The organism is Kribbella pittospori (assembly GCF_004331465.1).
Classification (GTDB): domain Bacteria; phylum Actinomycetota; class Actinomycetes; order Propionibacteriales; family Kribbellaceae; genus Kribbella; species Kribbella pittospori.
Map to the genome: position 1 here is coordinate 55,085 of NZ_SJKB01000018.1, position 53,942 is coordinate 109,026.

Genomic DNA, 53,942 nt, shown 5'->3' on the forward strand with positions numbered 1-53,942 from the left:
TTGTCGATCCCCCTGTAACTACGGGGTGCGCGCCGGGAAGGGTTGCGTGCTCAGGGCAGGAGGAGCCACGTGGCGAGGGTTGCCATCAGGAAGGCGATGCCGGTGTCGAGGTACCGCCAGGCTCGGGGGCGCGAGAAGACCGGGGTGAGAGTGCGGGAGAAGAAGCCGAGCGAGAAGAACCAAGTGAAGCTGGCGGCGACGGCGCCGAGCCCGTAGAACCAGCGGCCGTCGGCGCCGCGCTGGTTGGCGAGGGAGCCGAGCAGGACGACGGTGTCGAGATAGACGTGGGGGTTGAGGTAGGTGAAGGCGAGGCAGGTCAGTACGACACTGCGCAGCGCGGTGGGCGCGTGATCGGCAGGGCTGATGGAGCCGGGGTTGAAGGCTCGCTTCAGGGCGAAGGCGGCGTACAGGTAGAGGAAGGCGGCGCCGCCGTACTTCGCCGCATCGAGGGCCAACTGACTCTGGGTAAGTAGGGCGCCGAGGCCCGCGATACCGCCGGAGATGAGGAGCGCGTCGGACAACGCGCAGGTGAGGACCACCGGCAGGACGTGCTCACGGCGCAGGCCCTGGCGCAGCACGAAGGCGTTCTGGGCGCCGATCGCGACGATCAGCGACAAGGACGTGGCAAAGCCGGCGAGGAGGGGCATACCTCGACGGTAGGCAGCGGATGTGCGGACAAACCAGCTAAAGATTCTGAAGCAGCATTAGGATTGCTTCATCATGCAGTTCGACTCCGCGCAGCTCGAGACGTTCGCAGCCGTCCTCGACGAGGGCAGTTTCGACGCGGCGGCGCGGCGTCTGCGCGTCACGCCATCCGCGGTCAGTCAGCGAATCAAGGCCTTGGAGAGCCGGCTCGGTCAGGTCGTCGTGATGCGCGGTAAGCCGGCGCGTCCGACCGCGGCCGGTGAGGCGCTGCTCCGGCTCGCGCGGCAGGTCTCGCTGCTCGAATTGGAGGCGATCGTCGCGGTCCGCGGCACGGTCGAGGCGCTCCGGCTGCCGATCGCGGTGAACGCGGACTCGCTGAACAACTGGTTCCTGCCGGCGATGCTCGACCTGTCCCAGAGCCTCGACGCCAGGTTCCTGGTCCACCAGGAGGACGAGGAACACTCGGCCGAATTCCTCCGCAACGGTACGGTCCTGGCCGCGGTGACCGCCGATCCGCGGCCGGTCCAGGGCTGCCGCGTCGTACCGCTCGGCAAGATGCGATACCTGCCGGTCGCCACCCCCGAGTACGCCGAGCGCTGGCTGGCCGGCAGGCCACTCGCGGACGCGCTCGCCGAGGCACCGATGGTGATCTTCAACGCCAAGGACGTCCTGCAGCACCGGCTGATTCGCAAGGTGACCCGGCGCCGGATGGACCCGCCGACGCACGCGGTCCCGGCTCCCGGCGCCTTCCACCAAGCGGTCCGGATCGGCCTCGGCTGGGGCATGATCGAGGACGAGATCGCCGAGCCCGAGCTGGCCGCCGGCCGCCTGGTGGACGTTGCCCCCGGCAAATACATCGACGTGCCGTTGTACTGGCAGCACTGGAAGCTGGAGTCGCCCATCCTGGACGCGCTCACAGCCGCGGTGCTGCGGGCCGCTGCGGCAGGTCTTCGTACGTCGTGACCTCGATCGCGTTCCCGCGATGACTGTACGGCGGTCTTAGACGTTTGTACAAGACATTTGTATGAGACGTGCGTGCTAGGGTGGCGAGCATGGGTAACCGGGAGGCGCTGATCGAGGGCGCGAAGACCTGCCTGCTGGAGAAGGGCTACAGCCGGACCACCGCGCGCGACATCGCGACCGCGGCCGGCGTCAGCCTGGCGGCGATCGGGTACCACTTCGGCTCGAAAGAAGCGCTGCTCAACGAGGCGATGCGCGAGGCGCTGATCGGGGAATGGGCCGCCGAGGTGGGCGGTGCGATGGCGGCCCGGGAGGCCGGCGGCGGTTCACGGGAGCGATTCGTCGCGACCTGGCGCCAGGTCGTCGAGAGCCTGTCGAACCCTCGGCTGCGAGCGTTGTGGACAACCCAGTTCGAGATCCTCAGCCTCGGCGCGAGCCAGCCCGAGTTGGTGGCCGAGCTGTCCAAGATGCAGGGCGAGGCGCGCGAAGGTCTGGCGCAGCTGTTCGGGACGATCGACGCCGACAGCGACCCGGAGACGGCTCAGGCCGTCGGATCATTCATGCAAGCACTGATGCTAGGCGTGGTCGCGCTGCACCTGTTCGACGCGGACAGCGCTCCCACGGGTCAGGAGCTCGCGCGGTCGATCCGGCTCGTCGCGGATCGACTGGACGGCTGAGCTACAGCGGGCGGTGCATCACGTGCAGGCCGACGTACCCGTGCTTGGGGTGGTCGAAGGCCTCCGGCACCGTGCCGATGATGCTGAAGCCGAGCGCCTGCCACAGATGTACGGCGGACTCGTTGGTTTCCACCACCGCGTTGAACTGGATGGACCGGAACCCTTCCCGGGCAGCCCAGTCGATCATGTCCTGACCGAGCAGCCGGCCGACGCCCTCGCCCCGGGCCGCCGAGTCGACCATGAAGCTCGCGCTGGCGACATGCGATCCCGGACCCGGGCGGTTCGGGTACATGTTGGCAGTGCCCAGAACGGTGCCGTCGGCATCGACCGCGACCGTGGTCCGGCTGCGCGCGGCGCTCGACGGTGACATCCAGAGCGGGCGCGCCTGCTCCTCGGTCAGCTCCGGGTCGTACGCGTACGTCTCACGCGCGGTGACGATCTCGTGGAAGAACGGCCAGATGGCCGGCCAGTCGGCGTCGGTCGCGGTCCTGATCTGCACTGTCATGGTGCGAGAAGCATCACCCGTCGGGCGGCGGATGCCAACCGGATATCGCCGTACGCCATAGACTTCTCGGGGATGACAAACACCGTGGTCCAAGGGCTGCCGCGCTGGAGTCTGGCCGTGCCCCCACTCGCTCTCGTCGTCCTGGTCCTGTCCTGGGGTCGTGATCTGGGCACCATCCTGCTGATCCTGGTCTGCGCCGGTCTCGGCGCGGCGGTGATCGCGGCCGTCCACCACGCCGAAGTGGTCGCGCATCGCGTCGGTGAACCGTTCGGCACATTGATCCTCGCGCTCGCGGTGACAGTCATCGAGGTCGCACTGATCGTGACGCTGATGGCGTCCGGCGGCGACAAGGCCGCGTCGCTGGCGCGGGACACCGTGTTCGCCGCGGTGATGATCACCTGCAACGGCATCCTCGGCCTGTCACTCGTTGTCGGCTCGTTACGCCATCACGTCCAGGACTTCCGCGTCCGTGCGTCGACCGGTGTGCTCGCGGTGATGACCGCGCTGGTGACGCTGAGCCTGGTGCTGCCGACGTTCACGACCAGCGCGCCGGGCCCGCAGTTCAGCACGGCTCAGCTCGCGTTCGCCGGTGTTGCGTCACTCGTGATGTACGGCGTTTTCGTCTTCGTCCAGACGATCCGGCACCGGGACTACTTCCTTCCCGTCCCCGACGCGGAGGCCGAAGGCGAGGACGAGGAGGGCGAGGAGGCGCATGCGGCCGCGCCGAGTTCCAAGACCGCGCTACTCAGCCTCGGCCTGTTGTTCGTCTGCCTGATCTCGGTCGTCGGCCTCGCCAAGACGGTCTCGCCACGGCTCGAGTCAGCAGTGGAGTCGGCCGGTGCACCGCTGGGCGTGGTCGGTGTTGTCATCGCGCTGCTGGTGCTGCTGCCGGAGACGGTTGCCGCAGTACGCGCCGCACTGCGGAACCGTCTCCAGACCAGCGTCAACCTGGCCCTCGGCTCGGCACTCGCCAGCATCGGCCTGACCATCCCGGCCATCGCGGTCGCGTCGATCTGGCTGGACGGGCCGCTGGTGCTCGGCCTGGGGGCCAAGGAGATGGTGCTGTTCGCGCTGACCGTCGTGACCAGCATCCTCACCCTCGCCACCGGTCGGGCGACCCTGCTTCAGGGCGCCGTGCACCTGATGGTGTTCAGCGCGTTCCTGTTCCTTGCCGTAAGCCCTTGAGGTAGTCGATCACCGCCTGCTTGCGATCGTCGTCCGCCCAGCTGTGCTCGGCCCAGCCCAGTGCGTTGCCGTTGTAGGACGGATCGCGCAGCTCCGGATCGCTCCCGAGCTCGATCAGCTTCTTCACGGTCTCGAGGTGACCGCTGATCGCCGCCTGGTGGATCGGCGCGGATCCCGCCATCACGCTGAGGTCGAAGCCCAGGTTCTGCAACGGCTCCAGGGCTTCGGTCCGGCCGATCTCGGCGGCCCGGATGGGAAGGTACGGGTTGCGCGCGATGGCTCGCGCGACCAGCTCGGGACTGACGTCCGGGGTCTCTCCCCGCATGACTGCTGCGAAGACCTCGTGTACGTCGTCCAGCGGCGCCGCACCGCGAGCCCGCAGCAGCTCCGCGATCTCGGTGTGTCCCTGGATGGCGGCGAACTCGTAGGCGCGATGCCCACAGAAGCCCGGATGCTCGGTGCCGCGCCCCTCCGGATCGATGCCTTGGGCAAGCACCAGTTCGGCCCGGTGCAGCAGGCCTGTCGACGCCGCGAAGACGAGCTCGTCCTCCAGGAGTTGCTGCGGTGTCGGGTGGGCGGTCGTCATCCGCTGGTGCCACGGACCGCCGTCGCCCTTGCCCAGTCCGTACTCGAGCAGGAGTTCCAGGTGCACATCGTCGTACGGCGGAGGGCAGCCGGGACCGCAGTTGTACATGGTCTGGCTGTCGTTCGGATCGGCTCCGGCGTCCAGCAGCAACCGGGCGAGCTCGACCCGGTTGCGATGCGGTGGCTGATCGCCTTCGCCACGACCGAACGCCCCGGTCAACGCGGTGAACGGTGACGGCATGCCCTGCCACAGATAGCCCGCGTTCGGGTCGGCGCCGTGTTCGAGGAACAGCCGCGCGATCTCCACCTGATGCGGTACGTCGAGCCGCCCGTAAGTGATGTACAACAACGGTTGCCAGCGGTAAGGACCGCCTTCTTCCCTTGCCTGCCAGGGATCTGCCGCAAGGACCTCGCGTATGCCGTCCAGCTCGCCGGCCACCGCCATCGTGTAGATGTTGCTCCGAGCAACCTCTGGGAACTGTTCGAGCAACTGCTCTGCGGACCGCTGCCGGGCCGGATCGTCCTGCCCATAATGCAGTGTCGCGAGCCGCAAGAACTCCTCGGCGCGTTGCTCCGGGGTGTCGAGCGGACCACCGATCGACTGGCGGTGCGGGGAGCGGCTGTACTGGTCGACCAGCTCCAGATGCCGGACGATGCGCGGCCAGCTGGGGAAGCCGTAGCTGCGGGCGATCACCAGTTGCGCGTCGGCCAGCGACTGCACGGGATGGAACTCGTCGGCCAGGGCGACGGCCTCGTCGTCCCCGGCACGGACCTGCTTGAGCAGAGTCTTGGCCTGCTTGCGCAGGTGGTCCAGGTGCGGGTCGTTCGGGAGATTCCGGGTCGGCATCGCGACCTCCTCTCTACGAGCCTGCTGTCCGCGTCGTCAGGCGAGAAAGGAGGTGAACAACAACCACACAACTCCGTGATCAGGTGGGCTGAGCCCTTCCCGCGGACCGGTGGCACCCTGAGTGCCTACCGGCACGGTAACCCATCAAGGCTTTTCCATCCACCACTCGGTGAACTCGTGCGCGCGGTCGCGGGCGAGGCGGATCACCCACAGGTTGCTGAACTCGCTCGGCGGCTGGGTCTGGTACGTCGTCCAGCCGCGGACGAACCCGACACCGTCGCCGAACCCGAGCACCTCGTACTCGAACCTCGTCTCACCCGGTGCGTCGGCAACCTCCAGCCAGGCCGCGACGATCGCATCCCGGCCGACCACTGGCTCGTCGTCCGGCCGGCGGTACCAGGTCGCGTCCTCGGTCCAGAGCGCCGCGATGTGACCCGGATCGTTCGACTCCCAGGCCTTCCGGTACTTCGCGACCCACCGGTCGAGGTCCTTCTCCCGGATCCTCGTCATGCGGACATCCTGCCGCAGCGCGAGACCCAGCTCACGTCATCGCCCACTTGAACATGTTCAAAAATCGGTCGTACGCTCGGTGCGTGACCAAATTTGAACGTGTTCAGTTTGTGAGGACGTGGTGAGCATGACCGTGACGACGTACCTGATCTATCTGCTGGTCTCGGTGCCGCTGACGATCTGGGTGGCCCGGACGCTGAGCCACAACGGGCGGATCTTCCTGATCGACGTGTTCCACGGCAACGAGGACTTCGCCGACGCTGTGAACCGGCTGCTGGTCGCCGGGTTCTACCTGGTCAACCTGGGGTTCGTGACGCTGTTCCTGCGCGCCGACAAGGTCGTCGTCGACGCTCGCGGGGTGTTCGAGCAGCTGAGCGTGAAGCTCGGCATCGTGATGCTGGTGCTCGGCGTGCTGCATCTGATCAACGTCTGGATCTTCAACATGATCCGCCGCCGCAGCCAGCTCGAGACCATGACCAACCCGCCGGTTCCGCCGAACGACGTACTCCCGGCCGAAGCGCTGGCCAAGACGCCGGCCCACTACGGCTACTGACCATGCACGAGCTCACTGTCCTGTACGACGCCCACTGCGGTCTGTGCCGCCGGTTCAAGGAATGGCTGGCGGCCCAGCGGCCGGCGTCCAACGGGAGGGGAGGGGTGGTGCGCCTGCGGTTCGTCGCGGCGGGGTCGGCGAACGCGCGGGCGCTCTACCCTGCGCTGGACCACGCGGCCACGCTGCGCGAGGTGACAGTGGTCGCCGACGACGGGTCCGTGTACGTCGGCGACCGGGCGTGGATCATGTGCCTGTGGTCCACGTGGGAGCACCGCCACACCGCCGTACGGCTGGCCAGTCCGGCGATGCGGCCGGTGGCGCGGGCGATCGTCCAGGCAGCCGCCGGGCTGCGGAGCTGGGCGAGTGTGCGCGAGGGAGGTGACTACGCTGACCGATGTGACGGAAAGTGCGACCACCAAGGGTGAGCAGACCCGGGAGCTGATCCTGTCCACCGCGCTGCGGCTGTTCCGCGAGCAGGGGTACGGCAAGACGACGATGCGGGCGATCGCCACCGAGGCGGGCGTCTCGGTCGGCAATGCGTACTACTACTACGGCTCCAAAGAACATCTGATGCAGGCGTACTACGACCACCTGCAGGTGCAGCACGTGGAGGCGGTCGAGTCGGTCCTGGCGACGGAGAAGGCCTTCGTCCCGCGGCTGACCGGCGTACTGCGGGCCTGGCTCGAGGTGTCGGCGCCGTACCACGAGTTCGCGGGTACGTTCTTCAGGACGGCGGCGGAACCGAAGAGCCCGCTGTCGCCGTTCAGCGATCAGTCGCGGCCGGCGCGGGAGGCGAGCGTCGAGCTGTTCCGCCGGGTCGTCGAGGGCTCGGACCTCAAACTGCCTGCCGACCTGAAGGCGGAGCTGCCCGAGCTGCTGTGGCTGATGCAGATGGGGATCGTGCTGTTCTGGGTGCACGACGACAGCAAGGACCTGCGTCGTACCAAGGCATTGATCGATCGGTCCGTCCCGCTGGTCGACCGGCTGCTCCGGCTGACCCGCATCCCGGGCGTCCGGGGCGTGACCAATGATCTGGTCGGTCTGATCAGATCGATCAAGGCCTGACTATTCGCCGGTCAGGCCGTCGATGCGTTCCCGGAGCAGGTCGGCGTGGCCGTTGTGGCGGGCGTACTCCTCGATCATGTGGATGTAGAGGTAGCGGACGGAGTACTCGCCCTCGTGGCCCGGGCGCAGGAACGTGTCGTCCAGGGTGTGGCCGGCGGCGATCTCGCCGGACGCCCTGACGATCTCCCGGAACTCCGCGAGATCGTGCTCGGCCCGGGCCGCGTCGGCCAGGTCGAAGTCGCCGTCCGGATGCTCCGCGGTCCAGTACTTCGGTGGCGCCGGGAGCTGGGCGAGGGCCCGGTGGAACCAGTACTTCTCGACCTCGCTCAGGTGCCGGATCAGCCCGATCAGCGACAGGCTGGACGGATCCACACTGCGCTGGACCAACTGCTCCCCGGTCAGTCCGGACACCTTCCACAGCAGCGTGCCGCGGTGGAAGTCCAGGAATCCCTGCAGAAGCTCACGTTCGCCGCCGGCGGTCGGCGGATCCACCCGGTTCTCAGTCATCACGGTGCAGAACCTAGCCGTGTGACGAGCGTCCTGTGAACAAACCGGCGCGGCGCGGACCCTGCGTGACGTAGACTGTCGGTGACGGCCCGCCCAGTTCTGCCTCGGGCCGGAGCGCCTGTGACAGAGCGCGCTCGTGTCCCGTACGCGCTGTAACTCACGGGACACGCAGTCGACCACCACGCGCCGCGGCCGATGAACGGCCGCGCCGGGCAGGACGACCCCCCGACTTTCTGGAGTACTACATGGCGGCCCGCCGCCCGACATCAACGCAGTCTGCCCAAACCCCCTCCACCTCCCGCCCCCGCCGGCGTCGCCGTTCCGACGGCACCCCGCGGCCGAAGGTTGCTCAGAGCAACAAGGCCGTCACGCGGGAGGCCTACGAACAGGTCGCGGAAGTAGTTGTCCCGGACAACTTGACGTTCGCGGACCTCGGCGTACCGGCGTCCCTGGTGGCCGCGCTCGCGGCGGCCGGGGTGACCAAGCCCTTCCCGATCCAGGCGGCGACGCTGCCGGATGCCCTGGCCGGCAAGGACGTTCTCGGCCGCGGCCGGACCGGATCCGGCAAGACCTACGCCTTCGTGCTGCCCGTGCTGGCCCGGTTGGCCGCCAGCCGGACCAAGCGGCGCCCGAATCACCCGCGCGCGCTGATCCTGGCGCCGACGCGTGAGCTGGCCACCCAGATCCAGGCGTCCATCACGCCACTGACCGACGCGCTCGACCTGCGCACGATGACCATCTTCGGTGGCGTCGGGCACGGTCCGCAGATCACCGGACTGCGCAAGGGCGCCGACATCGTCGTCGCCTGCCCGGGACGGCTCGAGGACCACCTTCAGGCCGGGCATGTGAAGCTCGACGCGGTCGAGATCACCGTGCTCGACGAGGCTGACCATATGGCGGACCTCGGCTTCCTGCCCGCAGTACGGCGGATCCTCGAGGCGACCCCGACCGGCGCACAGCGGCTGCTGTTCTCGGCCACGCTGGACGCGGGCGTCGACGTACTCGTGCAGCGGTTCATGACCGATCCGATCACGCACAGCGTGGACTCGGCGCAGTCGCCGGTCTCGAAGATGACCCACCACGTGCTGCACGTTCACCCCGACACCCGGCTCCCCGTGCTCGTCGACCTGACCGCTGCGCCCGGACGCTCGCTGGTCTTCACCAGGACGAAGTACGGCGCGAAGTCACTCACCAAGAAGCTGATCGCGCAGGGCGTACCGGCGGTCGAACTGCACGGCAACCTGTCGCAGGGCGCCCGCACCCGGAACCTCGAGGCCTTCTCGGAGGGTACGGCGAAGACGCTCGTCGCCACCGACATCGCGGCGCGTGGAATCCACGTCGACGACGTCGCGCTGGTGATCCACGCGGACCCGCCGATCGAGCACAAGGCGTACCTGCACCGCTCCGGCCGGACTGCCCGCGCCGGCGCCGAGGGCACGGTCGTCACGCTGATGACCGACGCCCAGGTCCGCGACGTTCGGGACCTGACCCGCAAGGCCGGCATCGCGCCGACCATCACCAAACTCACCACCGGCGACCCACTGCTCTCCGAGCTGGCACCGGGCGAGCGCACCTTCGTCGCTCCCCAGCTCGCAGCAGCCGGAGCCGCGCCGGGCCGTTCGTCCAGCGGCCGAGGTTCGGCGGAGTCCGGCTCCGCCAGCCGCGGTGCGAGCGGTCGTGGTGGTGCGGGTGGTCGTGGTGGTGCGGGTGGTCGTGGTGGTCGCCGCCGGCGTGGCGCTCGGGGCGCACAGGCGCCCGGTGCAAACCGCCCGGGCGGCACAGGCTCCTCGGGTTCCGGCAAGCGCTCGGCTCCCGCGGCCGGCACGGCCGGTTCCAACTCGCGGTCCGCCGGCTCGACCTCACGGTCAGGCGGAGCAGCCGCCTTCTCCGCCGGCACCCGAGCCTCCCGCCGAAGCCGCTGATCGCATCCCCGGCCGTCGGCAGCGTCGGCCGGGGATGCGCGATCGTCCTCTGCCGGAGTTCTTGAAGTTGCTGTGGGCAACCGTCGGTTGGGCTGACTTCAGTCAGCCTGGCCGGCGGTTTCTGCTTGTTTGCGGGCTCGGTGGGCTCGGACCCGGCCTCGGGTGGCGCAGGTGGGGTTGGGGCACCAGCGGCGTCGGCCGGTGGGGTCGGTGAACACGCCTCGACAGTCGTGTTCGGGACACGCGGAGAGGAAGACCCGCTCGGGACCGGTCAGCTGATCTACAGCCTGACGAGCGATGCGCGCCAGCGCCTCCGCGGTCGTCCGCGGACGCGAGCGCTCCAGCCGATCAGTCACGGTCAGCACGGGCGAGTCACCCTCGAGAAACGTCGCGAGCGCCTCCACCGCCGCCGCATCAGGCGGTACGCCGTCCACCGTCGCGAGCGCGATCGGTCGCAGGATCTCCCGCAACTCCCAGGCCCGCGCCAGGTCCGCCGACGTCACCTTCCGCACCGGCCGCAGCTCCACCAGGTCGAGCCATTCCACGAACCGCTCGACCGTCGGCACCCGCTCCACCGGGTTCTCCCCGAAGTGCGTTCCGCGCGTGGCAAGCAGGTTCAACCACGTCGCGCCCAGATCCAGCCGAAACTCCAACCGATCAACCACCTGGACATCGTAACGCCTCGCCCGTTACGTTGGTAACGGCTCAACCGTTACAAGGAGGACGCAGTGATCCGCACCGTCACCGGTGATATCCGGCCGGACCAACTCGGTGTCACCGACTCGCACGACCACCTGTTCTTCAGTACGCCGTTCCTAGCCGGGCAAGAGTTGAATGACGTGGACGCAGCACTCGCCGAGACACGAGCCTTCGCCGCAGCAGGGGGTCAAGCGATGGTGCAATGGACCCCGCATGGGCTAGGACGCCGAGCTGACGCATTGCCCGGAATCTCAACCACCACAGCCGTTTCGCTGATCGCCGCGACCGGACTGCACCGCGCCGAGCTGTACCCGGACGGCTTCGTCGACCAGGTCCGCCCGAAGCTGGCCGAGATCTTCCACGCCGAGCTGACCGTTGGCATCGGCAACAGTCAGGTTCGCGCCGGGCTGATCAAGGTTGCCGGCGGCTACCATGTGCTGGATTCCCATGCCCACTGGGTGATGCGGGCCGCCGCCGAGGCACATCACGCGACCGGCGCACCGATCGCGGTCCATCATGAACTCGGGACCGCCGCGGACGCCGTACTCGAGCTGCTGGTCGACGAACTCGCCGTACCGCCGGCCAGTGTCATCCTCGGGCACCTGAACCGCTTCCCCGACCATCGAGGGCATCTCGAGTTGGCCGAGCGAGGTGCCTGGCTGGCGTTCGACGGGCCGTCGCGGGCGAATCACGCGACCGACCCGTGGCTGATCGACTGCCTGGCCGCGCTCGCCGACGCCGGGTACGCCGACCGCCTGCTGCTCGGCGGCGACACGACGACCGCTCGTGCGCGGGGTGCGACCGGTGAGGGGCCCGGTATGCCGTACCTGCTGACCCATCTCCGGCCGCGGATCGAGCGGCGGCTCGGTACCGCGGTGGCAGATGCAGTGTTCACCTCCAACCCTGCTCGCGCCTTCGACTGGAGCGCCTGAGAACCCAGTACGTTTTCGCCATGAACGTGATCGCGCAGGTGTTCGTCGTGGTGGCCGGCCTCTTCCATGTCGCGGTGTTCGCCCTGGAGAGCCTGTTGTTCCGCAAGCCGAGCACGTACCGGCGGTTCCTGATCAAGGACGAGGCCGAGGCGGCCGCCGCGCGGCCGTGGGCCTTCAACCAGGGCTTCTACAACCTGTTCCTGGCGGTCGGTGCCCTCGGCGGCCTGATCTGGGGCGGCGACGAGGGTCATGCGGTCGCGCTGTTCAGCTGTGGGTGTATGGCCGGAGCCGGTCTCGTCCTGGTTGCCTCCGACCGCCGGATGGTCCGCGCCGCGGCCACTCAGGCCGTCCCACCGATCATCGCACTCGTGCTCGCAGCAGTTCTCTGAGATCCGGGGTTGACTTAAAGGGCCCTTGAGGTCCGATGGTGCTTGGCATGACCATTACAGCCGAGCCCACGGTCGACCAGGGCCCTCCGACTCCGTCCGGCGGCGTTCTCTCGCCGCAGTACCGCGCGCTGACGGTCGGGATGGTCGCGTTGATCACCCTGGTCGCGTTCGAGTCGCTCGCCGTCACGACCGCGATGCCGACCGTCGCGCAGGCGCTCGATGGGCTCAGTCTGTACGCACTCGCCTTCGGCGGACCTCTCGCCTCCGGCGTGATTGCAATGGTCGTCTCTGGCACCTGGAGTGACCTCAAGGGCCCGACGCGCCCGCTCTGGCACGGGACCGCCTGGTTCCTGGCCGGTCTGATCATCGCGGGCCTGGCTCCGACGATGGAGGTCCTGGTCGTGGGCCGGATCATCCAGGGCTTCGGGTCCGGTCTGCTCACAGTTGCCCTGTACGTCGTCGTCGGGCAGCTGTACCCGGCCCGGCTGCGGCCGCGCATCTTCGCCGCCTTCGCGACCGGCTGGGTCGTCCCCTCGCTGGTCGGCCCGGCGATCGCGGGCCTGATCGTCGAGAACGCCAGTTGGCGCATCGTCTTCCTCGCCGTACCGGCTCTCGCGATCCCGGCAGTGCTGGTGATGCGGCCCGGGCTCAGGGGCAGCACGCACGAACCGCTTCCGGGACGCCTGTGGGACAAGCGTGCGCTGTGGGCGGTCGCGGCTGCGGTCGGCGTCGGTCTGCTCCACTACGGCGGTCAGCAGCACGGCGTACTCCAGCTCGCATTGCTCGCCGTCGGGCTCGGCGGCGTGGTCGCCTTCTCGCCGAAGCTCCTGCCGCGTGGAACGTTCATCTTCGGCCGCGGTCTGCCGTCGGTGGTCGCGCTCCGCGGATTGGTCGCGGCGTCCGGCTTCGGTGCCGAGGTCTTCCTGCCGCTGATGCTCACCCGTGAGCGTGGCCTGTCTCCGGCTGTCGCCGGTCTGGTGCTGACCGTCAGCGCACTCAGCTGGACCGCGGCCTCGTGGTACCGCGGCCGTCCGAACCAGCCGTTCTCGCACTCGGTCTTCCTGCAAGCCGGCATGGTCGCGATCGTGCTCGGCATCGTCACCGCCACGCTGACCCTGAACGACAGCGTGCCGGTCGTCGTCGGCATCCTTGGCTGGAGCCTCACCGGACTCGGTATGGGCACGGTCTTCCCGACGCTGTCCGTGCTCGTGCTGGACTACTCCGAATGCGAAGAGCAGGGCGCCAACAGCTCGGCCGCGCAGCTGAGCGACTCGTTGGCCACGGCAACGATCCTGGCGATCGGCGGTTCGCTCTTCGCCGCCCTCGAGCCGCATTCCGCACTGACGGCGTACCTGGTTGCCTTCGGTCTGCCCGCGGTGCTTGCGCTGCTCGGTGTCGTGGCGGGCCGGCGTACCGCTACTCCTTAGAGCCGGTCACCGCGATGCTGGCGCCGAGGCCGATGATCATCAGACCGCCGGTGCCGCCGACCAGTTCGAGCCGGCGCGGCGAGCGGGCGAACCACTCGCGCGCCGTGCCGGCCACCACGGCCCAGACGCTGTCCGAGCAGAGCGCGATCAGGATGAACACCAGGCCGAGGACGAGGATCTGAACCCAAGCCGGGCTGGTCGCGCCCTTGTCGACGAACTGCGGCAGCGCGGCGGCGAAGAAGACCGCGGTCTTGGCGTTGGTGACCCCGACCAGGAAGCCCTGACGCATGGTCCGTCGGCTGTTGCCCGGCTTGACCCCGCTGGTCATCGCCTCGACCAGCGACGTGCGGGTGCGGAAGGCGTGCACCCCGAGATAGATCAGGTACGCCGCGCCCGCGAGCTTCACCACGGTCAGGGCGATCGCACTGGCGGCGATCAGCGTCCCGAGCCCGAGGGCGACCGCGACCAGCATCACGGCGGCGCCGATGGTGTTGCCGACCATGGTCAGCACCGCTTCCCGGCGGCCGACCGCGAGCGCCCGGCCGACGATGAACAGCACGCTCGGACCGGGGACGACGATGATGATGAACGCGGTGATCGCGAACGCGACCAGGTGGTGAACTGACGGCATCTGCTCAGAGTAGATGCGACAAGGTCGCGCCGCACCGTGAATCCGCCGGGTGGGATGAATCACGGGCGCGCCGTGTTGCGTTGACCCCGGTATCGGGCTGCGCCTACGGTTCGGGGGACAACCTGCGGTGCCATGAGGGAAGCCGGTGAGAGTCCGGCACGGCCGCGCCACTGTGAGCGAGCTCAGCTCGTGAGTCAGGACGCTCGGGCACCAGCAGCCTTTCGAAGGGGACGCGCACTTCCCCAGGAGGTTCAGATGGCAGCTCCTGCCCGCTCGGTCGCCGTACCGGCCTATTCACCCCGGCTTCTCGCCGCCGCGCTGCTCAGCATCGGCGTACTGCTCCTGCTCGGCTACCTCGTCATGTTCGATCAGGGTGCGGTGTCGCACTCGGGCATGTACCTGCACGAGTTGATGCACGACGGTCGCCACCTGCTCGGCGTGCCCTGCCATTAACCCGATGCGCACCTTCGGATCGCTCCTGGTGCGCGGACTGATCATCGGACTCTTCGCCGGCCTACTGGCCGGAACGTTCGCGTACGTGACGGGCGAACCGCACGTCGACGCCGCGATCGCCATCGAAGAGGCCGGTGCCGCGCACACCCACGACCATGGCGACGGTGCTGAGACCGCCGCCGAAGAGGAACCGCTCGTCAGCCGCGACGGCCAGAAGGCCGGGCTGTTCCTCGCGACCACCCTGTACGGCATCGCGCTCGGCGGGATCTTCGCCGTCGCCTTCACGTTGCTGCGGCGCAAGCTGCGGACCGAACGTGATCCGTACGCCGCTCTCGGCCTGGCCGCTGCCGGCTTCGTCGGGATCGTGGTGGTCCCGTTCCTCAAATATCCACCGAACCCACCCGCGGTCGGCGATCCGGACACGATCACCCGCCGTACGGTGACCTACTTGCTGACGCTCGTGATCGGACTGCTCGCGGTCTGGGCCGGTGTCGCGGCATCCCGCTGGGCCGCTCGGTACGGCGACGTCGCCCGGCTGGCCGGTGGAGTGGTTGCCTTCCTCGTCACGATCGTGATCGCGTACCAGATCCTGCCGTCGATCAACGAGGTTCCGGGGTCGTTCCCCGCTACGCTGCTGTGGCAGTTCCGGTTCGCCTCACTCGGTACGCAGGCGACGCTGTGGCTCCTACTCGGATTCGGGTACGCCGCCGCAGTGGATCACCGGCTGTCCCGACAGAAGGTGGTAGCCGCTTGACGGCATTGACGCTGGTCGCCCACGCCCTGACCCCCGCGCTCCGTGGCCTCGTCCTCGGCGGCAACCCCGACCCGGACCCGTCCGGCCTCACCGCCGCCCACGAGCTGAACGTCGAGGCCGCGCGCGAGTTGGCGGTCGACGCGGTCTTCGCTGGTCCCGAGGTGGCCGCCGTACGGACCGCGGAGGCGCTCGGCCTGACGCCGGTCGTCGAGCCGGCGCTGCGGGACCGCGACTACGGCGACTGGTCCGGCCGCGGACTCGAGGAGTTGCTCGCAGCCGATCCACAGCGGGTCACGGCGTGGCTGGAGCGTCCGCACACAGCCACGCCAGGCGGCGAGTCGGAGAACGACGTACTCACCCGAGTCGCCGACTGGCTGGGCGATCTCGGTGAGCAGTACGGCGAACGTCGTACCGTCCTGGCCGTCGTCCACCCGTCGGTGGTGCGGGCAGCCGTCCTCTACGTCCTCGACGCCCCAGCCGAGTCACTCCGCCATGTCGACGTCCGCCCCCTCGCCCACGTCCGCCTCTCCCTCCACGAAGGCTCCTGGTCCCTCGGCCTGGGCTGATGCGCGAATCGCTGTCTGGCATCGCCAGAGTGGCCGCCAAGGTGTAAGACCGGGATATGACGCTCACCGAAGCCCGCAACCTCCTCCGCTCGGAACTGCTCGCGGTCGCGGCGCTCGTTGTCCCGGGCCAGACACCAACGGTGACGCAAGACGTCGGACCGGTCAGCCAGGAAGCCTTGTCGGACGACCGCGGCCCGGAATCGGTCTGCACCATTACCGTCGAAACCGGCGACCCGACCTCGCCCGACCCCGAAGCCCAGATCGGTTTCGCCGCCGAAACTCTCGACGGCCGCGGCTGGAAGGTCGAGGTCGCCCCGGTCGAAGGCGACCACCACCACCTCACCGCAAACCGCGACGGCTACGACCTCACCGTAGACGCCAGCACCACAGACTGGCGCCTAACCTTCACCGGCCAAACCCCCATCACCGACGACCTCTGAGGTAGCTGGTTGTCTGGGGTTGTTCTTCCCCAGGGTGCTACGCATTCGCTCCTCCGTCGCGACCGCTACGCGCGCTCCCGCCCACCCGTCGTTTCCTGGTGGGCTTATCGCCCACACTGTCCGGCCTACCGGCCGGCCTTCGGTGGCGAGGCTGCCGCCTCGCGGTTTGCGGGCTGATCGCCCGCGCTGTGCGTGCTCCTTCGTCGCGCGCACTCGACTACCCCACCACCTCTGTCCGCAAGTCAGTTGCCGGTACGGGCATCGGCGCTTGGAACAGGAACTGGTGGGACGGCAGAAGGTTCTTTCTGTTCCAGCCCTGGAGGATCCGTCGCTTTCCCCGGGGACTTCCTGCAACCCCAACCAGGCCCCGCCGCACACCAGCCCCCGGAGGGTGCGGCGATAAGCCGCAGGCGGCAGCCCAGAGGTGTGGGCGATAAGCCCACCAGCAGAGGTCGGGCGGCAAGCGCCGCCGAACCCCGGGCGGTGGCCCGGAGGTGTGGGCGATGAGCCCACCAGGGAACGACGGGTGGGCGGGAGCGCGCGTAGCGGCGCGACGGAGGAGCGGTGCGCAGCACGCCGGGGAAGGTCTTTCTCAGCTCGTCGCGGCTCGTTCTGCGGCGCTCCGGAGTACGCAGAATTCGTTGCCTTCGGGGTCGTGCATGACTACAAAGCCGGTGCCGTCGGGTTCGCGGTGGTCGTTGGCGATGGTGGCGCCGATGGTGAGGAGCCATTCGACCTCGGCGTCTCGCGGGCCGTCCGGTTCGAGGCAGAGGTGGACGCGGTTCTTGACCACCTTCTCGTCGTCGTTCTGGCCGAAGAGCAGCGTCATCGAGTCCGTGACGACTGCGGCGTACGGGTCGTCCGGCGCATCGTCGTCGGGGCGCGGTGCCCTCAGCACCTGCAGCCAGAAGCCGGCCAACTCGTAGGGGTTGTGGGCGTCGAAGGTCACCGTGCGAACGTGCGAAGTCATGCGCCGAGCGTCGCGCACGCCAGGTGCTAGCGCCACCGGATTACCCGGAACCGACGCCACCGGATGACCTACGGAACATCAGGCACTCATCGGGGATCGCGGGATCGAGGTACGGCGTGAAGCCGGCGGCGACTGCGATCTCGGTGAGTCCTTCAGGCAGCCACCGATGGACGTAGATGTTCATGGGATGGCCGCCGTACCCGGAGGTCTTCCAAGTTGACTCCTCGCCGACATGAAAGCCGACCAACAGAACCCCATCGGGCCGGAGGACCCGGTAGAACTCGGCGAACGCCTGCGGGACCACATCGCGGGGCAAGTGAATGACCGACCACCACGACACCACTCCGCCGAGCTCGCCATCGGGTAGGTCCAGCGCGGTCATCGAACCGACCCGATAGTCCAGATCGGGATGGTCTCGCCGGGCGACCTCGATCATCCCGGGGGACAGGTCGATCCCGATCACCGGTAGACCACGCGAAGCCAGCAGACCGACGACCCGGCCCGGTCCGCACCCCACGTCCAGCACCGGCCCACCTTCGGCGAGCTTGCCGAACAGGTCGAGAATCGGCGCCTCGAACGCCGGGCCGTCCTGCACGAGTTCGGCGTACGAGACGGCGACAGTGTCGTACGACGTCCGGATGTCGGCGAGATGATCGGTCACCCGGCCGACCCTAGAGCCGGCCGGGGACAGTTTCAGATCAGGCCTCGCCGAGGGTCACGCCTCGCCGAGGATCAGGCTCTGCCGAGTATCAGGCCTTGCCGAGGGTTTGCTTCTGCCGGCCGAGACCCTGGATCTCCAGTTCCATCGTGTCGCCGGGCGCGAGGTACGGGAACCGGCCGGACAGCGCGACGCCTTCCGGGGTGCCGGTGTTGACGATGTCGCCGGGGTCGAGCGTCATGTACTGCGACAGGTCGCGGATCAGCGCCGCGACGCTGAAGATCATGTCCCGGGTGTTGGACGCCTGGCGCGGCTCACCGTTGACCCAGGACTTCAGGTCGAGGTTCTGCGGGTCACCGATCTCGTCGGCCGGGACCAGTGCCGGGCCGAGCGGGTTGAACGTCTCGCAGCACTTGCCCTTGGACCACTGGCCACCGGACTGCTCGAGCTGGAAGGCCCGCTCGGACACGTCGTTCGACACCGCGTACCCGGCGATGCACGCGAGCGCTTCCGCGTCGGAGTCGACGTATCGGGCCTGCTTGCCGATGACGACGGCGAGCTCGACCTCCCAGTCGGTCTTGGTCGAACCGCGCGGCACGAGTACGTCGTCGTTCGGGCCGACGACCGTGTTCGGGGTCTTGAAGAAGACGATCGGCTGCTTCGGCGGCTCGGCGCCGGACTCGGCCGCGTGGGCGGCGTAGTTCTGGCCGATGCAGACCACCGCGCCCGGCCTGGCGATCGGGGCGCCGATCCGCAGGCCCTCGACCTCGGCGGCCGGCAGGTCGCCTGCTTCGAGCGCGGCGCGGGCTCGGGCTATACCGTCTGCGGCGAGGAAAGCCCCGTCGATCTCAGCGGTGACGGAGCTCAGGTCGTGAACGGTGCCGTCGGCGGCGCGCACGTACGGGCGCTCCTCACCGACCGCGCCGAGGCGCAGCAGTTCCACAAAGATCTCCCTGGGTGAGTCATTCCTGGTCGAAGATCGGCCGCAACCGGGCCCGGGAGGCCTCGATATGCGCCCGCATCGCCGCGGCCGCCTCCTCCGGGTCGCCCTTGCGGACGGCGGTCACGACAGTCTTGTGCTCCCGCAACGCCTTTGTCGCGATGCCGCCACCGTAGTACAGCCGGAACAGGTGCAGGTGGCAGTGTGTCCGCGCAAAGGACAGCCGGGCCGTCTCGTTGCCGGACAGCTCCAGTACCAGGTCGTGGAAGCGCTGGTCGTGCGCCGCCATCGCCCGGTAGCTCTCGTACGCCGGGCGGTCCGGTACGTCGGTGTAGCTCAGCATCTCGGCCTTGAGCCGGGCCAGGTCCTCGGTCCCGGCCCGCTCGGCAGCACGCCCGGCCGCCCACGGCTCGATGTGCAGCCGGTACTCGAACAGGTCGTCGAACTCGTCCCGGGTCAGCCGGGACGACACCCGGTAACCGCGCAGCGGCTCCTTGATCACCAGGCCGTCGGACTCCAGCCGCGCCAGCGACTCCCGGATCGGGGTCTGGGAGATGCCCAGTTCGCGGGTCAGCGCGTCGATGTTCAGCCGGGTGCCCGGCTGGACCACGCTGTCCATGATCAGGCCCTTGACCGTCTCGTAGACGTCGTCGCTCAGTACCTGTCGCTGGGGCAGGCGCGCGAGCTGCCCCGCCAGACCCACATGCGCATCCGTCACGGTCGCTCCTCCCGGGAAGCCCACATTCTGCCCCACACTTGACGGCTCCAGCGTGAAGCGGCAGCATCAGGTTGGCAATATCCTATAGGATCTGGAGTCGCCCATGACCACGCTGTCCCGCCGGATCGCACCAGTCGGGCTGCCGGCCGGTACGACGGTAACCCGGGCCGAGGCGTTCCTGGTCGACCTGGAGGTCGAGACGGTCCGGACCGATGCCGTGCAGTCCTTCCTGAAGCAGGAGACGGTCTTCGTCGAGCTGGAGACCTCGGACGGAGCGGTCGGACTCGGGTACTCCTACACGATCGGCACGGGCGGCACCGCCGTACTGGCGCTGCTGCGTGATCACCTGCTGCCGCGACTGGTGGGTGCCGACGCACGGAACGTCGAGGGGTTGTGGTCGGATCTGTTCTGGTCCACCCACGCCACGACGGTCGGAGCGATCACCTCGCTGGCCCTGGCCTCGGTGGACACCGCGCTGTGGGATCTGCGCTGCCTGCGCGCCGGTGAACCGTTGTGGCGGCTGGCAGGCGGGTTCCGGCAGCAGGTCCCGCTGTACGACACCGAGGGCGGTTGGTTGCACCTGACAACCGATGAGCTCGTCGCGGGCGCGCTGGCGTCGCAGCAGGCGGGCTGGCCGGGCGTCAAGCTCAAGGTCGGCAAGCCCCGCCTCCACGAGGACCTCGAACGGCTCCGGGCGGTCCGGGACGCGGTCGGTCCCGCACTGGACATCATGGTCGACGCGAACCAGTCGATGACGTACGCCGAAGCCAAGCGACGGGCCGCCGCGTTCGAGGCCGTCGACCTGTCCTGGTTCGAGGAGCCGCTGCCGGCCGACGACGTGACCGGCCACATCCGGCTGGCTGAGTCGACGTCGATCCCGATCGCGGTCGGCGAGTCGCTGTACTCGATCTCGCAGTTCCGCGAGTACGTCGCCGGCGGCGGTGCCGGGATCGTCCAGGCCGACGTGGCCCGGATCGGCGGGATCACGCCGTGGCTCAAGGTCGCGCACCTGGCCGAGGCGTTCAACCTGGAAATCTGCCCACACTTCCTGATGGAGCTGCACGTGAGCCTGACGGCTGCCGTACCGAACGGGCGGTACGTCGAGCACATCCCGCAGTTGCGGGCCATCACGCGGTCCGAGATGGCTGTGGTGGACGGACACGCGGTCGCTCCGGACACGCCCGGGTTGGGGATCGAGTGGGACCGGGACGCGATCGACGATCGGACAGTGGCATGAGCAGAGTCGACGCCCACCACCACGTCTGGGATCTGAGCGTCCGTGAGCAGAGCTGGATGGTCGGGCCGGAAATGGACCCGATCCGACGGAACTTCGCCGTCGACGATCTGGCTCCGTTGGCCGCGGCCGCGGATGTCACCGCGACGGTGCTGGTGCAGACCGTCGGGCTGGTGGAGGAGACGGTGGAGTTCCTGGAGATTGCTGCGAGCAACGAGTTGGTCGCGGGAGTGGTCGGCTGGGTGGATCTCACCGCCGACGACGTGGCGACGGCCTTGTCCGGGCTTGCGGCGCGGCCGGATGGCCCGTATTTGAAGGGGATCCGCCACCAGGTCCACGACGAACCGGATGTCGACTGGCTCCTTCGCCCCGAGGTCCAGCGCGGCCTCACCGCGGTCGCGGACGCCGGTCTGGTCTACGACCTCCTGACCAAGACCCCACATCTCCCCGCCGCCCTCTCGACCGCCCGCGCGTTCCCCCAACTGACCTTCGTCGTCGACCACATCTCCAAGCCCGTGATCGGTGAGCCCCTGGAGCCGTGGGCAACTCAGCTGCGTGAGCTGGCCGCACTGCCGAACGTCACCTGCAAGCTCTCCGGGATGGTCACCGAGGCATCGTGGACGGACTGGAAGCCCGCCGACCTGCAGCCGTACGCCGACGTCGTACTGGATGCCTTCGGCCCCGACCGCGTGATGTTCGGCTCCGACTGGCCCGTCTGCCTGCTGGCTGCGTCGTACGCCCAGGTGGTCGACACCGCGGAGACTCTGACGGCCAGGCTGAGTCCCGCGGAGCGTGAAGCAGTCTTCAGCACCACGGCGACCCGCACCTACAAGCTGTCCTGAGGTGGGGCGAATTCGACGCGGACTCCGAGGAGGCGGATGGGGCGGCGGAGTTCGAACTTGTCCAGCAGGGCGAGGGCGGTGGCGGCGATGACCTCGGGGTCCTGAGTGATCTCGGGGAGCTTCCGGCTCTTGATCGGGGTGTAGAAGCTGATGAACCGGACCTTGACCCAGATCCGTTGAATGCTGCGCCCCTCGGCGACCACATCCCGCGTCACCTCGACCGCGATCCGGCGCAACTGCTCCTCCACCTCGGCGCGTTCGACCAGATCCTCCGGGAACGTCTCCTCGCGACTGCGCGACACCGGTTCCCGCGGTACGTCGGTCACCTCGGTGTCGCCGAGTCCGCGGCCCAGGGCGGCGTACCAGGCGCCCATCTTCGGGCCGAATCGCTTCTGCAGTACCTCGACGTCCGCAGCGGCAAGGTCCGCGACCGTGAAGATGCCGAGTTCGTTGAGGTTCCGTTCCATTCGGCTGCCGATGCCCCACAGTTCGCGGACGGCTCGGTGGTCCATCACCTCACGCCAGTTCGCACTCGTCAGCCGATAGATCCCCTCATCCGTCGTACTGGCGTGCTCGAAGGCTGTTGCGTGCGAGCGCGGCTGCTTCGCGAACGTGGTCGCCAGCTTGGCGCGGGTCTTGTTGTCGCCGATTCCGACCGAGCAGGTCAGCGTGGTCCGTTCCGCGACCGCCGCGCGGAGGTCGGCCGCGAGCTGCTCGGGATCGTCGGTCTCCGCGCCGACGAAGCACTCGTCCCAGCCCCACACCTCAACCACCACCGGAAACGACCGCAGCGTGTCCATCACCTCGGTCGACGCGGCCTCGTAGGCGGCCGGATCGGACGGCAGGAACACGGCCTGCGGACACTTCTTGTACGCCGCCCGCACCGGCATCCCCGAATGCACGCCGTACTCACGGGCCTCCTACGACGCGGTGGCGACGACCTGCCGCGGTTGGGTCGGATCCCCGGATCCGCCGACGACCACAGGCAGACCCCGCAGCTCGGGCCGCCGCCGGATCTCCACAGCGGCGATGAACTGATCCATGTCCACATGCAGGATCCACCAGGTCATCGCGGCCCCACGTCAGAGTTCCTTGCGCATCTGCTGCGAGGTGACGGTGTAGCCGAGCGAGTTGTAGAGGCCGATCGCCGTGGTGTTGTTGCCGAACACGTTCAGATCCAGTTGGGTGTACCCGAGTCGCCGGCACTCCTCCTCGCCGGCCAGCATGATCGCGCGGCCGTAGCCCTTGCCGCGGTGGCCGGAGTCCACCTCGATGCCGTAGATGAACGGGATCCGCGGCTTGGTGCTGATCCACAGGCTGCCGATCGCATGGTCGCCGTCACAGGCCATCCAGATCAGGTTGTTCTCGCTGGCGCGACCGTCGGGGAGCAGCTTGTCCGTCTCGCGATGCGCGAACTCGAGCGCCTCCGCGGGGCTCAGGCCACGGGCCGGTCCGATGCCGGCGGCGAACGACTCGGCGTTGCGGTCCTTCCACTGCTGGAACTCGGTCTCGGTCATCGGGCGGAGGGTCACCGGAGGCGTGGTCACGTGCTGACGATAGACCCGGGGGTTTGGGGCCGGGTACCAGAACCAGTGCCCGCGGTTGTGGATCCAGCCGCGGCGGACCGATCGATGCCGAGGTGTCACACCATGACTGCGCAGCCGAGGAGCCCGTCATGAGACGGCGCAAACCGCCCGCCGGAGCGGTGGCCAAGGCCCCGGAGGGCCTACCGTCCCCGCTGCTCGAGAACTGGGCCTGGCAGGACCAAGCCGCCTGCGCCGAGGTCGACCCGGAGTTGTTCTTCGCCGCGGAGTCCGAACGAGGCCTGCGCAAACACGCACGCGAGGTGCTTGCCAAGGCGCTCTGCCGGACCTGCCCGGTACGGCGTGAATGCGGCGAACACGCCCTGATCGTCGGCGAAGCGTACGGCGTCTGGGGCGGCACGACCGAAGAAGAACGCGAGCCGGCCCTCCACGGCCGCCACCACTAGCCCCCGGGCCGCCCCGATCATTGCCTCTTGGTGCACGAACAGCGCCTTGACCGAGCTCCGCTCGCCATACTGTCCGCAGCGAGTATTACGGACAGTCGTCGCCTTGGTCGGGGAGTTCTTCATGACAGGTGGTTCTCGCGGTTCAGCCCGCCTGGGCGTTGCGGACCTCCCGGACGTTCTCGGTCCGGCCGTGATCCATGCCGAGCTCGCGCTCCCGCGCGATCATCGCGGCCGGCCGGAAGTTGAGGATGTACGCGCGGCGCTGAGTGCCGGTGGTGTTGCCGCGCGAGTAGTGCAAGGTCCGTCCGCCGTGCGCGACCGCGGATCCCGGCGGGAGCGGCACCGGCGTCGCGCCCGGCTCGTCCTCCGAGCAGTCGCACTCGATCGCGCCACCGGCGCCCGCGGACCGGTGCGGCCGGACCGGTCCGCGGTGAGAGCCCTCGACGTACCACATGCAGCCGTTGTCGACGGTCGCGTCGTCGAGCGACACCCAGATCGACGCGGCTCGCTCGTCGGGAAGGTCGACCCAGTAGCCGGCGTCCTGGTGCCAGGGCGTCGGCGTCGCCGTGTGCGGTGCCTTGGCGATCAGCATGTCGAAGTCCAGTACGGCGTCCGCGCCGATCAACTCACGGGCGATGGCCAGCGCGCGATCGTGCAGTGGCAGCGACGTGAGCTCGGGGTACAGGTCGGAGGGCCACATGATCTGCGTGATGTTCTCGGTGCCACCACTCGATCGGGCGCCCGCACCGAGGTCGGATCGTTTGTCGCCGGCCGCGATCTCGCCGGTCAGGAAGCGGTCGTAGATCTCCCGGTACAGGTCCACGTCGGCGGCGCTGAGCAGCCCGTCCAGGACGACGTACCCGTCGCGGTCGAAGAGCTGTGCGATGTCAGATCCAGCTGAGACTGTCGAGTCGGTCATGGACACCATCCTCCGCGCGTGCGCCGGCGATCGCGTTCGGAAATCGCCACCGGAGAATCGCGATGGCTGACGTCCCCGACATCGAGTCCACCAGTGAGCGGGAGATCGTGGACCTGCGCGGCCTCGGTCCGTTCGTCAGCCTCGGCCGCTACCACTACCTGGTCGCGCACGAACCGCTGCCGGAGCAGCGACACGACACGTTGCTGGTACTCGCGCTGCCACTGCGGAACGGCATCGACTTCGTGATCGACGGTTCGATCGTCAGCGCTGGTCCGGGCCAAGTGCTGCGGATCCGGCCCGGCGTCGGCTACCGGACGGGGACAGGCACTCAACCGCGCGGCGACCTGCTGTGGCTCATCCTGCGCAGCCGTGGTGAGGCCGGGCAGCCGCTGTCGCGGATGATCCACGAGCTCTGCCAGGCCGATCGTGATGTCTGGCCGGCGTCGCCGCTGAGCATCGACCTGCTGTCCCGCGTGCTTACGTCGTCGACTGCCGAGGATTGGCTGACCGGGGTCTGGCGCGAGTCCCTGTGCACTACTGCGGTGATCGAACTCGTCCGCGGCCTGTCCGACGGCGACGGCGACACCGCGGAGCATCCCGGTCTGCAGCGGGCGTTGCGATGGTTCGAGGACCACTTCGAGGAGCCGGTGACGGCCGCCCAGCTCGTCGAGGTGTCCGGGATATCCGGGACCCGCTTCAACGAACTCTTCATCGAGTCCTTCGGCACGAGCCCCAAGGACTACGTACTGCGCGCCAAGGTCACCCGGTCCGAACGGTTGCTGGCCGGCACCTCAGACAGCATCACGGAGATCGCCCACCGGCTCGGATTCTCGTCGAGCCAGTACTTCGCCTCGGTCTTCCGGCGCTACCTCGGGGTTTCCCCCAGCCAATACCGCCGCCGCGAAGAAGCGGCTGGATAGCCTGTCGGCATGGAGTTGACGTTCGAACTGGCCGAGAAGGTGCTCGCCGCGCAACCGTTCAGCGTGCTGGTCGGCGCGCGGCTGACCGCCTTCGGCGACGGTGGTGCGACTCTCGAGCTGGACATCCGGGACGAACTGCGGCAGCAGAACGGCTTCCTGCACGGTGGAGTCCTCGGGTACGCGGCCGACAACGCGATCACCTTCGCCGGCGGTACGGCGCTGGGCCCGGAGGTGCTGACCGGTGGGTTCACGATCAGCTATCTCCGTCCGGCCCAAGGCGCCGTACTGCGGGCCGAGGCGACGGTCGCGCACGCCGGCAGCCGGCAGGCCACCTGTACCTGCCAGTTGTCGACCGTCGACGAGTCGGGCAACGTCACCCTGTGCGCAATCGCCCAAGGCACAGTCATAGCCCTCCGCCGCTGAACAGCGTCAGTCGAAGAGTTCCTCGAGGAAGGATTTCTTCTTCTTGCGCGGGTACTGCTGGTTCCCGTAGCGCGGGTCGTACTTGCGATCCTTGTCGTACCGCCGGTCGTCGTCGTACCGCCGGTCATTGTCGTAGCGGCGATCGTTGTCGTAGCGGCGGTCGTCGTACCGCTTCTCCTCGTGGCGCTGCTGCGGGCTGTTGTACTCGAGCTCGGCGTCCACCAGCCGCTCCAGTTCACCCCGGTCGAGGAAGATCCCGCGACACTCGCCGCACTGGTCGACGGTGACGCCGCTGCGTTCGTAGGTGCGCATCGCGCCTCGGCACTTGGGACAGGTCAGGCTTTCCATCCAGCAACCCTAAGTGACGAAATCGCCGGAACGCCGGGCTTTCAGGGAACTCTCAGGGTCTTCGGAGCACAACTCTCAGGAGATTCGATCGGTGGCCGATACAACCCGCTCCACAAGGTGTTCCCGCCCGGCGGGCGGGTCGTACGGCTCGGGCCAGAAATCGGTGATCCGAGTGATCAGCCCGTCCGCGAGCTCGAGGTACACGAGCCCGACCATCTCCTCGTCACCCACGGTGAAGTTCATCGAGCCGGCCGCCGTGGTCCCGTCCACGATCAATCGCGTCACGGTGGCGGTCCAGTCGCCCGGATACTCCCGGTTGAACTGCAGGTACTTCGCCCGCCCCACGATCCGTTCCCGAGTCTGCGGCATCTCGTAGACCACGTCCGCACTCAGCAGTTCCGCGAACGCGTCCCACTCCCGCCCCGCCATCGTCGCGAAGTACCGGGAGGCGATCTCCCGGGTTCGCTCCGTCTCGTTTGCGCTCACTTGGTGCGGGACAGGAAGTTCTGGACGATGGGACCGGCTGCTTTGCCGCCGGAGACGCCGCCTTCGACGATGACGGCGAAGGCTACGTCGCCGCGGTAGCCGACCATCCAGCCGTTGGTGACGACCTTGCCCTTCTGGACGACCTCGGCGGTACCGGTCTTCGCAGCCACCGCGCCGTTACCGGCCAGCAGGTGCGCGGTGCCGTTGGTGACGGTCGTGCGCATGAAGGTGCGCAAAGCAGCAACAGTTGCCGCAGGCAACGGAGAGGCGGCGGCACCGGCGGCGTCCTTGCCCGGGACCAGGACCGGCTTCATCGCGGTCCCGTGGTCGACCGCCGCACCGATCAGCGCGACCGCCAGAGGGCTCGCGGTGACCGTACCCTGACCGATCATCGAGGCCGCCTCGGCGGTGTCGTCCTTCGGCGCCGGCACCGAACCGCCGTACGCCGAGATCGACAGGTCGAGTTCACGCCCGATGCCGAACATCGCCGCGGCCTTCGTCATCCCGTCCTTCGGCAGCCGCGCGTGCTGCGAGATGAACGCCGTGTTGCAGGACTCGTTGAACGCCTTCTGCATCGTGCCCGCGCCGTACGCCGCGAGCCCGTCGTAGTTCTTGAACGACTTGCCGAACACGGTGATCGTGTTCGTGCACGGCAGCTTGGTCGCCGCGGTCTCACCGCTGCCCAGCAGCGCCGCCGAGGTGACGATCTTGAACGTCGACCCCGGCGCGTACCGGCCCTGGAAGGCGCGGTTGTAGCTGGCCGGTGTCGGCCCGTTCGCCGCGGCGAGGATCTGACCGGTCGAGGCCTGGACGGCGACCAGCGACGCCGGCAGCTTGCTCGTCGCCAGCGCGGCCTCGGCCGCCTGCTGCATCTTCGTGTCCAGCGAGGTCTTCACCGGCTTGCCGACCGTGCCCTGCTGGCTGAACACCGTCTTGATCGTCAGCTTGGTCTTGCCGTCCCGCAGCGTGACCGTGCCACCCGGCGTACCGGCGAGCTGCTGCTGGAACGCGTACTGCAGGCCCGTCGTCCCCACCTGGTCGCTGGCCGACGCGCTCGGACCGGCGTTCTTCAGCGTGTCCTCGGTCGCGGTCCGCATGGTGCCGATGATCGACCGGGCGAACGTCGCCGTCGCCGCCAGCGACTGCGTCCCACCCATCGTCAGTACGCCGGGCAGCTTGCCCATGATCGGCCGCAGCCGGTTCCACTCCTCGGACCGGATCGTGATCGCCTCGACGAACTGTCCGGCCGGGGCCGCCTTCGCCCGCGCGGCCAGCTTCGCGCCGTCCACATCGAGGTTCTTCGTGAAGGCGGCGTACGTCGCCGGTGTCGCCACGGTGCCCGACGTCACGCCGACGATGACGACCGGACGGTTCGCGGTCAGCGCGACGCCGTTGCGGTCCAGGATCGATGCGCGCGCGGGCAGGGCCCGGACCCGCTTGAGGTAGTTCGCGTCGCCGAGGCCCGGGTAGATCGTGTCGCCGGAGGCCTTGATCTTCCACGCGTCGCCGGTCTTCACGGCGGACGCCGTACTGGTCCACTTCATCGTGCCGATACCGCGCAGGTCGGCCTCGATCGCGAGGTCCTGCGTGCAGTTGTTGCCGTCGGTGCACTTCGGGTCGCCCTGCGGTGTCACCTTCACGGTGTTGGCGATCAGCGCGCTGTCCACGTCGTCGAGCCGCTTGCCGAAGACGGTCGGGTTGTCGGTGAACGCCGCCGCCGCGTCCGGCTTTCCGTCCGGAGCCCAGGCCGTCACCCAGGCGTCGGCGAACTGCTTCACCACCTCGGCGGACGCCTGCTTCTCGTCGTTGGGGTCCGGCTTCCCGCCTGCTCCTGGTTTGCTGTCGGAACAACCAGCGGTGATCAGCAGACTACTCAAGCAGACGATGGCAGCGGTTCGCTTCACGTTTCCAACTCTCGCACGACGACGGATGGACACCTGGGACAGTCTTCGGCGTGTGGCTGACAGCCACGAGGGCGAAAGTACTCAACCCATGCAAGTACGACGCCGGTAGCCCCGCTGGAGTTGGCTCCGGTACGCCGTCCGTCCGCGCCGCGGATCGCCAGGACGAATCAGCACCGAGACGCAACGTGAATCACTGCGCCGGAGGTCTACCGCGATCGGGGAACGCCGTGAACGCAGGGTCACCACCGGCGTATTCTGCTCCTTTGTGACCCGCCTTGCTCTGCACAGCCGGCTGATTCCCGGCACCGAAGAGGCCTACGAGCTCGAGCACGCTCGCGTCTGGCCGGAACTGATCACCGTGATGCACGCCGCCGGGATCGCCGACTGGTCCATCTGGCGCAGCGGCAGCGATCTGTTCCACCTGGTCGAGTGCGACGACTTCGAGGCCGCCACCGCACAACTGCGCGACGACCCGGTCGACCAGCGCTGGCAGCAACACATGAGCCAGTTCGTCGAAGGCTTCGCCCAGAACCCCGAAGGCGTCGCCGGCCAATCGCTGCGGCACGTCTGGACGATGAGCGAGCAGACTGCTTAAGGCAGAGCGGAGCGCAGTTCGGCCAGCTGGTCGACGATGCCGGTCAGATCGTGGGCGATCGGCTGGATCAGTACGTGGTCCGCACCGGCGTCGAGGTGTTCGCGCACCCGCGCCGCGATCGCATCGGGACCGCCGTACACGAACAGCGCGTCGAGCAGCCGGTCACTGCCGGCGTCGTCCGGGCCGAAGCCGAGCCGCCGGAAGTTCGCGACGTACGGCGACGGCTTCGAGAAGTCGGTCAGCGAGCCGTAGATGCCGCAGATCAGGTCGCGTCCGGCGGCCGGATCCTCGGTGAGGACGACGGCCTGTTCGGGGATCAGCAGCTTGCCGGGTCCCAGTTCGGCGCGGGCGAAGGCGGTGTGCTCGACCGGGACGAGGAACGGGTGCGCCCCGTCGGCCAGTTCGGCAGCCAGGGCAAGCATCTTTGGACCGAGGGCGGCCAGGACCCGCGGGTACTGCGCGTCCGGTGGACCCTCCACCTCGTCCATCCGGGTCAGGTAGTCACGCATCCGGCTCAGCGGCCGGTCGAAGGTCTCGCCGAGCCGGTCCACCACGACCGGTGCACTCACCCCGACGCCGAGCACGAAGCGATCCGGGTACGCCGAGGCCAGTGTGGTGGCACCACCGCGCATGGCTTCCGGGACGCGGGCCCACAGGTTCGCGATCCCTGTCCCGACCACGAGCCGCGAACTGTTCGCCAGGAACTGTCCGTGCCGGGCGAAGGCCTCGCCGCCGACGAGCCGCTCACCCGTCCACAGCGATCCGTAGTCCAGCGCCTCGATCCGCCCGACCTCACCGGCGATCACGGCAGCCGGACTCGCGTCGACGACCATTGGCGGCACCCACACCCCGACGCGTCCCGCTCGCCGTACGAACCCGTCGACCACATCCGCGCGTGTGTTCACGCAGCGGACTATACCGGAGGGGGCCTCCGTTTTGTCAGGTCATTTCCCACACGAGCAACTCGGCGCCCTCCGGCCCGGCCGTGACCCGTGCTCCGTCGACGCTGGTCAGTCGTACGGCGTCCGACGTACCCAGGTCACCGGCGCCTTCCAGGCTCGCCGCCCCCTGAGCCACAAAGAGATGGACGTATCGCGCTGCCGGCAGCGCGACTGTGCCACCAGGACCTAGGCGAGCGACGGACATGCCGGCAGAGCGCTGGTTGATCCGGATCGCCGCGCTGGCGGTGTGCTGAGGGAGACCGGAGGCGATCGGGACGAGTTCGCCGGTCGTCAGATCGATCTCGCTCTGTTCGTACGACGGCGGCAGGTCGAGCTCGTCCGGCCGGACCCACATCTGGACGTAGTGGACCGGCTCGGTGCCATCGTTGCGCTCGGAGTGCTGGATGCCTGACCCGGCGCTCATCCGCTGCGCGAGACCCGGATAGACCACGCCGCTGTGTCCCTGCGAATCCTGGTGTGCCAGTGCACCGCGCAGTACCCAGGTGACGATCTCGAGATCCTGGTGCGGATGCGTGCCGAAACCGGTGCCGGGGGCAACTTTCTCGTCGTTGTGTGCGAGCAGGAACCCGAACCCGACGTTCGCCGGGTCGTAGTGCGGGCCGAACGAGAACGAGTGCCGCGAGTCCAGCCACTCACTCGCGGTCTGGAAGCGATCGTCGGCCCGCCGGATCTCCATACTCACAACGTCTAGTAATACCCCTTCTGTCCGTCCAGGAGCTCGCGCATGGTGTCGAGGTGGCCCACGTGGCGGCCCGTCTCCTCGAGCATGTGGAGCAGCATCCACCGGATCGTCGGCTGGTACTCCGGATCCGCGCCGAGGTCGTCGAGCGAGTGCGCCGCGACAATCTCGTTCGATTGCGCGCACTGCGCCTCGAACTCGTCCAGCAACCGAACCAGCGGTACGCCGTCCACGCGCCAGTCGGCGCTTTCCGGCTCCTTCTGGAACTGCGGGTTGGAGGCCTCCGGCTCACCCAGAAAGACGACGTTGAACCAGCAGTGCTCGGTCCAGCGCATGTGCGACACCAGCCCAACCGGCGTCATCAACGGCGACTCCGGAAACACCACCCGATGCTCATCCGCTTCCGACAGCCCGTCCAGCTTCCACCGCACCAGGGCCCGCTGCAGGTCCAGCCACCCGATCAGCTGGGTGCGCTCATCAGCAACGAAGGGCGGCCGTTCCCGCGAAAGAGTCATGGCCGGACGCTAGCGTGCATCCGGTGCCACTGCACCGCATTCGCCCACGAAAAAAGGGACTGCGGCCGCTCGGTGGGCGGCCGCAGTCCCAACCAGGGAGGAATGCCGTGGTGTCAGCCGGTCGGGTTGCCGTTGTCGGACCCGAGGGTGGCGGTCACCGACTGCGCTTTTCCATTGCGGGTGAAGTTGATCTTCACCTCATCGCCCGGGCGGTGCGAACGGACCGCGGCGACCAGCGCGTCCCCTGACGAGATCGCCTTACCGTCCACAGCGGTGACCACATCACCCGCTTGCAGACCGGCCTTGTCCGCCGCACCGCCGGACGTTGCCTCGCCGAGGCGTGCCCCTGAAGAGAGCCCGTCGGAAGACTGCGCGTCGCCGACCGTCACTCCGAGCCGCGCATGCGTGGCCTTGCCCTTGGCCACCAGCTCGTCGATGATCGGCTTGGCCTGGTCGATCGGGATTGCGAAGCCCAGGCCGATGTTTCCGCCTTCGGATTGTCCCGATCCGCCGGCGGTTTTGATCGCGCTGTTGATTCCGACCACCTGGCCGGCGAGGTCGATGAGGGCGCCGCCGGAGTTTCCGGGATTGATCGCGGCGTCCGTCTGGATTGCTGGGAAGACCGTCGTACTGTCCTGCTGCTCGTCGCCGGAGGTGACCGGGCGGTTCAGCGCCGAGACGATCCCGCTCGTCACGGTCGCCTCGAGGCCGAACGGCGAACCGATCGCCACCACGCCCTGCCCGACCCCGAGCTTGCCGCTCTGCCCCAGCGTGGCCGGGGTGAGGTCGGTCGCGTCGGCGTGGATCACGGCCAGGTCGGTCAGCGGGTCGGTGCCCTTGACCGTGGCCGGTACGGTCCGCCCGTCGTTCAGCATCACGGTGATCTGCGCGCCCGGGCCGCCGCCGGCGACCACATGGTTGTTGGTGACGATCAGGCCGTCCTTGCTGATCACGATGCCGGACCCGGTCGCCGCGCCCTGCTGGGACGTGACGGCGATCTTCACCACGCTCGGCAGCACCTTCGCGGCGGCGCTCTGCACCGAACCGTCCGGTGCGGCGGCCGGAGCTGCCTGGTTGCCGTTCAGCGGCGCCGTCACCGACGGCGTCGCGCTGGAGTCATTGGTCGCCGAGTACACAGCCGCACCACCCACGCCGCCCGCGGCACCAACCAGAAGAGCGGTCAGTGCCACCGCCGCCAGGCCACGCCGCTTCGGCTTGGCAGGCTCCGGCTGGTGTGCCGGCTGCGGGCCGAAAGGCGGCCAGTTCGAACCGGGAGGCGTCCCCTGATGCGTCCCCGGAGCTCCGAACTGCGGGTAGGCACTCCCACCTGAAGGGTGCTGACCCGGTCGCTGCTGACCACCGAGCGGCGCGAACTGCTGCTGCTGGTGCTGTCCGTAACCAGACAGCGGCAACTGCTGCGTCCGGTCCGGCCCCTGCGGTTGCGGGTTCTGGCCAGGCTGGTTCTGCGGCTGGTGCGGCTGGTTCTCGGTCATGACAAGTACTGTGCGGGCTGGACCTGAGAAGGCCCTGAAGATCCCGTCAAAGCAGCCGAAGAACTCCATGAAGATCCCCTGAAGGATCAGGGCGCTGTCAGCGCGTCTGGGTGGCCGCGTGCGGCAGCCACAGGGTGAACTGCGCACCGGCGCCAGGGACGTTGCGGGCGTAGATCATCCCGCCGTGCTGCTCGGCCGCGTGCTTCACGATCGCCAGCCCCAGCCCCGAACCGGGGCGGCTGCGCGCCTCACTGGACCGGTAGAACCGCTCGAACACGTGCGGCAGGTCCGACTCGGCGATGCCCGGACCGGAGTCCGTGACAGTGAGTACGCCGTCCAGCAGCCGGACCGTGACGAGTCCGGACGGTTGCCCGTCGCTGTGCGGGGTGGCCTCCTCGGGCATGCTGTACTTCGCCGCATTGTCGAGCAGGTTGGTCACTGCGCGGCCGAGCAGTCGCTCCTCACCCCACACCGGGAACGGTGTGAGCTGGACGTCCCATTCCACCCCCGGCGCACGTCGCCGTACCTTGATGACGGCGTCCTCGACCACGTTGGACAGCTCGATCAGTTCGGCGTTACGGACCTGCGGTGTATCGCGGGCCAGTTCGGTGAGGTCGCCGATCAACGTGGTCAGCTCGTCCATCTGTGCGCGTACGTCGTCCAGCAGTTGCTGCCGGTCCTCGGGCCGCAGGCCGCCGCGCTGGTCCGCCTGGGCCAGCAGATCGAGGTTGGTCCGGATGCTGGTGAGCGGCGTCCGCAGTTCGTGGCCGGCGTCGCCGACCAGCCGTCGCTGCCGATCCTGTGATCGGGCCAAGGCCGCGAGCATCGCGTTGAAGGCCTGGGCCAAACGGGAGATCTCGTCCGACCCGGAGACCGGGATCGGCTTCAGATCCTCGGTCCGGGCCACGTGCTCCGCCGCACCGGTCAGCCGGGCCAGCGGCCGGAGCCCGGACCGCGCGATCGCGTTGCCGGCCAGTGCCGCACCGATCACGCCGATCAGGCCGAAGGCCCACAGCACCACGCCGAGGTTGTGCAGCGTCCGGTCGATCGGGGCCAGCGACTGGGCCACGACCAGCGCGGAAGGCTGGTAGAGCTCAGGATTGGCCTGGCAGTTGACGCCCAACGGACAGTAGTGAGCGGGTACGGCGACCACGCGGAAGTGCGCGCCGCCGTTGCGGACGCCGACGGTCCGCAGACTGGCCTCGTTCCCCTGCGCCTGCGCGATCGCGATCTCGTCCGGGCCCATCGGTGGGATGGGGCTGTTCGCCGCCCCGAACGTCTCGCCGTCCACGCCGATCATCCCGACCCGGATGTCGCTCAGGCCGAGCGCGTCGGAGGAGACGGTCCGCAGGTTCTGCAGGTTGGTCAGCACGCCCTTCTGCGCGGCCTGGGCGACCCGGTTGGTCAGGCTGTCGTCGAGGTTCTGGTACATCTGCTGGCGCACGGTCATGTACGCCGCGATGCTCACGATCGCGACGGCCAGACCGACCGCCACCGCGGCCAGCAGAGTGACCCGGGCGTGCAGGCTGAGGGTGTGGACCTTCTCCTGCCACCAGTCCTGGGTCCGGGCCGCGGTCGCGACCATCCGGTTCCCGTTGCCATTGGCAACAGGCTCACCGGGCTGACCGGGTTGAGCCGGCTGACTGGGCGGCGGCGGTGGGCCGGAAAGCTGGGGAGAAGTTGGCGCCGGACCGGACGGAACTGCGCCCGGCGGACGGCCGGCGTACGAGGGGAAGTCTTCGGGGTGTTGCTTGCTCACGGTGGGGTGTCTCTCAGCACATAGCCGATGCCGCGGACGGTGTGGATCAGCCGGGGTAGGTTGTTGACCTCGGTCTTGCGGCGCAGATAGCCGATGTAGACCTCGAGGGAGTTGGCGGTGGTCGGGAAGTCGTAACCCCACACCGCGTCCAGGATCACCGCGCGCTCGAGCACCCGGCGCGGGTTGCGGATCAGCAACTCGAGCAGGGAGAACTCGGTCCGGGTGAGCGGGATCGGTACGTCGCCGCGGTGCACCTCGTGCGCGTCCACGTCGACCACGAGGTCGGCGTACTGCAGGATCTCGCCGCGCTGGCCGCCCTCGCCGGGCGTCGTGCTGCGGCGGAGCAGGGCGCGCAGCCGGGCCAGCAACTCCTCGAGTGCGAACGGCTTCGTCAGGTAGTCGTCGCCGCCGGCGTCCAGGCCGTCGACCCGGTCCGCGACCGCGTCCCGGGCGGTCAGCACCAGGATCGGGATGTTGTTGCCCGCGGCCCGCAGGGCCTTGGTGGTCTCCAGACCGTCCAGGCGCGGCATCATGACGTCCATCACCACGACGTCGGGCTCGACGTTGCCGATCACGGCCAGCGCCTCGGCGCCGTCGGAGGCCGTCACCACCTCGAAGTCGTTGAACTCCAGGGAACGGCGCAGCGAGTCCCGGACCGCCCGGTCGTCGTCCACCACCAGTACGCGCATCGTGCTCCCCGCTCGCCTGAGTCCGGACAGCCCGGTATGACCGTCCGCGTGTCGAGATTAGGCCGTCTCTGTGAGAAACGCCTGAGAACCCGCTGATCACTCGCCCAATCCCGCCGTACGCCGTAGGTTGCTGACTCGTGGACATCCTCGACTTCACCCCCGAGCCCGAGCAGTTCGCCTGGACCTTCGGCGGGGTGCCGCCGGTCCGCCGGATCAAGCCGGGCACCGCCCTGCGGTTGTGGACCGAGGACGCGTACTGCGGCACGTTGCGCAGCACGACGGATCTCGCCAGCGCCTCGCTGAAGATGCCGTTCGTGAACCCGCAGACCGGCCCGTTCTACGTCGAGGGCGCCGAGCCGGGGGACACCCTGGTGCTGCACTTCGTCGACCTGACGCCGGCCCGGACCTGGGGTGTGTCCGCGACCATCCCGTACTTCGGCGGACTGACGAGCACCGACCGGACCGCGACGTTGCAGGATCCGCTGCCGGAGCGGACCTGGATCTACGAGGTCGACTCGGACAAGCAGACCGTCGGGTTCCAGGCACAGGGCAGCAACCTCGAGCTGGCGCTGCCGATGGAGCCGATGCTGGGCACGGTCGGGGTCGCGCCCGCCGCGGGTGAGGCGCGCTCCTCGCTGGTCCCGGACATGTTCGGCGGCAACATGGACACGCCGGAGATGCGAGCCGGAGCGACCTGCTACCTCAACGTGAACGTCGAGGGTGCACTGTTCTCGGTCGGCGACGGGCACTACCGCCAGGGCGAGGGCGAGTCCTGCGGGACCGCGGTCGAGGGTGCGATGAACGTCGTACTGATCGTGGACCTGGTGAAGACGCCGGGACCGGTCTGGCCGCGGATCGAGAACGACGAGTACCTGGCCGTGGTCGGGTCGAGCCGGCCACTCGAGGACGCCTGGCGGGCCGGGCAGGTCGACATGGTGCACTGGCTCGGTTCGCTGTACGGACTGGACAAGCTGGATGCGTACCAGTTGCTCAGCCAGATCAGCGAGGTCCCGCTGGCCAACGTGGTCGACGTGAACTACAGCGTGGTCACCAAGGTCCCGAAGCGCCTGCTGCCGGCTGCGGACGCCTACACCGGCATCCACCAGCACCTGCGCGAGTTGGCGACCACCCTCAGCTGAACGCCGGCACGACCTCTTCCGCGAACCGTTGCAGCGGCTCGTGGTCGTACGCGACGCCCGGGATGTAGACGATGACGTACCCCACGCCGGCCTCGGCCAACTGCTCGATGTGCGTGGTGAGCTCCTTGGTCGTGACGATCCCGGCCCGGAGGTCCGGCGGACCACCACCGGCACCGATCTCGGTGAACTCCTGGACGCTGTAGCGGCCCCGGGCCTTCGCCGTCGCGGTCGCCGGATCAGCGCCGGACTCGATCGGGAACACGTTGATACTGGTCGACTTCACGATCTCGTCGTAGTCCCGGCCGAGCTCGTCGCAGTGCGCGCGCAGTACGGCCAGCTTCTGCTTGACGAGCTCCGGCCTGCCGCTGCCGAAGTTGCAGGCGTCGGCGTACTGGGCGACCAGCCGGAGGGTGACCTTCTCACCGCCGCCACCGATCCAGAACGGCGGTTGCCGGCGCGGTTCGACGTACGGCCGGTCGACCGAGTGGTACTTGCCGTCAAAGACGACGTCCTCCTCGTGCCACAGCCGGTGGATGACCTCTACGGCCTCGGTGAACGAACCCATTCGGTCCTTGAGTTCGGTCCACGGATAGCCGTACGCCTTCCACTCGTGCTCCGACCAGCCGGCGCCGATTCCGGCGTACAAACGGCCGTGGCTGGCGACGTCGACGGTGGCCGCGATCTTCGCGTAGAGGGCGGGGTTGCGATAGCCGTTGCAGCCGACCATCTGGCCGATGTTCACGCGCTCGGTGTCGCGGGCGAGAGCCGCCGTCGCCGACCAGGCCTCGAAGACGGTCTCGCGGACCGGCTCGGGGACCGTGTGGAAGTGGTCGAACAACCAGATCGAGTCCCACGGACCTGCGTCGGCGGCGCGGGCGACAGCCGTCATCGCCTCCCACTGCTCGACCGGGTCCTCGATCTCGACCAGGTCCATCCGCCAGCCCTGCGGTACGAACACACCGAACTTCATCGGATCCTCCGGGTACGACGTGAGATCGCGACACCGGTGAGGCACAAGGCACCGCCGGCCAGCGCGAGCAGAGCGGGAGTCTCACCGAGGAAGAGCCAGCCAAGGGCGATGGCGACGACCGGTACGGCGTACACCGTGGCGCCCATCTTGCCCGCGCTGGTCCGCCGCAGAGCGAACGCCCAGGTGGTGAAGCCGACCGCGGTCGGGAAGACAGCCAGGTATACCGCCCACCAGATCGTCCCGGCGCTCGCGGAACCGAGTTCGTCGATCAGAGTCCGGGCGAACGGGAGGCAGACGACCGCGCCGATCGTGCAGGCGAGCCAGGTCACCTCCGCTGCGGGAAGCCGGCTCAGCAGTGGCTTCTGCGTCACCACACCGATGGCGTACGACGCGGCCGCGGTGATGCAGAGGATGACGCCCCAGGTTTCCGCGCGGCCGGTGGAGGTCGACGTACCGATCAGCACGATGCCGCCGAACGCGACCAGGCTGCCGATGATGACCTGGCGGGGGAAGCCCTCGCCGAGAGTGAGGCCGGCAAGCAGGGCGATCAACAGTGGGGCGATGTGGACGAGCATGGCCGCGGTGCCGGCGTCGAGGCGGCGTTCAGCCTCGTTCAGCGCGAGGTTGTAGACGCCGAACCAGAGCAGGCCGCAGGCCAGCAACTGCGGCCAGTCGCGCTTGCCCGGCCAACGGCGTTCGGGGACCTCCCGCCGGGGGCGGAGGAACAGGAACGCACCGAGCAGGACGCTGCCGAGGCCCAGGCGGATCAGGGCCAGGGCACCGGCGGAGAACTCGGTGCCGACGTGCCGGATGGCGACGAACGACGAGGCCCAGAGCACGACGGTCACGGTCGCTGCTCCGGTCGCGAGGCCCTTCTGAGGCGGTGCTTCCACGATGGTTGCCACGTGATTACCCTAGAAATCGCATCCGCCGTTTCCCATGGCGAAACGAGCCGAGGAGCTGACTGATGGTTGCCGGAACGAACGCTGAAGGCGTGCAATCCCTTCAAACTGAAAAGCCGCTACTTGATGCCCTGAATGTGCGGCTGCTGACCGAGCTGACAGCGGATCCACGGCTGCGCACGACCGAGCTGGCGCGCCGGCTCGGAGTCTCGGCGCCGACCGTGCGCGAGCGGGTCACCCGGTTGGAGGAATCCGGCGTGATCCGCGGCTACCGGCTCGAGGTCGACCCGGCCGCGCTCGGGCTGCCGGTCGCGGCCTGGGTGCGGCTGCGTCCCGGTCCGGGGCAGATCCCGAGGGTCATCGAGCTGGCCGCGCGTACGCCGGAAGTCGTCGAGTGCCACCGCATCTCCGGTGAGGACTGTTTCCTGATGCGCGTCCAGGTCGCCGCCATCGCCAGTCTCGAGGACGTTCTCGACAAGTTCCTCGTCCACGGCCAGACGACCAGCTCCTTCGTCGTCTCCACCCCGGTGCCGCCTCGCTCGGTGCCGCTGGAGTGAACCCCAACCACCGCTGACAGTGGTCTGCCTCACTAGGCTGTTGGCGACTTCAGCGACCTCTGGAAGGACCCTGGACCATGGCTGCCGACAAGTCTGTCCGCAGAGTTGCCCTGCTCACCGCCGGCGGGCTCGCGCCCTGCCTGTCGTCCGCCGTCGGCGGGCTGATCGAGCGCTACACCGAGGTGGCGCCCGACGTCGAGATCATCGCCTACCTGAACGGGTACCACGGCCTGCTCAGCGGCCGATACGTCGAGGTGACGCCGGAGGTACGGGAGAAGGCGTCCCTGCTGCACAAGTTCGGCGGCAGCCCGATCGGGAACAGCCGGGTCAAGCTGACCAACACCGCCGACCTGGTCAAGCGCGGCCTGATCGCCGAGGGCCAGAACGCGCTCCAGGTCGCGGCCGAGCGACTCGTCACCGACGGCGTCGACGTACTGCACACCATCGGTGGTGACGACACCAACACCACCGCGGCGGATCTGGCGGCGTACCTGCACGAGCACGACTACGACCTGACCGTGGTCGGCCTGCCGAAGACGATCGACAACGACGTGATCCCGATCCGGCAGAGCCTGGGTGCGTGGACCGCGGCCGAGCAGGGTGCGCTGTTCGCCCGCAACATCATCGGCGAGCACAGCTCGAACCCCCGGATGCTGATCGTCCACGAGGTGATGGGCCGCAACTGCGGTTGGTTGACCGCGGCAACGGCCCGGGAGTACCGCGACTGGTGGAAGCAGCAGGAGTGGAACCCGGGCATCGGCCTGGACGCGGCCGGCTGGGACGTGCACGCGGTGTACGTGCCGGAGGAGACGATCGACCTGGACGCCGAGGCGGAGCGGCTCGGAAAGGTGATGGACGAGCACGACTGCGTCAACATCTTCCTGTCCGAAGGTGCCGGCGTGGAGTCGATCGTGGCCGAGCTGGAGGCCCGGGGCGAGGAGGTCGGCCGGGACCCGTTCGGTCACGTCAAGCTGGACACGATCAACCCGGGTGCCTGGTTCGCCAAGCAGTTCGCCGAGCGGATCGGCGCCGAGAAGACGATGGTGCAGAAGAGCGGCTACTTCAGCCGTTCGGCCGCGGCCAACGACCGCGACCTGGCCCTGATCAAGGAGTGCACCGACTACGCCGTCGACGCGGCGCTGCGCGGTGAGAGCGGTGTGGTCGGCCACGACGAGGAGCGCGGCGACGAACTGCGCGCGATCGAGTTCCCGCGGATCGCCGGCGGCAAGAAGTTCGACCCGGGCGTCGACTGGTTCGTCGCGCTGAAGGCCGAACTCAGCCAGCCCTAGCTCACCGGAGGCGGTCGACCCAGAGGTCGGCCGCCTTCTCGATCTGCGCAAGGACGTCCTCGAACCCGGCGTCGTCCCCGTAGTACGGATCCGGTACGTCGACGTCCGCGAACAACTGCACCGGGACGGCCGCGCGACCTCGCCGGGTCAGCGCGGACAGATGTCCCGAGTCCATCGCGAGCACGAGATCGCGCTCCGCGAACCACCCGGCCCGGAACTGCCGGGCCCGGTGCGCACTGCCGTCGTACCCGCGGCGGCGCAACGCCGCCGCGGCCCGCGGATCCATCGGGTCGCCGACATGCCACCCGCCCGTGCCCGAGCTGGTGACCTGTACGTCGTCGATCCCCGCCTCGGCGAGTTTGGCCCGCAGCACGACCTCGCCGATCGGCGACCGGCAGATGTTGCCAGAGCAGACGATCTCAACCCGCCTCATGTCACTTGATCTCGGCCTTGTCCGGGAGGACGGCGTTGATGATGATGCCGACGACGGTGATGATGAACGCGCCGAGCAGGGCGTTCCAGAAGCCGTCGACGTGGAACTGGACGTCCAGCTTCCCGGTGATCCACGAGGTGAGCAGCAGCATCGCCGCGTTGATGACGAAGGTGAGCAGCCCCAGCGTCAGGATGATGAACGGGAGCGACAGCAGCTTCACGACGGGCTTCACGATCGCGTTCACCACACCGAAGATCGCGGCGACAATCAGCAGCGTGAGAATCCGCCGGCCCGTGGTCGCACCCTGCAGGGTGATCCCGGCGACGATCCAGCTGGCGATCGCCAGCGCGACCGCGTTGGCGAGCAGCCTGATGACCAAGTTCTTCATGCCGTCGATCCTCCCATCCGAGCGGTAGCACCCAGGCCCGGCGCGACCCTGAGCCGACCCCTGACCTTGACACGAGAATGACCAAGTGATCTGATCATTTTCATGTTTCGACATCGGTGGGTCGCTGCAGTCGGAGTGGTGTCGTTGACCGCTGGAGCAATCACGTCGCCTGCGGTTGCGTCCGGGACACCGGATTGCAGCGCGGTGCGAACCAACTGGACGGCGACGGCCGAGCCGCACGCGGCGCCGGAGTCGCTGCTGAACGCCTACAGCAACTCCGGCAAGGGCTGGACCGGTGCGGACAGCACCTACTCGGTCCAGCTGCCCGGCGGCCGGACCGCCTGGGTCTTCTCGGACACGTTCCTCGGCCCGGTCAACCCGGATGGCAGCCGCCCGACCACAACGCCGTTCATCAACAACTCGTTCGTGGTCCAGCAAGGCAAGACGCTGAAGACCGTCACCGGCGGTACGCCGGCCAACCCGACGGCGCTCCTGGCACCCCGGCCAACGGCTGGTACTGGGTCGGCGCGGCGGCGACCAGCCACGCCGGTCGGTACCTCGACGTCACCGCACTGCGGTTCGAGAAGACCGGTCCGGGTCAGTGGGACTGGCACTGGGCCAGCAACTACCTTGCGCGGTTCGACAGCAAGACACTCAAGCTGCGCTCGCTCACCCCGCTCCCGTCAGCCGCCAACGTGCAGTGGTCCGCCTGGCTGCTGAGCGACCGCGATTACACCTATATCTACGGTGTCGAGGACCTGGGCAGCTCGAAGTACCAGCACGTCGCGCGGGTCCGTGGCGATGACCTCACCGCGAAGCCGTGGGAGTACTGGACCGGGTCCGGCTGGTCGGCGGACGAGACCGCCTCGGCCCGAGTGCTGGAGGGCGTCGCCAACGAGCACAGCGTGACGCGCTGGCACGACGGCTACGTGCTGGTCACCCACGACACCAAAGAGCTGTTCAGCAAGCGCGTCCTCGGGTACTTCTCCTGCTCGCCGACCGGTCCGTTCGTCAAGCCGGTCGAGCTCTACCAGACCCCGGAGACCGGAGCGACCGGGAGCTACGGGAACGCCAACATCATCACGTACAACTCCCACGACCACCCGGACCTGCGCCGCGGCAACCAGCTCCTGGTCAGCTACAACGTCAACAGCCTCGACGCCAACACCGACCTGTACGCCGACGTGAGCATCTACCGGCCACGGTTCGTCGGAGTGACCCTGGCCCCGGCGGGAGCACAGTGAGCTCATCGGGTGGCGTCGTACGCCGGAGCCTTCTCGACGATCTGGCCGCGTCGATGCTGGCGCTGATCGCCGACCGCAAGCTGTCGTCCGGTGACCAGTTCGAATCGGTGCGGTCACTGGCCGACCGCTTCAAGGTCGCCGTACCGACAGTGCGGGAGGCGCTCCGCCGGCTGGAGGCCACGGGCGCCGTCGAGCTCCGGCACGGATCAGGCGTGTACGTCGGTCCGCACGTCGGCCGACTGGTTCTGGCCAACCCGCTGGCTCCGACGCCGTCGGCAGATCGCCTGGTCGAGTTGCTGCAGGCGAGGGCGCTGATCGAGCCACCGGTCGCCGCACTGGCGGCGCGGGTCCGCGCCGAGAGCGCGCTGCAGCAGATGGAACGTGATCTGACCGCTGCGGCCGAGCAGATCGCGGCCGGGGACCACGCCCAGCTGGCCGAGGTCAACATGGACTTCCACCGCTCGCTGGCGCAGGCGTCCGGCAACGCGACGCTGGCCGAGGTGGTCGAGTCAGTGACGGTCGTCAACGTCCGTGAGCAGCTGGAGATCCTGCACATCCACGGCGATCGGCAGACCGATCTGGACGAGCACCGGGCCATCCACGCAGCCGTCCTGGCCGGCGACTCCGAGCTGGCCGAGCGGCTGACCCGCGAGCACCTCGACGGAGTCCTTGCCGTCATCAACGAACGTGTCAACCCGCCCCAAGACCCCAGCACCCCTGAGAGCTGAGAGGACGCACCACAATGCGACGCATCACCAATCGGAAAGCACTGACCGCTCTGGCGGTGGCCGGCGCGCTCGTGCTGTCCGCCTGCGGGGGCAATGGCGGCTCGAGTGCCGCCAAGGGCGAGGACAAGCCGGTCGACTCGCTGAAGTTCTACAACGACAAGGGCGGCTGGAAGGACGCCTTCGTCCAGGTCGGCGCGGCCAGCAAGAAGGACGTCGGCGTCGGGATGGAGCCGGTCGGCTACTCCGACTCCAACACCTACACCGCGTTCATCCGGTCGTCGTTCCGGACCAAGGAGAAGGCGGACCTGTTCAGCTGGCACACCGGCAAGGAGCTTCAGGATCTGGTGGACCAGAAGCTCGTCGCCGAGACCACGGACCAGTGGAGCAAGGCGGTTGCTGACGGCAACATCCCGGAGCAGCTCAAGCAGTACTTCACCTTCGACGGCAAGCAGTACTGTCTCCCGCTGCTCGCGGGCTACTGGGTGATGTACTACAACAAGGCCGTCTTCAAGAAGGCCGGGATCACCGAGACCCCGAAGAGCTGGGCGGACCTGATGACGGTGGCCGACAAGGTCAAGGCCGTCGGAGTGAAGCCGTTCTACCAGACCAACATCCTGTTCAGCTTCGTCTGGTTCGAGACGCTGCTGGCCGGTAAGGACCCGGACCTGTACGACGCGCTGGCCACCGGCAAGGCGAAGTACACCGACCCGGGTGTGGTCGAGGTGATGAACGAGTGGAAGAAGATGATCGAGGCCGGCGACTTCAGCGACCCGGGATCGAAGACCGAGCCACAGGCGCAGCTGAAGAGCGGCGCTGTCGGGATGATCAACTTCGGCACCTGGTTCAGCGGCAACCTGAACACGCTGAAGATGAAGGCCGGCACCGACTACGACTTCTTCCTGATCCCGAACGTGAATCCGTCGCTGCCGAAGACCTCGATGATCTTCGAGACCGGTCCGGTCTGCTCGGCCGCCGCGAGTGATCACGCCTCGACGGTGAAGAAGTGGACCGACTGGTGGGTCACGCCGCAGGCGCAGACGGCCTGGGCGAACGCCCGCGGCGATCTGTCGTTCAATCCGAAGGCCGAGGTGAAGGACCCGGGCCTGGCGGCGCTGAACAAGGACGTCGGCGGTGACGGCTACCGGCTGATCAACCGCTGGTTCGAGGCGACGCCGGTGCCGGTGGCGAACAAGGCGCTCGAGGTGTTCGGTGCGTTCGTCACGAAGCCGGGCGATCCGATGCCCGGCCTGCAGAAGATCCAGGCCGAGGCGGACGCGTACTGGGCCAAGCAGAAGTGACCTCGACGATCGAGCGGCCGGCACCCGTGAAGCGCCGTACGACTGGGCAGCAGTCGGCGCGGACGGGTGCCAGAGCCGCGCCGCTGTTCGGCCTGCCGGCCGTGGGCGTGGTCGCACTGCTGCTGTACCTGCCGTTCCTCTGGACGACGTACGTCAGCTTCACCGACTACGACGGTCTGGCTTCACCGATCTGGTCCGGGCTGGCGAACTACAAGGCGATGTTCAGCGACCCGGATCTCACCGGTGCGCTGGTCAACACGCTGCTGTGGGTCGTCGGCATGGTGACCCTGCCGGTGGTGCTCGGGCTACTGATCGCCGTACTGACGTATGGGCACAAGTGGGGCACCTGGCTGCGGTTGCCGTTCCTGCTGCCGTACGCGATCTCCGGTGTGGCCGTGGGTGTCATCTGGGGCTTCGTACTGCAGCCGGACGGCGCGCTCGGGCAGATGCTGGGGTTCTTCGGCCTTCCTGGTGCGCACACCGGCTGGCTGCAGGCCGGTCCGGGCAACACGCTGATGATGATCGTGGCCGTTACCTGGCAGGCGGCCGGTGTGAACGCACTGCTGTTCGTGGTCGGGCTGCAGTCCATTCCGGCCGAGCCGCTGGAGGCCGCTCGGCTGGATGGTGCGGAGGGCTTCCGGATGTTCTGGCACCAGCTGTGGCCGCAGTTGCGGCCGATCACCACGGTCGTCATCGGCCTGTCGATCGTCGGCAGCCTGAAGACGTTCGACGTGGTGTGGGTGATGACGCAGGGCGGACCCGGTACGTCGTCGGAGACGCTCGCGCTGTCCATGTACAAGGAGACGTTCGTGCTGAACGACTACGGGCAGGGCGCCGCGATCGCGCTGTTCCTGAGCCTGGTCACCTTTGCCGCGTCGATCCTCTATCTCCGCTACCAGTTGGGAGATTCGCGTGAGCAGGGTTAAGACTCCCTTCCTCGTTGTCCTCGGCCTGATCTGGCTCGCGCCGGTGTACCTGCTGATCGTGAACGCGTCCAAGGCCGTCGACGGCTACGACGCGGCGACGGTGTGGAAGCCGGCCGGGTTCTCGCTGTTCACGAACTTCGCGGACGCGTGGAACAAGGCCGCATTGGGCGACACGCTGGTCGCGACGACGCTGTACAGCGTGATCGCGCCGGTGCTCGCGGTCCTGATCGGTGCGGCCGCCGGATATGCGATCGTCGTACTTAAGCTGAAGCGCGGATTCCTGTGGTTCGTGTTCATCTTCGGTGGCACGATCTTCCCGCTGCAGATGATCCTGATGCCGCTGTTCTCCGGGTACGCCGACTCCGGGCTGTACGACACCCGGGTCGGGATGATCATCGTCTACACCGCGATCAGCGTGCCGTTCTCGGCGTTCGTGATGCGGAACTTCTTCACCGGGATCGCGCGGAGCGTGTTCGAGGCCGCGGTCGTCGACGGCGGCGGACTGTTCCGGATCTTCCGCAGCATCTACCTGCCGATGGCGGGTTCGGCACTGGCCGCGATCTTCATCCTGCAGGCGACGTTCGTCTGGAACGACCTGCTGCTGGGCCTGACCTTGAGTCAGTCGGAATCGGTCCGCCCGATCATGCCCGCTCTCACCGGCCTGCAGAGCACGTACGGCGGCGCCGCCCTGCCCACCGTCCTGGCCGGCGGACTCCTGGTCTCCCTCCCCACCGTCATCCTCTTCCTCGCCGCCCAACGCTTCTTCTCCCGGGGCCTCGCCCTCGGCCAGTTCTGAAAGGACACATATGTCGCAGGATCCTGGCGCCACCTCCGGTGGCGAAGTGCAAAGCGCCGCCTCCGGCGGCGGGGGTGGGGGGCACCGCACAGTCGTCGTGACCGGGGGGGCCGCCGGGATCGGGCGGGGTGCTGTCGAAAAGTTTGTTGCCGAAGGCGACCACGTGGTCGTGCTCGATCGGGACGCAGATGCGCTTGCGGCGCTCGAGAAGGAGTTGGGCGTCCGCGGGCTCGTGGTCGACGTGGGTGACCGGGGTGCGTTGGCAGGAGCTGCGGAGCAGCTCGAGAGCGTGGATGTGCTGGTCTGTGCGGCTGGGATTCAGCGGTACGGGACTGTTGTGGATACGCCGCCGGACGTCTTCGATGAAGTGATGGCGGTGAATGTCGGCGGGGTGTTCTTTGCCTGTCAGGCCTTCGTGCCGAAGCTCCCACGCGGCGGAAGTGTTGTGGTGGTTTCGTCGGTGCAGGCCTACGCGGCGCAGACGAGTGTGGCGGCGTACTCGATGGGGAAGGGCGCGCTGCTCAGCCTCGTGCGGGCGATGGCGGTGGACCACGCCGCGGACGGGATCCGCGTGAACGCGGTCTGCCCGGGATCGGTCGACACTCCGATGCTGCGGACGTCCGCAGCGCAGTTCGGTGGTGGGCGATCGACCGACGAGGTGGTCGCCGAGTGGGGTCGCTCGCATCCGCTCGGGCGGGTGGCGACACCCGGAGAAATTGCCGAGGTCATCCATTTCCTGGCCTCACCGGGTGCCGCGTTCGTCACCGGCGCGGATGTGAAAGTGGACGGCGGACTGACCGCCGGACTGGCCGTCGTACTGCCGGAGGACACCAAGTGAAGATCGTCGACATCCGCGCCACCACCGTCACGATGCCGCTCGAGGCACCGCTGCGGCACAGCAACGGCGCGCACTGGGGGCGGTTCGTCCGGACCGTCGTCGAGGTCGAGGCCGACAACGGGCTGATCGGCCTGGGCGAGATGGGCGGTGGCGGCCAGAGTGCCGAGGCCGCTGTCACCGGACTCAAGCCCTACTTGGTCGGCCATGACCCGGCCCGCACCGAGGCGCTGCGCTGGATGCTCGCCAACCCGACCGCGAGCCTGTACAACAACCGGACCCAGCTGCTGGCCGCGATCGAGTTCGCCTGCCTCGACCTGCAGGGCCGGGAGCTCGGCGTACCTGTGCATGAACTGCTCGGCGGCAAGGTCCGCGACCGCGTGGAGTTCGCCAGCTACCTGTTCTTCCGGCATCCGGCCGACGACGGAACCGGCGAGATCCGGACGGCCGAGCAGTTGGTGGAGCACGCGCGGGCGCTCGTCGACGAGCACGGCTTCCGCGTGCACAAGCTGAAGGGCGGCGTGTTCCCGCCGGACTACGAGCGCGAGTGCTTCCGCGCGCTGGCCGAGGCGTTCCCCGGGCACCGGGTCCGGTTCGACCCGAACGGCGCGTTCAGCGTCGAGGAGGCGATCCGGTTCGCCCGCGGCATCGAGGACCTCGACAACGACTACCTCGAGGACCCGACCTGGGGCCTCAACGGAATGCGCCGGGTCCGCCAGAACACCCCGATCCCGCTGGCCACCAACACGGTGGTCGTGAACTTCGAGCAGCTCGCCGCGAACGTGCTCGACCCGGCCGTCGACGTGATCCTGCTGGACACGACGTTCTGGGGCGGCATCCGGCCGTGTATCAAGGCGGCCGGCGTCTGCGAGACCTTCCAGCTCGGGGTGGCCGTCCACTCGTCCGGTGAGCTCGGCATCCAGCTGGCGACGATGCTGCACCTGGGCGCCGTGGTCCCGAACCTCGCGTTCGCCGCGGACGCGCACTACCACCACCTGCGCGACGACATCATTGTCGGAGGCAAGCTTTCGTACGACGGCGGGACGATCGCCGTACCGGAGGCGCCCGGGCTCGGGGTCGAGCTGGACCGCGACAAGCTGGCCGAGTACGCCGAACTGTTCCGCGAGCTCGGCCCCTATCCGTACGACCGCGACCCGGCCAGGCCGGACTGGTACCCCCTGCTCCCGAACACCGATTGGGCCGATCCTTCGTGACCATCCCGCGCAGCGCCGATCTGGCGAGCGACGTTCTGACCCACACGTACGACGACATGTTCAACCCACCCGGGCTGACGAACTTCCTGGGCACCGCACAGGTCGATCTGGACGTGTTCGCGGTCCGCAGCGTGAACTTCCCGCCGTGCTCGCACGGCGACTGCATCACCGGTCAGCTGTACGTCGACGGCCGGCTGGCCCGGTCGTACGGCGGCACCGTCGAGGTGGTGTGGCGGCCGGACTGCGTGGTGCGGTCGACGACTGTCGACGGGCTGGACCTGCGGTCGACCACCGCGTGTGCACCGGGTCGCCCGGCGGTCGTCGTGCAGCTGGAGGTTTCCGGGACACCAGGGCGCTCGGTGCGTCTGGGTCTTGCACTGAACAGTACGGCGACTCGTTCGCCGAGAGGCTGGCTGAAGCCGGAGCCGCCGTCGGAGCCGAACACATTGCGTGCCGACGGCGAGCGCGTCGTCGGCACGGGGGAGTCCGGGTCCGCGGTGAGTGTGCAGGGTCTCGACGTACCGGGTGCCGTGGACCGATCGATGCTCGAAGCAACGATCACGCTGGACTCGTCGGGCCGTGGCCGGTTGGCGTACGTACATGTGCTGGCGGGGGACCTGGCTGAGGCGACGGAGCACTTCGATGCGTGTGTGGCCGACGTACCGGCGGTGATCGCGGACGCGGAAGTCCTGTGGGACAAGGCGTTGGCGGACGCGTTCGACCCGGACAGCGATGGGTTCAGTGGGTCGCTGCCGATCCTGGAGACGTCGAACGAGGCGCTGCGGAAGCTGTACTGGTGGGGCGTGCTCGGGGTGATCTGGTTCCGGCGGGACAACCCGGCCAGTGTGCTCGGGCGGACGTACGACACGTTGATGCCGCGGTACTGGCAGACGACGACCTTCATCTGGGACTACAGCCTCTCGTCGCTGACGCATGCGCTGCTCGATCCGGCACCGATGCGCAAGCACATCGAGCACTGGATCGATCTCGACACGCACAAGCACTTCGGGACGGAGTGGCTGACCGGCGGACCGGTCGGCTACTGGTACTCCGTCAACGACTTTGCGATGACGCGGTTGGTCCGTGACTACGTGCGCTTCACCGGGAACTCCGGCTTCCTCGACGACTCGGTCGGCAGCAAGCCGGTCGGCGAGCACCTGTACGACTGGGCGACTGCCTGGCGTGGACTGCGTGGCGAGCACGCGCTCGCGGACTACGGCGGCATCGACAACCTGCTGGAGTGCGTCAGCAGCTACGTCCACGAGGTCGCCAGCTTCAACGCCGCGAACGTGTGGTGCCTCCGTGTTGCCGCCGAGCTCGCCTCCCGCTCGGGCGACGCCGACCGTGCCGAGTTGCTGCGCAAGGAGGCCGACGAGCAGGCCGGCCACGTCAACGACTTGTACGTCGAGGGCGCCGGCTTCTTCCACGCCCGGCAGCCCGACGGGGCCATGGTCCCCGTGCGGCACTGCTACGACTTCAACATCGTGGGTACGACGATGGCCGCCGACCTGTCGGAGACCCAGCGGGCCGAGATGGTCGACTTCTTCCAGCGGGAACTGCAGACACCGACGTGGATGCGCGCGCTCTCGCCGTACGACGCCGATGCGGCCTTCAGCCTGCGGCCGGATCACCAGTGGAACGGCGCCTATCCGGCGTGGCCGGCTGACGCCGGGCGGGCGTTGTTCCAGCTCGGCCGGGCGGACGTCGTACTGGATTGGCTGCCTGGCTTGGCGAAATCGGCCAACCAAGGTCCGACCGGTCAGGCGCACTTCGTCGAGGAGGCGGTCCCGGCCATGGCCGGTGGCGCGCGCAAGTCGCCGCCGCAGTTCCCCTACCTGATCGACTGGTCGTGCTCGTCGTCCGGATCCTGGGTCAGCCTGATCCTGGAAGGTGTCTTCGGTATCGAGGTCGGCCTGGACGGCACAGTGACAGCCACCCCACAGGTCGCTTCGTTGGACCCGGACGCACGCCTGACCGGCCTCCGCGTCGGCTCCAAGACGTACGACGTCACCGCCACCGGCCCCCGTCTGCTGGGCTGACCCACGCGCGTGTGGGTTGGCCCATCGGAATCCGGTGGGCCAACCCACCCTCCGATGGGCTGACCCATAAGACGGGGAGCGGGGCTGCCGGGGGCGGTCAGCTGGGCGGCATCGCGATGGCTTCCAGGAGGGACTCCTGGGCGCCCTCGAGGTGACGGCGGAGCTCCTCGACACATTCGTCCAGTTCGCCGCGTTCGAGCAGCCGGACCAGCTTGCGGTGGGACGCGACCTGTTGGCGCGCGTCCTGCCGCAATGCGTCCACCCGGGCCAGTGCGAGTCGTGCCTCGCCGGTGACCGAGTCGGCCGTCGCGATCAGCCGCTCGCTGCCAGTGAGCGCGACCAGGCTGCGGTGGATCGCCAGGTGCGTCTCCGTCATCGCCTCCGGGTCCGCGCCGTCCTTGGCGGTCGCGGCGAACGTCCGCATCGCCTCCCGGACCCGCTCGCGCGCGGCCTCGTCCGCGTCGAACCAGGCCCGGATCCCGGCCGACTCCAGCACGAACCGGGCCCGGCAGATGTCCGCCACCGCGTCCGGGTGAAGGATCGCGACGCTGACGCCCTTGTTCGGCTCGCGGACCGCCAGGCCCTCGGTGACCAGCATCGTCATGGCCTCGCGAACGGTGCTCCGGGCAACACCCAGTGCCTCGGCCAGCGGCTGCTCGCGCAACGGCGTACCGGGCTCGAGGTCGCCGGCGAACAGGGCGGAGCGCAGGGCGTCGACCACCCGGTCCACTGTCGTCGAGCGATCCACCCGCAGCCGTTCGTACATAGGGAGATTCTCGTCCAGGCCGGGTCCGTTGTCGCGCCCGGCACCCCCCTGTGGATAACTCACGACGTGGAAAGGCCCATTTCAGGCAGGATTTTCGGGTGGGTGAGATCAAGGTCGTGCCGATCATCGGCGGCGTCGTGGCGGCGCTGTTCCTGCCGCTGCTGATCGTGCTGGCGCTGATCGTTGTCGGCCTGGCCGGGATGGATACGGCCGAGGCGCAGTGCGATCCGGCCGGCCTGACGGGCAAGGGTAATCAGCAGCAGGCCTTCAACTTCTTCGTTTCGGCCGGCTACAGCAAGGAGCAGGCGGCTGGGGTGATCGGCAACCTGATCACCGAGTCCAGCGTCGAGCCTGCGCTGCGTCAGGGCGACGTACCGGGCACGGTCACGCATCCGGCGGACGCGCTCGACAGCCCGCTCGGGTGGGGCCTGGTGCAGTGGACTCCTGCGGCGAAGCTGATCAAGCCGGCCCGGGACGCGGGTGTCGACGACGCGACTATCGAGACGCTGGAGTTCCAGCTGGACTTTCTCAAGGACCAGCTCGACGGCGACGGGCCGGTGCCGGAGAAGATCGCCGGTGACAAGCTGAAGGCCGCCACGACCGTGGACGAGGCGACGTTTGCCTTCGGCTACCACTTTGAGCGCTTCGCTGATCGCGACGACCTGACCGGTGCCAATTGGGCCCAGCGCAAGGCAGACGCCCGCACTGTCCTGGAGCGGTACGGCGCTGGCGCAAGTGGGGGACAGTGCGACGGTGGAATCGTCGAGACCGCGCTCGCACTTGCCTGGGACACTCCTGGCCACGGTCACGACTCGAAACCGGGTTATGCAGCGGCGGAGGCGGCGTACAACGGCTCCAAGGGGTACGACGAGCTGACCGACTGCGGTGTCTTCGTGGCGACCGTGATGGTGATGAGTGGTGCCGACAAGGACTACGTACGCCGGCTCACCAGTAGCCAGCGGGCTTATGTGCGGGGGTCACCGAAGTACGAGGTGTTCGAGGACCTCACGAACGAAGGCCAGTTGCGGCCCGGCGACATCTTCGTGCACGACGGGCATACGTTCATCTACATCGGCAACTACACGGGCGGCGACGGGAAGACGTACAACGCGGCGTCGGCCTCGCTGACCGAGCACGTGCCGGAGGCGTCGCGCGTGTACTTCTCCGACTCGCGCGGCCACTACACCGTTGCCCGGCTGAAGAATGGCTAGGCGGATGTTGTTCTTCTTGGTTGTCATCGCGTTGCTGATCGGTGGCTTCGTGGTGTTCCGCGGGGACGCGGAGCACACGCTGACCATCAAGTCGATCCCGAACGACCTCACCTTGACGCTGGACGGCCGGCAGATCCCGGCGAACGGCGACGTCGCGGTGAAGGCGGGCCGGCATACGTTGACCGGTGAGCGGCATGGGTTCGAGACGTACACCGAGACCGTCGAGATCCATGCGGACGCCGGCTACAAGATGTACTTGTTCGCCGACGACTCCGAGGGACGTGCCTGGGAGACTGCACATCCCGACCAGGTGCTGGAGACGGAGTCCGACGCCGGCCGCCGGTTCGACGAGCTCAACGGCCGGCTCGAGGCCAAGTACCCGCTTCTGCAGGAGCTGCCCTTGGTCGGCCGCGGCTTCACCATCGACCAGGGCGTCTCCCGGGCTCACCCGGGAGACTCCGAGTACCTCGCCTTCTACATCAAGCTGACCTATCCCGAAGGCCGGAAGAACGCGCGCGACTGGCTCACCGGTCACGGGTACGACCCCGATGACCTCGAGCTCATCTACACGGTCAGGCCGGGAGGATGACCTCGCCGCCCGGAGTGGTGATGGAGTCCAGCGGGAAGTCGAGCGGGTTGGTCAGGCAGCGAGCGGACCCGCCGGCCTTGTGGAACTCGGTCAGGTCGAGGACGACCACGCGCAGGCCGAGTCCGGTGAGTACGTCGTGCAGGCGCGGGGAGCAGGCCGGCATGATGATCGTCTCGTTCACCACGATCGAGTTCCCGCTGAACGCGAACGCCTCGTCGTCGGTCAGCACGATCGGGTCCGGGACCAGGTCGAACAGCGCCGTCTGGCTCGCCGCGTCGAACGCCGGCGGGTAGACCATCGCGTGGGTGTTGTCGACCGGGCAGAACGGCAGGTCGAGGTGGTACATGCCCTCGTGCGCGATCCGCAGCCCGCGGACGCGGATGTTCCACTCGGTCGCCAGGTGCTTCAGGGCGTCCGCCTCGGTGCGCGGACCGTAGCCGACGACCAGGCTGTCGCCGAACACGAACGCGTCGCCGGACTCGAAGTGCGGCCCGACGCCGTCGCTGCCGGGCCGGCCGAGGGTGAACCCGTGCCCGACGAACCAGTCACCCGCAGTCAGCGACTCCTTGCGACGCGGCTCGAACCGCATGTGCGAGAGCATTGCCCGGCCGTCCGCCGCCGCGAAACCGAGGTTCATCGCGTAGACCATGTCCGGCGAGTCCGGCCGCTGCGGCAGCACCTCGACCTCGCCGTTGGCGTCCACGATCGCCTGCCGCAGCGAGTCCCACTGCTTCAGCGCCAGCTCGGGATCCGGCTGGTCGTGGGTCGACATGTAGGGGTTGATCACGTAGTCGATCCGGAAGTGGTCCGGGCGGACCATCAGATACCGGCGACCCCACTCCAGCGACTGACCCATGAACACCCTCCGATGACTGTTGAGATCTGTGTGCCAGATCCCCTGATTGTCCGACAATCAGTCAGTGTGCAGTCAAGCTTCGGTCCGCGCAACATGGGGGTTCAGGACGCCTCCGGGTGTGACCCAGCCAGGGTGGCCGGAGGGTGCGGTAAGGATTAACCTGCGGGCATGACCCCTGACAACGAGGTTCGCTTCCGCGGGTGCCTGGACGACATGGCGGCTTACAAGCCCGGTCGTCCGCCCGCGCGCTCCGACGGCCGGCCGACGTACAAGTTGTCCAGCAACGAGAACCCGTACCCGCCGCTGCCCGGTGTACTGGCTGCTGCCACCGAGGCCGCGGCGCAGATGAACCGCTACCCCGACATGGGTGCGGTCGACCTGCTCGAGGCCCTGTCGGCACGGTTCGGCGTACCGGTGAGTGACCTCGCCGTCGGGACCGGGTCCGTCGCTCTGCTCTACCACCTGC

At 68.3% G+C, this 53,942-nt stretch carries 62 protein-coding genes, 1 pseudogene and 1 riboswitch (1 of these 64 cut by a window edge); of the genes and pseudogenes, 34 read left to right on the forward strand and 29 right to left on the reverse strand.

The features are described 5' to 3' along the window. Positions 1-50: 50 nt before the first annotated feature. Positions 51-647, reverse strand: a complete 597-nt coding sequence (locus E0H73_RS38145) for a LysE/ArgO family amino acid transporter (RefSeq protein ID WP_131364886.1) — start codon at positions 645-647, stop codon at positions 51-53. A 73-nt stretch (positions 648-720) separates the two neighbouring features. Between E0H73_RS38145 and E0H73_RS38150 the strand changes: the two genes are divergently transcribed. Both E0H73_RS38150 and E0H73_RS38155 read left to right on the forward strand, forming a co-directional pair. Next, a complete protein-coding gene (locus E0H73_RS38150; RefSeq protein ID WP_131364888.1) occupies positions 721-1,608 on the forward strand; it encodes a LysR family transcriptional regulator ArgP in 888 nt (295 codons plus the stop codon). An 89-nt stretch (positions 1,609-1,697) separates the two neighbouring features. Then, positions 1,698-2,282 carry a TetR/AcrR family transcriptional regulator gene (locus E0H73_RS38155; protein WP_131364890.1) on the forward strand — a complete coding sequence of 195 codons (585 nt, stop codon included), beginning with the start codon at positions 1,698-1,700 and terminating at the stop codon, positions 2,280-2,282. A 1-nt stretch (position 2,283) separates the two neighbouring features. Here E0H73_RS38155 and E0H73_RS38160 read toward each other — a convergent pair whose 3' ends face one another. After that, positions 2,284-2,787 (reverse strand): GNAT family N-acetyltransferase, encoded by a 504-nt coding sequence (locus tag E0H73_RS38160; protein WP_131364892.1) that lies wholly within the window; start codon positions 2,785-2,787, stop codon positions 2,284-2,286. 72 nt (positions 2,788-2,859) lie between these two features. Here E0H73_RS38160 and E0H73_RS38165 point away from each other — a divergent pair, with 72 nt between their 5' ends. Beyond that, positions 2,860-3,972 (forward strand): calcium:cation antiporter, encoded by a 1,113-nt coding sequence (locus E0H73_RS38165; protein ID WP_131364894.1) that lies wholly within the window; start codon positions 2,860-2,862, stop codon positions 3,970-3,972. Here E0H73_RS38165 and E0H73_RS38170 read toward each other — a convergent pair. Both E0H73_RS38170 and E0H73_RS38175 read right to left on the reverse strand, forming a co-directional pair. Beyond that, a complete protein-coding gene (locus E0H73_RS38170; RefSeq protein WP_131364896.1) occupies positions 3,938-5,404 on the reverse strand; it encodes an ankyrin repeat domain-containing protein in 1,467 nt (488 codons plus the stop codon). The genes E0H73_RS38165 and E0H73_RS38170 overlap by 35 nt on opposite strands. A 144-nt stretch (positions 5,405-5,548) precedes the next feature. After that, a complete protein-coding gene (locus E0H73_RS38175) occupies positions 5,549-5,914 on the reverse strand; it encodes a YybH family protein (RefSeq protein ID WP_131364898.1) in 366 nt (121 codons plus the stop codon). Between the two features lie 127 nt (positions 5,915-6,041). Between E0H73_RS38175 and E0H73_RS38180 the strand changes: the two genes are divergently transcribed. Genes E0H73_RS38180 through E0H73_RS38190 form a run of 3 tightly spaced genes read left to right on the forward strand, consistent with a single transcriptional unit; the run spans position 6,042 to position 7,532 of the window. Continuing rightward, positions 6,042-6,467, forward strand: coding sequence for a hypothetical protein (locus E0H73_RS38180; protein ID WP_202867761.1), 426 nt, complete (start codon positions 6,042-6,044; stop codon positions 6,465-6,467). Between the two features lie 2 nt (positions 6,468-6,469). Then, entirely contained in the window at positions 6,470-6,892 is a 423-nt protein-coding gene (locus tag E0H73_RS38185) for a thiol-disulfide oxidoreductase DCC family protein (protein WP_131364903.1), read from the forward strand. Further along, positions 6,864-7,532, forward strand: a complete 669-nt coding sequence (locus tag E0H73_RS38190) for a TetR family transcriptional regulator (protein WP_131364905.1) — start codon at positions 6,864-6,866, stop codon at positions 7,530-7,532. Before E0H73_RS38185 ends, E0H73_RS38190 begins: the two co-directional genes overlap by 29 nt. Here E0H73_RS38190 and E0H73_RS38195 read toward each other — a convergent pair whose 3' ends face one another. After that, on the reverse strand, positions 7,533-8,039 hold the full coding sequence (locus tag E0H73_RS38195) for a DinB family protein (RefSeq protein ID WP_131365037.1): 507 nt from the start codon (positions 8,037-8,039) through the stop codon (positions 7,533-7,535). Between the two features lie 245 nt (positions 8,040-8,284). Between E0H73_RS38195 and E0H73_RS38200 the strand changes: the two genes are divergently transcribed. Next, positions 8,285-9,961, forward strand: coding sequence for a DEAD/DEAH box helicase (locus tag E0H73_RS38200; protein WP_131364907.1), 1,677 nt, complete (start codon positions 8,285-8,287; stop codon positions 9,959-9,961). Between the two features lie 98 nt (positions 9,962-10,059). Here the strand turns inward: E0H73_RS38200 and E0H73_RS38205 are convergent, their stop codons facing one another. Further along, positions 10,060-10,626: a CGNR zinc finger domain-containing protein gene (locus E0H73_RS38205; RefSeq protein WP_131364909.1), complete on the reverse strand. Its 567-nt coding sequence runs from the start codon at positions 10,624-10,626 to the stop codon at positions 10,060-10,062. 63 nt (positions 10,627-10,689) lie between these two features. On the opposite strand from E0H73_RS38205, the gene E0H73_RS38210 reads away from it, so the two are divergent. Genes E0H73_RS38210 through E0H73_RS38220 form a run of 3 tightly spaced genes read left to right on the forward strand, consistent with a single transcriptional unit; the run spans position 10,690 to position 13,408 of the window. After that, complete coding sequence (locus tag E0H73_RS38210) at positions 10,690-11,592, forward strand: phosphotriesterase family protein (protein WP_131364911.1); 903 nt, start codon at positions 10,690-10,692, stop codon at positions 11,590-11,592. Between the two features lie 20 nt (positions 11,593-11,612). Beyond that, positions 11,613-11,981 carry a DUF1304 domain-containing protein gene (locus E0H73_RS38215; RefSeq protein ID WP_131364913.1) on the forward strand — a complete coding sequence of 123 codons (369 nt, stop codon included), beginning with the start codon at positions 11,613-11,615 and terminating at the stop codon, positions 11,979-11,981. Positions 11,982-12,028: 47 nt separating this feature from the next. Further along, positions 12,029-13,408, forward strand: coding sequence for an MFS transporter (locus tag E0H73_RS38220; RefSeq protein ID WP_131364915.1), 1,380 nt, complete (start codon positions 12,029-12,031; stop codon positions 13,406-13,408). Here E0H73_RS38220 and E0H73_RS38225 read toward each other — a convergent pair. Beyond that, positions 13,398-14,039 carry a LysE family translocator gene (locus E0H73_RS38225; RefSeq protein WP_131364917.1) on the reverse strand — a complete coding sequence of 214 codons (642 nt, stop codon included), beginning with the start codon at positions 14,037-14,039 and terminating at the stop codon, positions 13,398-13,400. The genes E0H73_RS38220 and E0H73_RS38225 overlap by 11 nt on opposite strands. Positions 14,040-14,176: 137 nt before the next feature. Continuing rightward, positions 14,177-14,242, forward strand: a riboswitch (cobalamin riboswitch). A 52-nt stretch (positions 14,243-14,294) separates the two neighbouring features. On the opposite strand from E0H73_RS38225, the gene E0H73_RS38230 reads away from it, so the two are divergent. The 4 genes from E0H73_RS38230 to E0H73_RS38245 are packed head-to-tail and all read left to right on the forward strand — an operon-like array spanning position 14,295 to position 16,252. Further along, complete coding sequence (locus E0H73_RS38230) at positions 14,295-14,492, forward strand: CbtB domain-containing protein (protein ID WP_131364919.1); 198 nt, start codon at positions 14,295-14,297, stop codon at positions 14,490-14,492. A 4-nt stretch (positions 14,493-14,496) separates the two neighbouring features. Beyond that, positions 14,497-15,246, forward strand: a complete 750-nt coding sequence (locus tag E0H73_RS38235) for a CbtA family protein (protein ID WP_131364921.1) — start codon at positions 14,497-14,499, stop codon at positions 15,244-15,246. Beyond that, complete coding sequence (locus E0H73_RS38240; RefSeq protein ID WP_131364923.1) at positions 15,243-15,812, forward strand: histidine phosphatase family protein; 570 nt, start codon at positions 15,243-15,245, stop codon at positions 15,810-15,812. The genes E0H73_RS38235 and E0H73_RS38240 overlap by 4 nt, the downstream gene beginning before the upstream one ends. A gap of 56 nt (positions 15,813-15,868) precedes the next feature. After that, complete coding sequence (locus E0H73_RS38245; protein WP_131364925.1) at positions 15,869-16,252, forward strand: hypothetical protein; 384 nt, start codon at positions 15,869-15,871, stop codon at positions 16,250-16,252. 592 nt (positions 16,253-16,844) lie between these two features. On the opposite strand, the gene E0H73_RS46215 is transcribed toward E0H73_RS38245, so the two are convergent. The 4 genes from E0H73_RS46215 to E0H73_RS38265 all read right to left on the reverse strand — a co-directional run bounded on the left by E0H73_RS46215 (position 16,845) and on the right by E0H73_RS38265 (position 19,538). Then, positions 16,845-17,222, reverse strand: coding sequence for a VOC family protein (locus tag E0H73_RS46215; RefSeq protein WP_165555975.1), 378 nt, complete (start codon positions 17,220-17,222; stop codon positions 16,845-16,847). 40 nt (positions 17,223-17,262) lie between these two features. Further along, the gene (locus E0H73_RS38255) at positions 17,263-17,883 is read right to left on the reverse strand and encodes a class I SAM-dependent methyltransferase (protein ID WP_131364929.1); all 621 of its coding nucleotides are present in this window, start codon (positions 17,881-17,883) and stop codon (positions 17,263-17,265) included. 88 nt (positions 17,884-17,971) lie between these two features. Then, a complete protein-coding gene (locus tag E0H73_RS38260; RefSeq protein WP_131364931.1) occupies positions 17,972-18,823 on the reverse strand; it encodes a fumarylacetoacetate hydrolase family protein in 852 nt (283 codons plus the stop codon). Positions 18,824-18,842: 19 nt separating this feature from the next. Further along, positions 18,843-19,538 carry a GntR family transcriptional regulator gene (locus tag E0H73_RS38265; protein ID WP_131364933.1) on the reverse strand — a complete coding sequence of 232 codons (696 nt, stop codon included), beginning with the start codon at positions 19,536-19,538 and terminating at the stop codon, positions 18,843-18,845. 103 nt (positions 19,539-19,641) lie between these two features. Between E0H73_RS38265 and E0H73_RS38270 the strand changes: the two genes are divergently transcribed. Then, a complete protein-coding gene (locus E0H73_RS38270; protein WP_131364935.1) occupies positions 19,642-20,775 on the forward strand; it encodes a mandelate racemase/muconate lactonizing enzyme family protein in 1,134 nt (377 codons plus the stop codon). Then, positions 20,772-21,614, forward strand: a complete 843-nt coding sequence (locus E0H73_RS38275) for an amidohydrolase family protein (RefSeq protein ID WP_131364937.1) — start codon at positions 20,772-20,774, stop codon at positions 21,612-21,614. Before E0H73_RS38270 ends, E0H73_RS38275 begins: the two co-directional genes overlap by 4 nt. On the opposite strand, the pseudogene E0H73_RS38280 reads toward E0H73_RS38275, so the two are convergent. Next, positions 21,599-22,684: pseudogene (locus E0H73_RS38280) on the reverse strand (DNA polymerase IV). The gene E0H73_RS38275 and the pseudogene E0H73_RS38280 sit on opposite strands and share 16 nt — an antisense overlap. 12 nt (positions 22,685-22,696) lie before the next feature. After that, a complete protein-coding gene (locus E0H73_RS38285) occupies positions 22,697-23,161 on the reverse strand; it encodes a GNAT family N-acetyltransferase (protein WP_238164547.1) in 465 nt (154 codons plus the stop codon). 128 nt (positions 23,162-23,289) lie between these two features. Between E0H73_RS38285 and E0H73_RS38290 the strand changes: the two genes are divergently transcribed. Further along, positions 23,290-23,604 carry a WhiB family transcriptional regulator gene (locus tag E0H73_RS38290; RefSeq protein ID WP_131364939.1) on the forward strand — a complete coding sequence of 105 codons (315 nt, stop codon included), beginning with the start codon at positions 23,290-23,292 and terminating at the stop codon, positions 23,602-23,604. A gap of 142 nt (positions 23,605-23,746) precedes the next feature. Here the strand turns inward: E0H73_RS38290 and E0H73_RS38295 are convergent, their stop codons facing one another. Next, positions 23,747-24,523 (reverse strand): phytanoyl-CoA dioxygenase family protein, encoded by a 777-nt coding sequence (locus E0H73_RS38295; protein WP_131364941.1) that lies wholly within the window; start codon positions 24,521-24,523, stop codon positions 23,747-23,749. Positions 24,524-24,585: 62 nt separating this feature from the next. Between E0H73_RS38295 and E0H73_RS38300 the strand changes: the two genes are divergently transcribed. Then, complete coding sequence (locus E0H73_RS38300; RefSeq protein ID WP_131364944.1) at positions 24,586-25,443, forward strand: AraC family transcriptional regulator; 858 nt, start codon at positions 24,586-24,588, stop codon at positions 25,441-25,443. A 9-nt stretch (positions 25,444-25,452) separates the two neighbouring features. Beyond that, positions 25,453-25,866, forward strand: coding sequence for a PaaI family thioesterase (locus E0H73_RS38305; RefSeq protein WP_131364946.1), 414 nt, complete (start codon positions 25,453-25,455; stop codon positions 25,864-25,866). A 6-nt stretch (positions 25,867-25,872) separates the two neighbouring features. Here E0H73_RS38305 and E0H73_RS38310 read toward each other — a convergent pair whose 3' ends face one another. From E0H73_RS38310 to E0H73_RS38320, 3 genes are all read right to left on the reverse strand, one after another. Further along, positions 25,873-26,214, reverse strand: a complete 342-nt coding sequence (locus E0H73_RS38310; RefSeq protein WP_202867762.1) for a TFIIB-type zinc ribbon-containing protein — start codon at positions 26,212-26,214, stop codon at positions 25,873-25,875. A gap of 75 nt (positions 26,215-26,289) precedes the next feature. After that, positions 26,290-26,700 carry a nuclear transport factor 2 family protein gene (locus tag E0H73_RS38315; protein ID WP_238164548.1) on the reverse strand — a complete coding sequence of 137 codons (411 nt, stop codon included), beginning with the start codon at positions 26,698-26,700 and terminating at the stop codon, positions 26,290-26,292. After that, entirely contained in the window at positions 26,697-28,577 is a 1,881-nt protein-coding gene (locus tag E0H73_RS38320; RefSeq protein WP_238164549.1) for a penicillin-binding transpeptidase domain-containing protein, read from the reverse strand. Before E0H73_RS38320 ends, E0H73_RS38315 begins: the two co-directional genes overlap by 4 nt. A gap of 292 nt (positions 28,578-28,869) precedes the next feature. Here E0H73_RS38320 and E0H73_RS38325 point away from each other — a divergent pair, with 292 nt between their 5' ends. Next, positions 28,870-29,199, forward strand: coding sequence for an L-rhamnose mutarotase (locus E0H73_RS38325; RefSeq protein WP_131364950.1), 330 nt, complete (start codon positions 28,870-28,872; stop codon positions 29,197-29,199). Here E0H73_RS38325 and E0H73_RS38330 read toward each other — a convergent pair. The 6 genes from E0H73_RS38330 to E0H73_RS38355 all read right to left on the reverse strand — a co-directional run bounded on the left by E0H73_RS38330 (position 29,196) and on the right by E0H73_RS38355 (position 35,296). Then, positions 29,196-30,104 (reverse strand): TIGR03620 family F420-dependent LLM class oxidoreductase, encoded by a 909-nt coding sequence (locus E0H73_RS38330; RefSeq protein ID WP_202867763.1) that lies wholly within the window; start codon positions 30,102-30,104, stop codon positions 29,196-29,198. The two genes, E0H73_RS38325 and E0H73_RS38330, sit on opposite strands and share 4 nt — an antisense overlap. A 34-nt stretch (positions 30,105-30,138) precedes the next feature. Continuing rightward, complete coding sequence (locus E0H73_RS38335) at positions 30,139-30,837, reverse strand: pirin family protein (protein WP_131364952.1); 699 nt, start codon at positions 30,835-30,837, stop codon at positions 30,139-30,141. A gap of 11 nt (positions 30,838-30,848) precedes the next feature. Beyond that, on the reverse strand, positions 30,849-31,355 hold the full coding sequence (locus E0H73_RS38340; RefSeq protein ID WP_131364954.1) for a DinB family protein: 507 nt from the start codon (positions 31,353-31,355) through the stop codon (positions 30,849-30,851). A 113-nt stretch (positions 31,356-31,468) separates the two neighbouring features. Next, positions 31,469-32,848: a trypsin-like peptidase domain-containing protein gene (locus E0H73_RS38345; protein WP_131364956.1), complete on the reverse strand. Its 1,380-nt coding sequence runs from the start codon at positions 32,846-32,848 to the stop codon at positions 31,469-31,471. Positions 32,849-32,945: 97 nt separating this feature from the next. After that, positions 32,946-34,433, reverse strand: a complete 1,488-nt coding sequence (locus tag E0H73_RS38350; protein WP_131364958.1) for a sensor histidine kinase — start codon at positions 34,431-34,433, stop codon at positions 32,946-32,948. 170 nt (positions 34,434-34,603) lie between these two features. Next, on the reverse strand, positions 34,604-35,296 hold the full coding sequence (locus E0H73_RS38355) for a response regulator transcription factor (RefSeq protein ID WP_131364960.1): 693 nt from the start codon (positions 35,294-35,296) through the stop codon (positions 34,604-34,606). A gap of 137 nt (positions 35,297-35,433) precedes the next feature. Between E0H73_RS38355 and E0H73_RS38360 the strand changes: the two genes are divergently transcribed. Continuing rightward, complete coding sequence (locus tag E0H73_RS38360) at positions 35,434-36,435, forward strand: acetamidase/formamidase family protein (protein WP_131364962.1); 1,002 nt, start codon at positions 35,434-35,436, stop codon at positions 36,433-36,435. Here E0H73_RS38360 and E0H73_RS38365 read toward each other — a convergent pair. Next, a complete protein-coding gene (locus tag E0H73_RS38365; RefSeq protein WP_131364964.1) occupies positions 36,428-37,405 on the reverse strand; it encodes an LLM class F420-dependent oxidoreductase in 978 nt (325 codons plus the stop codon). The genes E0H73_RS38360 and E0H73_RS38365 overlap by 8 nt on opposite strands. Beyond that, positions 37,402-38,310 (reverse strand): DMT family transporter, encoded by a 909-nt coding sequence (locus tag E0H73_RS38370; protein WP_238164550.1) that lies wholly within the window; start codon positions 38,308-38,310, stop codon positions 37,402-37,404. Before E0H73_RS38370 ends, E0H73_RS38365 begins: the two co-directional genes overlap by 4 nt. Positions 38,311-38,399: 89 nt before the next feature. On the opposite strand from E0H73_RS38370, the gene E0H73_RS38375 reads away from it, so the two are divergent. Further along, positions 38,400-38,864 carry an Lrp/AsnC family transcriptional regulator gene (locus tag E0H73_RS38375; protein WP_238164551.1) on the forward strand — a complete coding sequence of 155 codons (465 nt, stop codon included), beginning with the start codon at positions 38,400-38,402 and terminating at the stop codon, positions 38,862-38,864. A gap of 77 nt (positions 38,865-38,941) precedes the next feature. Then, on the forward strand, positions 38,942-40,153 hold the full coding sequence (locus tag E0H73_RS38380) for a pyrophosphate--fructose-6-phosphate 1-phosphotransferase (RefSeq protein ID WP_131364968.1): 1,212 nt from the start codon (positions 38,942-38,944) through the stop codon (positions 40,151-40,153). 1 nt (position 40,154) lies between these two features. Here E0H73_RS38380 and E0H73_RS38385 read toward each other — a convergent pair whose 3' ends face one another. Both E0H73_RS38385 and E0H73_RS38390 read right to left on the reverse strand, forming a co-directional pair. Beyond that, positions 40,155-40,586 carry a low molecular weight protein-tyrosine-phosphatase gene (locus E0H73_RS38385; protein ID WP_131364970.1) on the reverse strand — a complete coding sequence of 144 codons (432 nt, stop codon included), beginning with the start codon at positions 40,584-40,586 and terminating at the stop codon, positions 40,155-40,157. A 1-nt stretch (position 40,587) separates the two neighbouring features. Continuing rightward, complete coding sequence (locus E0H73_RS38390; protein WP_131364972.1) at positions 40,588-40,974, reverse strand: phage holin family protein; 387 nt, start codon at positions 40,972-40,974, stop codon at positions 40,588-40,590. A gap of 194 nt (positions 40,975-41,168) precedes the next feature. On the opposite strand from E0H73_RS38390, the gene E0H73_RS38395 reads away from it, so the two are divergent. The 8 genes from E0H73_RS38395 (at position 41,169) to E0H73_RS38430 (ending at position 50,054) form a co-directional block, all read left to right on the forward strand. Further along, positions 41,169-42,218 (forward strand): DUF4185 domain-containing protein, encoded by a 1,050-nt coding sequence (locus tag E0H73_RS38395; RefSeq protein ID WP_202867765.1) that lies wholly within the window; start codon positions 41,169-41,171, stop codon positions 42,216-42,218. Next, a complete protein-coding gene (locus tag E0H73_RS38400) occupies positions 42,215-42,946 on the forward strand; it encodes a FadR/GntR family transcriptional regulator (RefSeq protein WP_202867766.1) in 732 nt (243 codons plus the stop codon). The genes E0H73_RS38395 and E0H73_RS38400 overlap by 4 nt, the downstream gene beginning before the upstream one ends. A 14-nt stretch (positions 42,947-42,960) precedes the next feature. Continuing rightward, the gene (locus tag E0H73_RS38405; protein ID WP_131364974.1) at positions 42,961-44,244 is read left to right on the forward strand and encodes an ABC transporter substrate-binding protein; all 1,284 of its coding nucleotides are present in this window, start codon (positions 42,961-42,963) and stop codon (positions 44,242-44,244) included. Continuing rightward, positions 44,241-45,170: a carbohydrate ABC transporter permease gene (locus tag E0H73_RS38410; RefSeq protein WP_238164552.1), complete on the forward strand. Its 930-nt coding sequence runs from the start codon at positions 44,241-44,243 to the stop codon at positions 45,168-45,170. The genes E0H73_RS38405 and E0H73_RS38410 overlap by 4 nt, the downstream gene beginning before the upstream one ends. Beyond that, complete coding sequence (locus E0H73_RS38415) at positions 45,157-45,966, forward strand: carbohydrate ABC transporter permease (RefSeq protein ID WP_131364976.1); 810 nt, start codon at positions 45,157-45,159, stop codon at positions 45,964-45,966. The genes E0H73_RS38410 and E0H73_RS38415 overlap by 14 nt, the downstream gene beginning before the upstream one ends. Positions 45,967-46,063: 97 nt before the next feature. Next, a complete protein-coding gene (locus E0H73_RS38420) occupies positions 46,064-46,804 on the forward strand; it encodes an SDR family NAD(P)-dependent oxidoreductase (protein WP_238164553.1) in 741 nt (246 codons plus the stop codon). Beyond that, positions 46,801-48,015 (forward strand): enolase C-terminal domain-like protein, encoded by a 1,215-nt coding sequence (locus E0H73_RS38425; protein WP_131364980.1) that lies wholly within the window; start codon positions 46,801-46,803, stop codon positions 48,013-48,015. Before E0H73_RS38420 ends, E0H73_RS38425 begins: the two co-directional genes overlap by 4 nt. After that, a complete protein-coding gene (locus tag E0H73_RS38430; RefSeq protein WP_131364982.1) occupies positions 48,012-50,054 on the forward strand; it encodes a hypothetical protein in 2,043 nt (680 codons plus the stop codon). The genes E0H73_RS38425 and E0H73_RS38430 overlap by 4 nt, the downstream gene beginning before the upstream one ends. A gap of 97 nt (positions 50,055-50,151) precedes the next feature. On the opposite strand, the gene E0H73_RS38435 is transcribed toward E0H73_RS38430, so the two are convergent. Next, entirely contained in the window at positions 50,152-50,820 is a 669-nt protein-coding gene (locus E0H73_RS38435; RefSeq protein ID WP_131364984.1) for a GntR family transcriptional regulator, read from the reverse strand. Positions 50,821-50,918: 98 nt separating this feature from the next. Between E0H73_RS38435 and E0H73_RS38440 the strand changes: the two genes are divergently transcribed. Further along, on the forward strand, positions 50,919-52,031 hold the full coding sequence (locus E0H73_RS38440; protein ID WP_131364986.1) for a phage tail tip lysozyme: 1,113 nt from the start codon (positions 50,919-50,921) through the stop codon (positions 52,029-52,031). 4 nt (positions 52,032-52,035) lie between these two features. Beyond that, the gene (locus tag E0H73_RS38445) at positions 52,036-52,620 is read left to right on the forward strand and encodes a PEGA domain-containing protein (protein ID WP_238164554.1); all 585 of its coding nucleotides are present in this window, start codon (positions 52,036-52,038) and stop codon (positions 52,618-52,620) included. On the opposite strand, the gene E0H73_RS38450 is transcribed toward E0H73_RS38445, so the two are convergent. After that, a complete protein-coding gene (locus tag E0H73_RS38450) occupies positions 52,604-53,476 on the reverse strand; it encodes a dimethylarginine dimethylaminohydrolase family protein (RefSeq protein WP_131364990.1) in 873 nt (290 codons plus the stop codon). The two genes, E0H73_RS38445 and E0H73_RS38450, sit on opposite strands and share 17 nt — an antisense overlap. A gap of 168 nt (positions 53,477-53,644) precedes the next feature. Here E0H73_RS38450 and hisC point away from each other — a divergent pair, with 168 nt between their 5' ends. Continuing rightward, positions 53,645-53,942, forward strand: the 5' portion of a protein-coding gene (gene hisC / locus E0H73_RS38455) for a histidinol-phosphate transaminase (RefSeq protein ID WP_131364992.1). 782 nt of this gene lie beyond the right edge of the window; only the first 298 of its 1,080 coding nucleotides appear in the window; its start codon is at positions 53,645-53,647; its stop codon lies beyond the right edge, outside the window.

Excerpts from the sequence above, each read along its gene's own strand:
- E0H73_RS38145 (WP_131364886.1), bottom strand. The coding sequence starts at position 647 with ATGCCCCTCCTCGCCGGCTTTGCCACGTCCTTGTCGCTGATCGTCGCG.
- E0H73_RS38150 (WP_131364888.1), top strand. The coding sequence starts at position 721 with ATGCAGTTCGACTCCGCGCAGCTCGAGACGTTCGCAGCCGTCCTCGAC.
- E0H73_RS38155 (WP_131364890.1), top strand. The coding sequence starts at position 1,698 with ATGGGTAACCGGGAGGCGCTGATCGAGGGCGCGAAGACCTGCCTGCTG.
- E0H73_RS38160 (WP_131364892.1), bottom strand. The coding sequence starts at position 2,787 with ATGACAGTGCAGATCAGGACCGCGACCGACGCCGACTGGCCGGCCATC.
- E0H73_RS38165 (WP_131364894.1), top strand. The coding sequence starts at position 2,860 with ATGACAAACACCGTGGTCCAAGGGCTGCCGCGCTGGAGTCTGGCCGTG.
- E0H73_RS38170 (WP_131364896.1), bottom strand. The coding sequence starts at position 5,404 with ATGCCGACCCGGAATCTCCCGAACGACCCGCACCTGGACCACCTGCGC.
- E0H73_RS38175 (WP_131364898.1), bottom strand. The coding sequence starts at position 5,914 with ATGACGAGGATCCGGGAGAAGGACCTCGACCGGTGGGTCGCGAAGTAC.
- E0H73_RS38180 (WP_202867761.1), top strand. The coding sequence starts at position 6,042 with ATGACCGTGACGACGTACCTGATCTATCTGCTGGTCTCGGTGCCGCTG.
- E0H73_RS38185 (WP_131364903.1), top strand. The coding sequence starts at position 6,470 with ATGCACGAGCTCACTGTCCTGTACGACGCCCACTGCGGTCTGTGCCGC.
- E0H73_RS38195 (WP_131365037.1), bottom strand. The coding sequence starts at position 8,039 with ATGACTGAGAACCGGGTGGATCCGCCGACCGCCGGCGGCGAACGTGAG.
- E0H73_RS38200 (WP_131364907.1), top strand. The coding sequence starts at position 8,285 with ATGGCGGCCCGCCGCCCGACATCAACGCAGTCTGCCCAAACCCCCTCC.
- E0H73_RS38215 (WP_131364913.1), top strand. The coding sequence starts at position 11,613 with ATGAACGTGATCGCGCAGGTGTTCGTCGTGGTGGCCGGCCTCTTCCAT.
- E0H73_RS38220 (WP_131364915.1), top strand. The coding sequence starts at position 12,029 with ATGACCATTACAGCCGAGCCCACGGTCGACCAGGGCCCTCCGACTCCG.
- E0H73_RS38225 (WP_131364917.1), bottom strand. The coding sequence starts at position 14,039 with ATGCCGTCAGTTCACCACCTGGTCGCGTTCGCGATCACCGCGTTCATC.
- E0H73_RS38230 (WP_131364919.1), top strand. The coding sequence starts at position 14,295 with ATGGCAGCTCCTGCCCGCTCGGTCGCCGTACCGGCCTATTCACCCCGG.
- E0H73_RS38235 (WP_131364921.1), top strand. The coding sequence starts at position 14,497 with ATGCGCACCTTCGGATCGCTCCTGGTGCGCGGACTGATCATCGGACTC.
- E0H73_RS38245 (WP_131364925.1), top strand. The coding sequence starts at position 15,869 with ATGACGCTCACCGAAGCCCGCAACCTCCTCCGCTCGGAACTGCTCGCG.
- E0H73_RS46215 (WP_165555975.1), bottom strand. The coding sequence starts at position 17,222 with ATGACTTCGCACGTTCGCACGGTGACCTTCGACGCCCACAACCCCTAC.
- E0H73_RS38270 (WP_131364935.1), top strand. The coding sequence starts at position 19,642 with ATGACCACGCTGTCCCGCCGGATCGCACCAGTCGGGCTGCCGGCCGGT.
- E0H73_RS38275 (WP_131364937.1), top strand. The coding sequence starts at position 20,772 with ATGAGCAGAGTCGACGCCCACCACCACGTCTGGGATCTGAGCGTCCGT.
- E0H73_RS38290 (WP_131364939.1), top strand. The coding sequence starts at position 23,290 with ATGAGACGGCGCAAACCGCCCGCCGGAGCGGTGGCCAAGGCCCCGGAG.
- E0H73_RS38295 (WP_131364941.1), bottom strand. The coding sequence starts at position 24,523 with ATGACCGACTCGACAGTCTCAGCTGGATCTGACATCGCACAGCTCTTC.
- E0H73_RS38300 (WP_131364944.1), top strand. The coding sequence starts at position 24,586 with ATGGCTGACGTCCCCGACATCGAGTCCACCAGTGAGCGGGAGATCGTG.
- E0H73_RS38305 (WP_131364946.1), top strand. The coding sequence starts at position 25,453 with ATGGAGTTGACGTTCGAACTGGCCGAGAAGGTGCTCGCCGCGCAACCG.
- E0H73_RS38310 (WP_202867762.1), bottom strand. The coding sequence starts at position 26,214 with ATGGAAAGCCTGACCTGTCCCAAGTGCCGAGGCGCGATGCGCACCTAC.
- E0H73_RS38335 (WP_131364952.1), bottom strand. The coding sequence starts at position 30,837 with ATGGAGATCCGGCGGGCCGACGATCGCTTCCAGACCGCGAGTGAGTGG.
- E0H73_RS38340 (WP_131364954.1), bottom strand. The coding sequence starts at position 31,355 with ATGACTCTTTCGCGGGAACGGCCGCCCTTCGTTGCTGATGAGCGCACC.
- E0H73_RS38345 (WP_131364956.1), bottom strand. The coding sequence starts at position 32,848 with ATGACCGAGAACCAGCCGCACCAGCCGCAGAACCAGCCTGGCCAGAAC.
- E0H73_RS38350 (WP_131364958.1), bottom strand. The coding sequence starts at position 34,433 with ATGGTCGCGACCGCGGCCCGGACCCAGGACTGGTGGCAGGAGAAGGTC.
- E0H73_RS38355 (WP_131364960.1), bottom strand. The coding sequence starts at position 35,296 with ATGCGCGTACTGGTGGTGGACGACGACCGGGCGGTCCGGGACTCGCTG.
- E0H73_RS38365 (WP_131364964.1), bottom strand. The coding sequence starts at position 37,405 with ATGAAGTTCGGTGTGTTCGTACCGCAGGGCTGGCGGATGGACCTGGTC.
- E0H73_RS38380 (WP_131364968.1), top strand. The coding sequence starts at position 38,942 with ATGGCTGCCGACAAGTCTGTCCGCAGAGTTGCCCTGCTCACCGCCGGC.
- E0H73_RS38385 (WP_131364970.1), bottom strand. The coding sequence starts at position 40,586 with ATGAGGCGGGTTGAGATCGTCTGCTCTGGCAACATCTGCCGGTCGCCG.
- E0H73_RS38390 (WP_131364972.1), bottom strand. The coding sequence starts at position 40,974 with ATGAAGAACTTGGTCATCAGGCTGCTCGCCAACGCGGTCGCGCTGGCG.
- E0H73_RS38405 (WP_131364974.1), top strand. The coding sequence starts at position 42,961 with ATGCGACGCATCACCAATCGGAAAGCACTGACCGCTCTGGCGGTGGCC.
- E0H73_RS38435 (WP_131364984.1), bottom strand. The coding sequence starts at position 50,820 with ATGTACGAACGGCTGCGGGTGGATCGCTCGACGACAGTGGACCGGGTG.
- E0H73_RS38445 (WP_238164554.1), top strand. The coding sequence starts at position 52,036 with ATGTTGTTCTTCTTGGTTGTCATCGCGTTGCTGATCGGTGGCTTCGTG.
- E0H73_RS38450 (WP_131364990.1), bottom strand. The coding sequence starts at position 53,476 with ATGGGTCAGTCGCTGGAGTGGGGTCGCCGGTATCTGATGGTCCGCCCG.